Genomic DNA, 57671 nt, shown 5'->3' with positions numbered 1-57671 from the left:
TCGAGAAGCTATTTCTGACGTGTGCATGAAGTCTCATGGGTCTTCCTCCCCTCAAAGACTTATCGACCTCTGATGGGTATTTTTTGAGTCTTTGGTCCTGATTTCTTGTGTTTACAGAATGTGTCAGGCCCTTCATCCAGCTGATTTGTTTCAACTTGAGGCAAATTGTGTAGGCGCGGAGAAGCACTGGTTGAAATTCCCGTCCTCCCCACCTAAGAAGGGTCATGGATTTGTTTTCAGCCACGGACAACAGTACCCAACCCGGATTTCGGCCATTGGCCGAAAGACTTCGCCCCAAGACCCTGGATGATTTTGTTGGTCAGCGCAAGATTTTGGGACCTCAATCCTCCCTGCGCAAACAGATCGAAGAAAGCAAAATCGTTCCGAACCTTATTCTCTGGGGACCGCCCGGGACGGGTAAAACCACCTTCAGCCGAATCCTCGCTCACTACATCGAGGCTGAGTTCCTTGAGGTGAGCGCCGTCGACACCGGGGCCAAAGCCCTCAAACAGTTGGGTGAAGAGGCTCGTTTTAGGCGCCTTGGCCACCACCGCAAGACTTTGTTGTTTGTAGATGAGATTCACCGCCTAAATAAGGCACAGCAGGACGTGTTGCTACCTTACACCGAGCGCGGGGATTTCATTCTCGTCGGTGCAACAACTGAGAACCCTGCCTATGAGCTGAACTCGGCCCTTATGAGCCGGTGCCGTCTGTTGGTTTTTGAATCTCTTCCTCAGGACGAGTTGGCAAAACTGGTTGATCGTGCATTTGAATTCCTGCAAATCTCCAAAGAGCAGGTGCTATCTTCGGATGCTGAACGGCTCCTTGTCTCCTCTGCCGACGGGGATGCTCGACGTCTCATAGGTTGGATCGAGCAGGCCACCGAAGTCTTTGGTCTGGACTCCCAAACGCATCAAGATTTTCCTCTATCAGGCGAGGGGGTTTGGGAGATTTGCTCCCGGTCTCCCATCCGCTATGACCGACAGGGTGATGCCCATTACGATTGCATTTCGGCGTTTATCAAGAGCATTCGTGGCAGTGATCCCGATGCAGGTCTCTATTATCTCGCCCGCATGTTGGCCGGCGGAGAAGACCCCGTGTTTATCGCCAGACGCCTGATCATTTTGGCCTCAGAAGATGTTGGCAATGGCGACCCCCGTGCCCTGTCAGTGGCCGTAGCTGGGATTCAAGCCGTGGAAGCCATTGGCCTGCCTGAGTGTGCTATCAACCTTGCCCAAGTGGTGACCTATCTCGCCTGCGCACCCAAATCCAATCGCAGCTACCAAGGCTTAAAAAGGGCTCAGAGTTTTGTTGCTGAAACCGGAACTCTTCCCATCCCAACGAGTCTTCGCTCCGCCAATACTCGATTGGAGAAGGATTTGGGGTTTGGCAAAGACTACCGCTACTCCCACGATGGTCCCACCGGCTGGCTGGAACAGTCTTTTCTGCCCGAGAAAGCCCAGGGGCAGGTCTTTTATGAGCCGAGTGGGCGGGGGTTTGAGAAGACTATGGCTCAGTACCTCGAATGGATGAAACAAAAGTGAGGCTGGTGAAAAGGCCCCATCTCCTTCGTTCAAACTGGCTTACCTAATTGTTGATCTGCAAAACTGTAGCTCGCCTTTGTCGGGTAATCGGGCGGATTGCCGAGCCATTTCCGTGAATCCGAATCCTCCACTGTCGCGCATGGGTGGGAGGCTGAATGACCGAAGGGAGTGGGCTCAGCCGAACGGGGTGCGGCGGCATAGCTGACGCATTCCAAAGACGCGCCTGCGCCCGAAAGGTGCGTGAGGATTTACGGAGAATGGTTGGCAAAGGGCCGAATCAAACGACAAAGGATTTTGCAGATCAACAATTAGGTAAGCCGAACTCGATTTTCACTCACCGCAAGCGCGAGCACTCGCCTCATGGAAACCATGCTCAGATATCTGATATCCGGTATCTCGATATCAGATATCGGAATTGTCCAGACCGTAACTGCAGGTGGAGCTAGCTGGTTGGAGCCTCACCGGATTGGAGGCGGATCCAGATGCCACGGATTTTTTGCTCAATGGTTTTGGCGGTGAAAGGCTTGACCACGAAGTCACTGACGCCCATTTGAATGGCCCGCAGGACATACTCGCGCTCGCTCTCGATGGTCACCATGAGAAAGGGAATGGATTTAAGGCTGTCATCTTTCAGGCAGTCCTCAAGAAGGGACAGGCCTGTTTTATTGGGCATATTCCAATCGCTGATGATAAAGCCGAAGGGGTTGTCGGTGTCGGCAGCCTCCTTCAACATATTCAAGGCCTTCTGTCCGTCTTCAGCTTCATTGATCTGACTGAACCCGAGTTTCTTCAGAATGTCCTTCATCAAAGACCGAATGGTTTTGAGATCATCTACCACTAGAAAGCGGGTGTTCTTGTCAAACATACAGGACTCACACAAGTGTTGATCGAGATTAATATGAGTTTAACACTTGGGTGATGCCCCTAGAAGGCCAATTGCCAATAGATGGTGCCAAAGTCCTGTATGAAATGTCTTTTTCCAGTCGAGGTTTGCCTCGACTTTAACCCCGAAGTGGCATGCCCTGAGTGGCACGAACTGAGAGGCGTCAAGCACAGGAGGCCAACCTGATTTACATTTAGGCGGGCTATGAGGTCCCCAATTTTATGCAAACCCACCGCCGCTTCGGAGTGAGCTAGTAAGACTTGCTCGCGCAAATACAGACACAGGGCTCAGTACCCTCGACCTTTTTCGAGTGCCTGGTATTGGATGGAATCACGATCTTGTCCCCTGCCCGAAGAAGCATCTTATTCCCGGCCACATCGATCACCAGTTGCCCCGAGGCCACCATTCTGACCTCATCAAAGGGGTGGCGGTGATTGGCAATATTGGTCCCAGGGTCAAAGCTCTCTTCAAAGGGTTCCAGGCCTTCAGCCACAAACATCATGTGAATTTGGTTCTTATCGGGGACCAATGGGGCCTGCCAGCGGGTGACGATCATACGACTTCCTTCTCCGTCTCAATGCGAAACGCCTTACTTGGATACAGGACAATTAACCAAAAATAGAGGGAAAGCTCAAGTCTTCCCTGGGGTAGGACGAAAACAAATTACTGGTTTTTCATCACAGGAGTGAAGGCCTTTTGCCAAAGAGTACAAAGCCAGGTGACGCTAAAATGGTTGCCGAAGAAATTTTGAATTACGTTGCAGACACTGCCGGCTTGGTCAATTGCGGTTCCTCTCAGGTGGAACTCAAGATATTTCAAAAGGCCGATGGCAAGAGTCTCTCCTTTGAAGTGATCGACATTGACGAGGTCATTCCTCGACTGGATTCGGACGGGAATCCCTTTCTTCAGGTTAATTTTATCTCCGGAAAAAAGATTCTTCTGACGGATACATTGGTAGGTTTCAAACCAGCCGTGAGTCCAGGTCTTGATATGGGAAAGCTTCCCTCTGTTGTTACAACTCCAGATTTGATTAGTGTCGTTGAGGCGATTGAGGAATCTCTTGCTGCCGCCAATTCTGAACCAGAAGAAATTGATGTTCTTCGTCGTGTGTTTGGTAGTGTTCTCGAGGGTGGAGAAGCCGTTGGTTTTGACCTGACTTCAGAGCGCATTTGGCTGACTCGCTTGACCCACTCAGGACACAAGCACTCCGCCTAGTCTCCTGGGCCTGCTTCTATGGGACATTCCACAAATCCCTGAAAATAAAGGAATTCCTCCAAATACTTTTATTTGCTGTTGACCGCCCTTTGGAAATTAGGCACATTGCCGCCCAGGCCAAAAATGCCAGTGGGGGCATAGCTCAGTTGGGAGAGCATCTGATTTGCATTCAGAAGGTCGCAGGTTCGATCCCTGTTGCCTCCACCAAATCTTAGTGTTTTCAGGTAGTTAGAGCTATTCCACCGAGGAAGCTAACCATCCTCAAAAGTCTGAGTGTGCTTTCAATAATATGGAAGCTGGCATTTCCCGAAAGGGGCGGAAATAGGGGCCGAGGAAGCAGAAAAAAAGTTGAATTCGATGTTGACCTGCTTCCCCCGTTGCTCTATTTTCTCAGGCTCTCGAATTTTGCTCTTTGAAAACTGAATAGCTAGTCAAATATGGTTTTGGGTCCCTGCAGGGACGGCTGCTTCGGCAGCAAGATCTGTAAGGGTCAATTTTTATGCAAGCGTACATTTAATGAGTCTCTCGAAAGAGAGAAACAGGATGACGCTCTTTTAATTGAAATTTGTTTTTCAAATTTTAACTGAAGAGTTTGATTCTGGCTCAGAACAAACGCTGGCGGCGTGCCTAATACATGCAAGTCGAACGGGGAAAGTCCTTCGGGGCGAGTACTAGTGGCGCACGGGTGAGTAACACGTGGATAATCTGCCTTTTAGTGGGGAATAACTAGCCGAAAGGTTAGCTAATACCGCATGTGACCACAGTATCTTCGGATACAGGGGTAAAAGATTTATCGCTAAAAGATGAGTCCGCGTCCGATTAGCTAGTTGGTGGGGTAAAAGCCTACCAAGGCGACGATCGGTAGCTGGTCTGAGAGGATGATCAGCCACACTGGAACTGAGACACGGTCCAGACTCCTACGGGAGGCAGCAGTAGGGAATATTGCACAATGGAGGAAACTCTGATGCAGCGACGCCGCGTGAGTGATGAAGGCCCTCGGGTTGTAAAGCTCTGTTCTACGGGAAGAAAAAAATGACGGTACCGTAGAAGAAAGGACCGGCTAACTTCGTGCCAGCAGCCGCGGTAATACGAGGGGTCCAAGCGTTGTTCGGAATCATTGGGCGTAAAGCGGGTGTAGGTGGACTTGTAAGTCAGAAGTGAAAGCCCTGGGCTCAACCCAGGAAGTGCTTTTGAAACTGGTTGGCTTGAGTGTGGGAGAGGATAGTAGAATTCCTGGTGTAGTGGTGAAATACGTAGATATCAGGAGGAATACCGGTGGCGAAGGCGGCTATCTGGCCCAACACTGACGCTCAGACCCGAAAGCGTGGGGAGCAAACAGGATTAGATACCCTGGTAGTCCACGCCGTAAACGATGGATACTTGGTGTTGGAGGTATTGACCCCTTCAGTGCCGAAGCTAACGCGTTAAGTATCCCGCCTGGGGAGTACGGCCGCAAGGTTAAAACTCAAAGAAATTGACGGGGGCCCGCACAAGCGGTGGAGCATGTGGTTTAATTCGATGCAACGCGAAAAACCTTACCTGGGCTCGAAATGTAATGGAAGTCTCCTGGAAACAGGGACGCCTTCGGGCCGTTATATAGGTGCTGCATGGCTGTCGTCAGCTCGTGTCGTGAGATGTTGGGTTAAGTCCCGCAACGAGCGCAACCCCTATCTTTAGTTGCCAGCATTTAGTTGGGCACTCTAGAGAGACTGCCGACGTTAAGTCGGAGGAAGGTGGGGATGACGTCAAGTCCTCATGGCCTTTATGTCCAGGGCTACACACGTGCTACAATGGTCGGTACAAAGGGCAGCAAAACAGCAATGTTGAGCAAATCCCAAAAAACCGATCTAAGTTCGGATTGGAGTCTGCAACTCGACTCCATGAAGCTGGAATCGCTAGTAATCGCGGATCAGCATGCCGCGGTGAATACGTTCCCGGGCCTTGTACACACCGCCCGTCACACCATGAAAGTTGGTTGTACCAGAAGTCGTTGTGCTGACCGCAAGGAGGCAAACGCCCAAGGTATGGCTGATGATTGGGGTGAAGTCGTAACAAGGTAGCCGTAGGGGAACCTGCGGCTGGATCACCTCCTTTCTAAGGAGTTTTTGTTAGACCCGATTTATCGAGTCTAGCGACTCTTAGGTCATGCCCAAAACCTGACTAGCTGTTTAGTTTTGAGAGAGTAAAAGGTATTCGTTCCCTCTGCGTTTTGCTGATCATCAGTTCCGCAGAAGGCAGAGCTAACGAATACCAGCTTGGGCCTGTAGCTCAGTTGGTTAGAGCACACGCTTGATAAGCGTGGGGTCAGAAGTTCAAGTCTTCTCAGGCCCACCATGCAAACTTCTAATTTCGATTGGTAGTTGGCATGATGAGCTTGGTAAACGAGCTCTTGATCTTTGAAAATTGAATAGTAATTGTTGATATTTAGAATTATTAATTTGCTTGAATTGGGTACAATTCAATTGAGTTCAAGTAATTCTTAGCAAGGTAAGTATCTATAAGTTTTGAAGCTACTAAGAGCTTATGGTGGATGCCTTGGCACCAGGATGCGATGAAGGACGTGGTAAGCTGCGATAAGCTTCGGGGAGTGGCACACACACTTTGATCCGGAGATGTCCGAATGGGGAAACCCACCAGTTTAACTGGTATCGTAAAGTGAATTCATAGCTTTGCGAAGCTGACGAGGGGAAGTGAAACATCTCAGTACCCTCAGGAACAGAAATCAACCGAGATTCCCTCAGTAGTGGCGAGCGAACGGGGAAGAGCCTAAACCTCTTACATGTTAAAACTCCTAGGTTTTGTGTAGGAGGGGTCGTGGGACAGTCAGGAATTGCTAGGATGATTCCACAGAGTTACCAAATTAGAATCTAGCAGAACGATCTGGAAAGATCGGCCAAAGAGGGTGATAGCCCCGTAAGCGAAAGATTACTAATCTCTGGACTGGATCCCGAGTACCACCGGACACGTGAAACCCGGTGGGAATCTGGGGGGACCACCCTCCAAGGCTAAATAATACCTGGTGACCGATAGCGAACTAGTACAGTGATGGAAAGGTGAAAAGAACCCCGAGAGGGGAGTGAAATAGAATCTGAAACCGTAAGCTTACAAGCAGTGGGAGCACTATGCACGAATGTGCCAGTGTGACCGCGTACCTTTTGCATAATGAGTCAGCGAGTTATAGTTGCAAGCGTTAGGTTAAGCCGTTAGGTGGAGCCGCAGCGAAAGCGAGTCTGAAATGGGCGTTAGTTTGCAGTTATAGACCCGAAACCCGGTGATCTAATCATGGCCAGGGTGAAGCGTGGGTAACACTACGTGGAGGCCCGAACCAGTGGAGGTTGAAAACTCCTTGGATGAGCTGTGATTAGGGGTGAAAGGCCAATCAAACTGGGTGATAGCTGGTTCTCTCCGAAATATATTTAGGTATAGCCTTGGGAAATTCTATCTCGGAGGTAGAGCACTGAATGGGCTAGGGGTCTTTACCAGATTACCAAACCCAATCAAACTCCGAATGCCGATGATAGCTATCCCAAGAGGCAGTCTCAGGGTGATAAGGTCCTGTGACGAGAGGGAAAGAGCCCAGATCGCCAGCTAAGGTCCCTAAATACATACTAAGTGGTAAACGTTGTGGAGCTACTGAGACAACCAGGAGGTTGGCTTAGAAGCAGCAATCCTTTAAAGAAAGCGTAATAGCTCACTGGTCTAGTGGCTCTGCGCGGAAGATTTAACGGGGCTAAAGTATGTTACCGAAGCTGCGGGTTTACAGAAATTCTTCTGTAAGCGGTAGGAGAGCGTTCTAGCGTAGGCTGAAGGTCGACCGTAAGGACGGCTGGACGAACTAGAAGTGATCATGCTGACATAAGTAGCGTTCGAAGGCAGGTGAAAAACCTGCCCGCCGAAAACCCAAGGGTTCCTGGGCAAGGATAATCCTCCCAGGGTTAGTCGAGTCCTAAGGCGAGGCCAAGTGGCGTAGTCGATGGAAAAACGGTTAATATTCCGTTACCGGTTTTGGTGTAAGCACAGGAGTGACGGACTAAGATATACCAGCCTGTTATTGGATTCAGGTGTAAGCGTGCAAGAGGTGGAGTAGGCAAATCCGCTCCACATAACTCTTAGGCGCGAATGCGAGGGAAATTTTTCCCGGAAGTGGTAGAGTCTATGGTTCCAAGAAAAGCTTCGGTGTGTTGCTAAAACCGCTCGTACCGTAAACCGACTCAGGTGGGTGAGAAGAGTATTCTAAGGCGATTAGGTCAAACCTGGTTAAGGAACTCGGCAACTTGACACCGTAACTTCGGGATAAGGTGTGCCATTTGGAGTGTAAGTCCTTGCGGCTGAAGCTCTGGGTGGTCGCAGAGAAGAGGGAGTAGCGACTGTTTATCAAAAACACAGGCATGTGCAAAGTCTCAAGACGACGTATACATGCTGACGCCTGCCCGGTGCTGGAAGGTTAAGAGGATTTGTTAGCTTCGGCGAAGCAGAGAATCGAAGCCCCAGTAAACGGCGGCCGTAACTATAACGGTCCTAAGGTAGCGAAATTCCTTGTCGGGTAAGTTCCGACCTGCACGAATGGCGTAACGACTTCTCCGGTGTCTCAACCAGGTGCCTAGCGAACTTGAATTCGAGGTGAAAATGCCTCGTACCCGCAGAAGGACGGTAAGACCCCGTGAACCTTTACTCTAGCTTGGCAGTGATCTTAGAGTCAGTATGTGTAGGATAGGTGGGAGTCTATGAAGCCAGGACGCTAGTCTTGGTGGAGACAACCTTGAAATACCACCCTTAGTGTCTTTGAGATCTAACCTGCGCCCATTATCTGGGCGAGGGACACTGTCTGGTGGGGAGTTTGACTGGGGCGGTCGCCTCCCAAAAAGTAACGGAGGCGTACGAAGGTTCCCTCAGCCTGATCGGAAACCAGGCGTCGAGTGCATTGGCATAAGGGAGCTTAACTGCGAGACCTACAAGTCGAGCAGGTGCGAAAGCAGGTCAAAGTGATCCGGTGGTCCCGCGTGGAAGGGCCATCGCTCAACGGATAAAAGGTACTCCGGGGATAACAGGCTGATTCCGCCCAAGAGTTCACATCGACGGCGGAGTTTGGCACCTCGATGTCGGCTCATCTCATCCTGGGGCTGGAGCAGGTCCCAAGGGTATGGCTGTTCGCCATTTAAAGAGGTACGCGAGCTGGGTTCAGAACGTCGTGAGACAGTTTGGTCCTTATCCTCTGTGGGCGTAGGAAAATTGAGTGGAGCTGTCCTTAGTACGAGAGGACCGGGATGGACAAACCTCTGGTGTTCCTGTTGTCGCGCCAGCGGCACGGCAGGGTAGCTATGTTTGGAACGGATAACCGCTGAAAGCATCTAAGCGGGAAGCCAACCACAAGACAAGTTTTCCCTGGGGCTTCGGCCCCCTAAAGACTCCTTCTAGACTAGGAGGTTGATAGGCAGGAAGTGTAAGCACGGCAACGTGTTCAGCTGACCTGTACTAATTAGTCGTGAGGCTTCTTTAAAATTTTTTAGGTACTTTCTTGCTAAGAATGACTTGAGATCAATTGATGATCGTATGATTTGAGCAATTTTGATAGTTTTTGCTGGTATCTCTAGCGGTAGGGGTACACCTGATCCCATTCCGAACTCAGAAGTTAAGCCTACCAGCGGCGATGGTATTGCAGGGGCGACCCTGTGGGAGAGTAGCACGATGCCAGCTTTTAATTTTGAACCCAGTCGGTGAAAATCGGCTGGGTTTTTTTTTGCCCAATTCTTCACCGGCCGCTTGGTATTGAAACAGGTCTTCTAGCCTTGTGATTCTGATGGCTAGTGGCTAGTGGCCGCCCCGGTCAGGATAACAGCCGATTGCCGACCTGCTTCCGCCCATCTGAATTCTGCGCAGTAGGCCGGCTGATTGAAGAGCAAATGCTGAGTAGAGCGAGTTGTAGTGGCAGGTTTGATGCTCGGCTCGAAGACGCTCCTGCGCCTTGCCATGAGGCAGGTGAGGGATTGCGGAGCTTGGTTGAAAAGGGACTTATCAGGTTTCGCTGGCGAATCAGTGATCTACAAGGTAATGGCGAGGGAAAAATCGCGACAGTTGGATGAGGTAAGTGGCTCTAAAACTCAATAAAACTCGGGCTTTGCAGGGTGGTGACCCTTGCAACTCCATTTGATTAGTGGCATTGCTAGGCTTCTTTCAATCTGCCGGGGATACTATTGCTCTGGCATTGGGGCAGGAGCTTATGACTAAGAAACAACCTTTCAATTTTCGGCTGCTAGGGCTGATCGCGTTGGTTTTGGGATTTAGCCACTATTTTCCAAAGACACTGGTTTCAATTTTGGGAACTGAGAATCCTTGGACCAGCTATTTTTACATGTATGGTTTGGGACTCGTGTGTTTTGGTATTGGTTTGATGGTGATTCTCAAACAAGGAGCCCTCAATCTCCACCGGGGCACGGAGAGATTTTGGTTTCATGTGTTACTTGGTGGTTTTGTCTTTTTCTCCACTCTTCATGGGGTGTGGATCATTTTGGCGATTCACTATCCATTTAAAGGGGGGATGTAATCATGTCATCAGCAGGTTTTGGCATCGATATTCCCCAGGGGGCAGCGACTGTTATCGGAGTGATCGTCGTTGGTTATTTCATTCTCATTACTGCCTTTGGTACCTACTTTTCTCGGTTTAGCCGCGATATCAACGACTTCTTTTATAGTGGTCAGCGATTTTCCTGGTGGTTGCCGGCAGCCAGTATGGTTGCCACAGGAATTGGATCTTACAGCTACCTTAAATATTCACAGCAAGGGTATGAGACGGGGCTCAGTTCGACAGTTACCTATCTCAACGACTGGTTTATCATTCCTTTCTTCATGTTCGGTTGGTTGCCGATTGTCTATTACTCGAAGGTAAAATCTATCCCTGAATATTTTGAGCGACGATTCAATCGAATGGCTCGCTACGTAGCGGTGACAATAATTCTCGCCTATATGTTCTACTACATTGGCTACAACCTATTTACCATCGGTGTTGCTCTCGAGGGGATGTTCGGAATTCCCGCACTCTATAGTGTGCCGGTTGTTGCTATCTTTTTGGGAGCTTATGTGACCTTTGGTGGGCAGACAGCAGTGATTTTCACCGATCTCTTTCAGGGAATCATGCTTTACCTGGCCGGCGGATTGGCCATCTTTGTAGGTATCTATGCTCTCGGTGGCTTTGATGAGTTTTGGAGTTATTTGCCGGTCAGTCATCGTTTGCCCTTTGTTCATCTGACTGATGATCCTAAGTTCAATACTGCAGGGCTTTTTTGGGGAGAGGCTTTAGCAGGAAGTATTGCTTTTACTTTTATGAATCAGGGCTTTTTGATGCGTTATCTTACCATTCGCAGCATGGAAGACGCGCGCAAGGCCAACATATTTAACGTCATTATTACTCTTCCTTTGTCGGCCATTATTGTCGGCGCAGTCGGGTGGATTGGTAAGGCGATTATCGTCAAGCAGCAGACCACAGGGGGGGCTCTGGCAGGTTACAATTTTATTGAAATCAAAGATACCTTCCACACCTTTATTATCGTGGCCTGGGAGACTTTGAAACAAAGTTCAGTTCTTTTTGGCTTTGTGATCGCAGCTTTGACGGCCGCTTTGATGTCGACCATTGATACTCTTATCAATGCCTGCGCGGCAATTATGATTTATGACATCTATAAACCTTTGATTAAAAAACGGGCTTCAGATCATCACTATCTTAATGCCGCTCGCTGGGCGTCGGTTTTGGCAACGGCCATTGGCCTGCTTTTGGTGATCTGGTTTGCTCAACAGAGGGGAAGCCTGATGTCCATTCACTACAAAGGCATCATGGTCATCATTCCCGCCTTGGTAACGACAATCTTTTTGGGAGCATTTTGGCGGAGATTTAATGCCCCGGCAGCTTCAGTGTCGATGGTCGGTGGCAGTATTTTGACCATGATGACGCTTGTCTATCCTGAGTGGATTGATCCGTTGGCGTCCTTCGTTGGAGGTTCTGTCAATGGTAAATACATCTACATGAGGGCCCTATTTGGTATGGTGGTCACGGCGATCATTGGAATATTTGTCACCTTTGTAACGAAAAAGGCCGACAAGAAGCACTCACTTGGACTGACGGCCGACACTTTGGATGAGGCCATGAGGCAGTATAAGGATGGGGCCGAACCCAATCATGATATTGGTAAGCCAGTGAAGAATTTGGTCTTTAAAATCGATGAGAAGATCAAAGAGGGCTACATTCAGGTTTCCAAGTCAGTTATGGAGACCATGGCGGCGAGACCTGGGGATCTTATCTATTTGTCGGATTCCCGCTGGATATTGGGCGGGCTGCGGGCTGACCACGTCTACTTGGATGGTGTTCACCATAAGGGTGATGATGTGGTACTATTCTCTAGCGCTACGAAAGATCTGGCCTACCTTTTGGATGACAAAAGGGTAATGGTTGAAAAAATGATTTAGTCATTCCGAGATGGACAAAGGGGGAAGTTTCTTTGTCATATTGATTGGAACGGAGGTAGAGTCGTGTCGAAATTCCGGTACCTGATGTTCGTCACTGTTTTGGCAGCTGCAGGAATATTTGCTGGATGTTCAACCTCTACGAAAACGGGCACGGTCGGCGACCCCTATATTTGGCTTGAAGAGATCGAAGGGGAAAAGGCCCTTTCTTGGGTCCGGGAGCAAAATGGTCACTCCTTGAATCTGCTGGAGAAGGACGATCGCTTCACTGACTATATGTCAACAGCGCAGAAAATCCTTACGTCTGATGATCGTATTCCCTACGGTCGAATTCGAAACGGGTTTGTCTATAATTTTTGGCAGGACAAGACAAATGTGCGTGGGGTGTGGCGTAGAACCAGGTTGGCGGAATACCGGAAAACGAAACCCAACTGGGAAGTGCTGTTAGATTTGGATAAGCTGGCCGAGGTGGAAAAGGAAAACTGGGTTTATAAGCAGGTGAGCTGTCTCCCCCCTGATTATGATCGATGTTTGTTGTTTTTGTCGCGAGGCGGGAAAGACGCGAGTGTTGTTCGTGAGTTCAATGTTAAAACCAAAGAGTTTGTAAAAAATGGTTTCTTTGTGCCGGAGGGAAAGACCTGGCTTGGATGGTACGACAAAAATACTCTTTTGATTGGAACTAATTTTGGCCCCGATTCTTTGACCGACTCTGGCTATCCCATGGAGCAGAGAATCTGGAAACGGGGAACCCCTTTGGCAGAAGCCAAACTGCTATTTAAGGGACAGAAGACCGATGTGGGAGTCTGGGCTTATCGAGCATTTAGACCAGAGGGGCAGGCGGTTCTCCTCAGTCGGAGTATTACCTTTTACGAGTCCCAGAACTTTTATGTAAAGCCTAACAACGAATCGGTTGAAATTCCAGTTCCCAAGGATGCCGAGATTCACGGATTGTTTGAGGGCGAAATGATCGTTCAGACCAAGTCACCCTGGAAGATTCGAAATGATAAAGGGGTCCACCAGGAGGTTAAGTCGGGTTCATTGGTTTCTTTTTCTGCTGCACGCTTTCTCCGTTCCGGAAAGATTGAAGAGGTTAAAGAGATTTTTGTACCCACAAAGCGCTCTTCTCTGCTGAGTTCCTCTACCAGTGAGAATGCCCTATTCTTTTCCGTTTTAGATAATGTAAAGGGGCAGGTGTTTCGCGCTAAGTTTCGTGGCAGTCGATGGCGTGTTCAGCCGGTTAAACTGCCAGACAATGGTTCTGCGAGCGTCATTTCGGCAGATGACTTTACTCGTGACGTGTTGATTAGCTTTCAGAGTTTTACCATTCCTAATCGATTGTATTTAGCGAAGAACGGCAGTCGATTTCCACAGATTATTCGTTCATTGCCCGATCAGTTTAATGGGAAAGACCTGAAAGTGGAACAAATGGAGGCTGTGAGTAAAGATGGAACAAAGGTTCCTTATTTTGTGGTCGGTCCCAAAGTGCGCAACAGAGAGGGCAAAAACAAGACTCTTCTTTATGGTTACGGCGGATTTGAATCCTCAATGACTCCTCATTATATGGGCGTCACAGGAAAGATCTGGCTGGAACCAGGCAACGTTTACGTTGTAGCCAACATTCGCGGAGGGGGGGAGTTTGGTCCTGGTTGGCATCAGGCAGCCCAAAAGGAAAACAGGCAAAGGGCATTTGATGATTTTATTGCGGTAGCTGAGGATCTGATTAAGAGAAAGATCACCTCTGCTTCCAACTTAGGGATTATGGGAGGCAGCAACGGCGGTCTGCTCGTTGGTGCGGTATTTGTGCAGAGGCCAGAGTTGTTTGGGGCTGTCGTTTGCCAGGTGCCTCTGTTGGATATGCTTCGATATTCACAATTGCTAGCCGGGGCAAGTTGGATGGGGGAGTATGGGGATCCGAGCGATCCTCAGATGCGTGAAGTCCTGCGTAGATATTCGCCTTACCACAATATATTGAAAGAAAAAAAGTATCCTGAAGTCTTCTTTATCACATCCACCAAGGATGATCGTGTTCATCCAGGTCATGCGAGGAAGATGGTGGCCAAAATGAAGGATCTAGGTCACCCGGTTCTTTACTTTGAGAACATTGAAGGCGGACACAGCGCGAGTGCTAACCTTATTCAGAGGGCGAAGCGGTCGGCTCTGGAATTTGTTTATCTGCAGCAGAAGCTGAAATAGGTTCCAGGTCCTCAAGTGATATGCACAGCGACAAGCTGAGCTCCATTGGGAGTCCGGCTTGTTGCTGTGCATATCACTTGAGGACCTGGAACCTATTTCAGCTACTTATCCGCCTGTTGGCCCTTAACCGGCCGTTCAGAATTACTTTTAGCCTGGGATGGATTTTTGCTCTTCTTTTTTCCTGCAGAAATCAGTTTCTTGATTTTTTCCTGATTGGTGGAGACCCACTCATCCCATTCACTCTCTCCACCAGAGAGAAAAAAGGTTCGTCCCAGCTCCCACTCCATATTTTGGTTCTTCAGGTTAACCAGATTATACTGAATGATGGCCCCATCTCGGCCTTCGTCTTCAAAACTTAGAAGTAACACTTCCAATCGATGGGTTCCCTCATTGGAAACCGGATGTGGCGCTCTAAGTCCTTCAATGATCCAATTCTTAGCCCCAGGATCTCCACCAAAGTAAGTGATCTCCTTGAGGGTGTACCAACCCGGAGGAACGGCCTTGGCGAGCTCTAGCTTCTGCACATCTTGCCCCCAAAGGACTTGAAGCTTCTCTCGATGACTGGAGCTTTGGAACTTATATTGGCTGTACAGAGAGTCGACAGTCCAGGCCAGGATGGTGAGAGCAAAGAGGGCGAGAACCATCTGTTTGAGGGAGATTTTCATGAATATAAGTCTATCTCAGATCCAAATAACATGGAACTGAAGGGTGACAAAAATTGCTAACGGTACGATTAGCGAGGCACCTTAATTTCTTGAAAAACTGTCTAGGACCTAGTTTTTGAAGGAGCTAAGGTGTTGGCAATACGAGGAATTTATTGATGAGCCCATTCTGGTCTCCGTGACCACAGGATTTACAGCAAAAAAGGGGTAAATTGGGGGTGAGAAAAGCAAGTAATATCTAATAATTTCAAATACTTATATGTGTGTCTCGGATTGGCACATATATTGGACTTCAACGACGTGAAATAGCAGGAAGGCGTCCGAATGGGTTTGATTTGGAGATATCGGCTACATCTAATTGTCGTTGCGGCGATCACAGCCTATGTGGGCTGTACGGACGTCAAATTCAAGACTGTTCCCAGCGATGATTGTGTCAATGCCAATGAGTATGGCAACAATACTTGCTTCGAACAAGAGGGGTGGCTCAATTACCATTTTGAATTCAAAGTGGGTCGAGTGGACATCCTGTTTGTCGATGATAACTCGGGCTCTATGTATGTGGAGCAGAGTCATATGGCGGATCGATTTCCCAACCTATTGAACAAAATTAGTAGCCTCGATTACCAGATGGCCGTCGTAACAACGGACATTTCCCACAGTCCGAGTAACAGCACCCCCCGGCCGGCGAATGGCAATGGTGCTTTTCAGGATGGAAAGTTTCTTCCCTTCCCGAATGGGGACTACATACTCAATCCACTGACACCAAACTTAGTTCAGTATTTTCGTGATACCATTCGTCGACCAGAAACGCTGACCTGTGACAACACCAATTATGCCGACTGTCCTTCGGGTGATGAGCGTGGAATCTATGCCATAAATATGGCTCTCGATCGGGCGGATCCGCGCTTTTTTAGAACGGACTCCCATCTGGCAGTGGTAATTCTCTCAGATGAGGATGAAAGATCTAACGGTGGCGGTATTCCTGGGTATCCATTACAGACATATGATCTTCCTGTGACCTTTGCTCAAAAGGTGAATTCCCAGTTGGGAAAAGGCAAAACAGTCAGTGTTCATGCCGTGATTGTTAAGCCCGGAGACTCGAATTGTTTGAACAGCCAAAATAGCCAAGCTAAGGTAAAGGGATATTACGGCACACAATATGCCCGTTTGGTGAAGGGTGATACCGACACCGAACTTAAAGCAGCTCACCCGGGATTTCTTCGTGGAGAGTTGGGAAGTATTTGTGCCAGCGACTATGGTGCTCAGATGGGTGACATTGGCGGCCGGCTTCCAGTAAATGCCAATGTCAAAGTCCTTCCCTGTGTACCCGAAGCGGATAAAATTGACGTAATTTTTTCCCCTGCACCAAGCTATCAGATTGAATTTGATGTTCAGGCCAATGGGTTATTGACGTTTGATCCTCAGCCTCCAGCGGGAACGACGGTATCAGTAGACGTCACCTGCCGCAAATAAGGCCCATTTTGAATCAAGCAATCTAAGCGGCGTCTTGTTGTGGCTGGGTCAGGATGTATCCCTTCCCATAAACATTAACCAAGTGACGGTCCAATTCAGGGATCTGCTTTTTAAGTTTGCTGATTTGTGCATCAATGGAGCGGTGGGAAATTTTGGCATTTTCCCACACATGTTCGCGGAGCCATTCCCGGGACAAGAGTTGCTCGGGGTGAGACACGAAGGCCAAGAGAAGTCTAAATTGAGTAGGTGTTGTGTTCACCAGATCCTGATGCCTTTTGACCAGGTAGTCCTGGGGGAAGATACGAATGTCGAGAAAGGATATTGCCTCCTGGGCAACCGACATGGCGGCCACAACTTGGTCAGCCGACGCCTGCTTGCCGCCTTTTGAAGTACTTTGGGAGAGTCTTCGGGAAAGCGAGGCAATCCGAAGATGCAGACTTCGGTAGGGGCCACCAGATGGCAGGAAGTAATCGGCTCCTTCGCGAAAGGCCCGCTCCTCTTTGAAGGAATTGGGGCTGGAGCTGAGGACAACCAAGCCGAAGCTGTCCAGGGGACGCAGGGACCGAATTCCAGCCAGCGCACTGGATGACGGGCAATCTCCATCCACTAGACCGATTTCAGGTTCCCACTCCTTGATGAGAAACTGGGCCACATCAATCGAAGTGGCGACCTGAACGTCAAAGTCAGCCTTGAGTTCAGAAAGGCTGCCATTCAGGAAGGCTGGATCCGTGGAAGCCACGAGAACTTTGGTCTTTTTCGTACCCATGGGGTAGTCATCGACATTTTCGACCCTCCTCTGAAGCTCTCTTTCGAGATGAGACCACGAGCTGCAAATAAAGACCTAGGGCCGAGAGTCGGGAATTGAGTTCTCAATTGGAGACGAGCCCCAGCTTTTTGTTGGCGAGTTTCTCGTAGAGACATGATTATTTTCAAGGTCTGGCGGCCTGAAGATCTGCCTCTTGAACCGATGGAGTCCGTGCGTTATGAGAGAGGGGTTCAGGAGGACAGGACCTTGGGTGGAGTTGTTGATAGTTGGAGTCGGTTGAGTGATCAGGAGCTCCTGAGTTTGCGGCTCAACCAGCTAGGCTTGTCCCTAGAGGGTAGCTCTGTGGCCCGAGGAATTAGCCAGTTGTACCGGGAATTGAGCCTGAAAGGCCTTAGTTTTCGACCCCATTTTTGGGTATCGGATGAGTGGTTTTGTCCGGATGGCATCCCAGGAATTTCGGTGCCCTTTTTTCTCCTTCACCCGAGGTTGAGAAGGCTCGAGCAACGGTATATTGGGTATGTAGAGGGCGGTGACTGGCCGTGGATGATGAAGCTCCTTCGCCACGAAGCGGGTCACGCCATTGAAAATGCCTTCAACATGAGAGGGTGGCCTGAGCGGACCTCGACTTTTGGCAGTACTGAGCAGCCCTATCCTAATTCCTATGCTCCGAGGCCTTACAGTCGAAGATTCGTCCGCCATCTAGAGGATCACTATGCCCAAAGCCATCCTGATGAAGATTTTGCTGAGACCTTTGCCCTATGGTTGAATCCAGAATCCCAATGGGAACAGAGATATCAGGGGTGGGCCGCCCTTGAAAAGCTGATGACGATGGAAAAGCTGATGAAGAGAGTTCAGAGCCGTTCACAGGTCCGGAAAAACCGCTTTCGCCAGGACCCAATTGAGATGAACAAGCAGACTCTTGGCCAGTTCTATAGAGACAAGAGACGGAAGCTCAAATTGACTCCTACTCGCGATATGGATGCAAACTTGCGAACTGTCTTCACGGATGGGGGTGTAGGGCTCTTGGGCGCTGGAGCCTTCCTTAAAAAGCATCGCCAGGAGATCTGTCGCGAAGTGGCTCAAGGAATGGGTGAATACCAATACCGAATTGGCGATGTTTTAAACCGTCTCAGCCGTCGAGCCGACGAGTTGGGGCTGTCTGTTGACCCTAGTCAGAAGCTGGCCCCGGTCTTAGATGTTGTTGCCGCTCAGGCTCTTGAAGACTGGGAGCGAAAAAGGCACCATATAGTTCTATGAGGCGTTTGCGGGTTTTGGTCCTTCTTCACGAGGACTTGTTCCCACCCGACGAAATACCGAGTTATGAAGAGTGGGAATTTGCCGAGTGGAAAACTGAATTTGATGTCAGAAAGAGTCTGATCGAGGCAGGTCACCAGGTTCAGTTGTTAGGTGTCAGTGAAGATCTCAGGGTTATTCGCGAAGCGATAGACGAATTTCGTCCACACATCATTTTCAACTTGTTGGAGGAATTTGCTGGTCGAGCCACCTTCGATCAACATGTAGTCTCTTATTTGGAAATGCTGGGAGTTAAATACACGGGATGCAATCCGCGGGGATTGATGATTTCACGGAGCAAGGATTTGGCAAAAAAGCTCCTAACTTATCACAGAATTCCCAATCCCCAATTTCATGTCTTTACTGTCAGCAAAAAGGTATTAATACCAAAGAGAATTCAATATCCACTCTTCGTCAAATCCCTTACTGAGGAAGCCAGCACGGGGATTACCCAGGATAGCATTGTCTTTAGTGACAAGGAGCTCAGGGAGCGGATCCACTATTTTGCAGAAAAAGTGGGATCAGATGTAATTGCCGAATCCTACATTGAGGGGCGAGAGTTTTATGTCAGCATTTTGGGCAATGACAGGCTGACGACCATGGCTCCATGGGAACTTTTCTTTAACAATTTGCCCGACCGTGTTCCAAGAGTGGCGACCCGAAAGGTTAAATGGGACTCTCGATACCGAAAGAAATACGGCATTGATGCCGGATTGGCAAAAGACTTGGACCAGGGCACCATTGAGAGGATTCAGCAAACCGCAAAGAGGACTTACAAAGCACTTGGATTGAGTGGTTACGCACGCATTGATTTGCGGATGGATGATCAGGGTGGCGTGTTCGTCATTGAGGCCAATCCAAATCCGGACATTGGGTTGGGAGATGAATTTGCTGAGTCCGCCAAGATTATGGGCTATGATCATCCTAAATTAATGGATCGAATACTTTCTCTTGGCCTTAGTTGGTCCCCTCCGGGGACTTAAGGGAGTGAAATGAAACTTCGTCTCATTGGATATCTACTGTTGGTAATCGTGGCTGGTTGTCAGACGTCTGCTCCGGTAGACGAAGAGGGATACACCAAGCGACGCCGAGGGGGGCACATTCAAAGAGCCACCGCTAAACCTCGCGAATTCAAAGATGAACTTGGGCAGTTGCTGGTGGATCAAATGAAGGAGGAACAGCGTGAGGGTCTCGGCCTTTTTCTGTTCCGAATAGAAGATGACAAACTTCTGTTTGCCTCAACTTTTGGCGTCGCTGAAACAATTCGTGGACGGGGCAGCTTTTCCGGCACCGACGCTATGTCGGCTGGATCGTCATCCTTATGGGTATCTGCAGCCGTTATGCTGAGGCTAGTAGCTAAAAGGCGCATAGGCCTTGATTCAACTACTGGAAAAATCCTTGGCTGGAAAGGCGAGCCAGGAAAAATCACACTGCGGGATCTATTAAGTTCCATCTCCGGGCTTCCCGGTCGGCCAAAGGGTTTCGACTGTTTTTCTCGGGTTGACCGTACGTTACAGGATTGTGCAACAGAGCTCTATGGAAAATTGTTGAGTGGTGAGATTCCCCTGGCAAAGGGGGGAGCGATGCTCTCTTATGGTCCAAGCCATATTCAAGTTGCCGCAGCAATGGCAGAGCGAGTGACCTCCCAGAAATGGGTGGATCTAGTTAAAAGTGAATTTGTCGTCCCCCTCAAGCTAAGCTCAGAGACCACCTTTTTTACACAGCCGGCCCAACGAGAGGGACGTTCCAACCCATCGGCGTTTGAAGGCCTGGTCATCAGTATGAGAGATTACGCAATTTTTCTTCGTATGTTGGTCGACAATGGAGGAAAGTACTTACCAGAACGACTGGTTAATGCGATGTTGACCGATCAGTTTTCCCTTTACACAAAAATAGAGTCTTCGCCAATGAAGACTCTACTTAAAAAAGACTTCCATATGGGTTTTGGTAATTGGATTGAGTGCGAGCCGGGTGGGGACGAGGGCTGTAAGCGGCTCAATATGAATTCCTGTCCTGGGGTCTACGGTTGGTACCCTTTTATCGATGAAGGCAAAGGCTTGTACGGTGTGTTAGCCGCGCTGGAAGGGCACACAGCAACCCGATCTGCCGAACCGGCCCTGAGGTCTTGGCGAATTCTCGGTAAGGTTAGGGAGTTTACGCAGAATTGGAGATTCTAAGTGAGGATGGTTGAGGCCAAGACCTTTAAAATCAGTCCGAGGCTGGATTATCTGTTCCAGCAACTGCAACCGGGTACGGATGTGTGGGATTTGGCCTGCGACCATGGCTTGGTCGGTATGAAGGCCGTGGTCTCCGGGCAATTTCCCTCGGTTACATTTGTGGACAAGTCGGTTGAGGCAGTGGAGGTTTTGAAAAGGGATTTTTGTGTCAAGCTGGGTGGCTTTGACCATTCGGTCGATGTGGCGATTGTTAACGGAGATATGCTAGAGGTGCCACTGCCGAGTGAAAATGCATCCTTAGTGGTCGCAGGGGTTGGAGCGCATCTCATCTGTCGGTTTATCAAACGGGTGCCTTTGGGGTCAAATTTGACCTTGGTGTTGGGGCCAAATAAAAATCCAGACGAGGTTGAGAGGGCCCTTAAGGATTTGGGCTGGCATATTACCAGTCAAGAGGTCCTTATTGAGAAGGGCCGAGAGCGGACGGTTTTTACCGCCATTGTGGAGGGATCAATTGAGTTACAGAGAGCTGGAGATCGGAGAAATCAATAAGATCGTCATGGATCTGGATCTTCCGGTAGCGGTAGATTTTACCCTTTGGAACAAATTGGGCAGGTTCCTATGGGAAACCCATCAGTGGCGGAATGATTTCGAAACCCGCGTCTGTGGCTTTTACCTACCTGTATTTTTTTGGTGCAGACAGCAGCAGGGCCAACAGCCGTCTTCGAAAACATTCTTTCTTGGTATCAATGGTCCCCAGGGAAGTGGAAAGTCGACTCTGTCTTCCATATTGACTCAGTGTTTTTCCTTGTGTGGTCAACCTGCAGTGACTATTTCCATTGATGATTTCTATTTGACCCGTAAAGAGCTGGATGAATTGGCGGGGGAAAACTCTGGCAACCCCTACCTGCAGATGCGTGGATATCCAGGCACTCACGATATAGGATTGGGTCTGGACATACTGACGAAACTTAAGGCCATGAATCAAGACGAGGAGGTTTGGGTTCCGAGATTTGATAAGTCGGCATTTAAAGGACGCGGGGACCGAAAACCTCAGACCGAGTGGGCGAAAGTGGCAGCTGATGTAAGGATCGTTATTTTTGAAGGATGGATGTTGGGCTTTCGCCCGTTTGTGGGGAGCGACACTTCAGATATCAATCTCAGAAAGATCAATTCCTTTTTGCCAGAGTACGAAGCTTGGTATCGCCAATTGGATTCATTTATTCACCTGGATGCCAAAGATCCGAGTCTCGTCATAGGCTGGCGGATGGAGGCAGAGGAAAATATGAAAAACCAGGGGCTTTCTGGTATGACGCAAGATGAAGTGAAGAACTACGTTTCTCAGTTTCTGCCAGCATACCAGGCCTATCTACCAGGGCTTAGGCGGCACCCGCTGTGCCCGGGGCACAATCTTCACCTCGACATTGGTCCAAATCGATTGCCAGCCATTAAATAGAAGTCCAGAAGGCCACGGTTCTCTTCAATCGATTACCATTAGGCGCCGAATATCAATGTATGAAACTATCAAGAGCGCTAAAAGCAATAGATTGGGGAATCAATCCCATTGACCAGGTCACTCATGGACTGCCGGAATCGGATCTGTCCGTCATCGAAACTCCTGATTATCATACGGGGATGATGGTGTTAGGGCACTACTTACACGCTGGCCTGCAAAAGGGGGAAACCTGCGCACTGATTTCCTTTGATACTGCCGATACCTTCCTGAGTAACTTTCTCCTGTGGAATGTGGACTTTGAGAAGTTCCTTCTCGACGAGAAAATGTTCCTCCTCAACTACCGACCCAATTTTTCCTTCGAGGTTGGCCTGACCTACCAATATGACCCCATTTTTACTGAAATGGCACGTCTTTGCGGGGGAAAAATGCCGAATCGAGTGGCCATCCAGCAGGTGGACACTCTTATTAACCTGAATAATCTTACCCTGATGAATAACTCAGCCCAAAAGTTGGCACTAGCGGTTTTATCCAAGCAGATGGAGGGGACCAGTGTTTTAGGGCAGTATGTTCAGTTTGGCGATACGGTTCATCGCAATCTGAGCATTGCCTTTCAGAAAACTCTGCCAGCTTGTTTTTCCTTGTCTGAGGTGTCGGGTGGAAACCATCAGTTCGAGTTTAGAACTCTGAAGCTTCCCTGGTACGGATATTCCCGAACCCCTTTACTTCTTCAAATGAAAGAAGGGACGGGGTTTTCATTTGTGGAACAGGACCATGAGCAGGCTGCTTAGCACCTCCCTCTTGTGGATATGCGTATTGGCTATCGTGGGGAGTGTTGTCGCTGGGTTTGTGCCAAATCAGGCGATAGATCAGACGATTCAACTGATCCTGGCGTTTTACCTTTCGGTAGTGTTCTTTAGGGCTACGTTTTTCTTTTTTGGCTCTTTCCGAGAGAAGGTCGAGGATTATCTTCTCGATCGCCTGCCTTCAACTGAATATGCAAAGCCCATGGTTTCAATTATCGTTCCTTGCTACAACGAGGAAAAAGTCATCGCCAATTCGTTGAACAGTCTATTGAATTTGGATTACCCATTTTACGAGATTATTGTCGTCAATGATGGCAGTACCGATTCGACGGCGGCAATTGCTGAGATGGTTGCGGGGACGGCCTATAAATCATCAATTCAGGTGATCAGTCAGGTCAATCAAGGGAAGGCTGCCGCTCTTAACAACGGTCTGATGCACGCAGTTGGAGACGTGATTCTCTGTGTGGACGCGGATTCAAAGATTCTTCCAGGGTCCCTAGAGGCAGGTATCAGACACTTTCGTGATCCCAAGGTTGGGGCTGTTGCCGGGTTCGTGGAGATTGCCAATCAACAGAATTGGCTTCTCCAACTCCAGCAGTTGGAGTACTTGGTGGGACTGAATTTCTCGAGGCGAGCCCTTTCATTTATGGGAGTTGTTCCAATAGTTCCTGGTCCAGCTGGGTTGTTTCGTCGTCGGGCCATTTTTCAGGCGGGAGGATTTCAATCCAAGCATCACATGTATGCCGAAGACGCCGAGCTCTCTTTGAGAATTTTGGCCGCCGGCTGGAAAGTGAAAAGCGAAGAGGACTTGGTGGCGGTTACCGAGGCACCGGAAGCCATCATGCCCCTTTTGAGGCAGCGGTACCGTTGGAATCGGGGCACATTCCAGGCCCTGATGCTCAACTTGAAATCGCTTCTATTCAGGTCGGGCTGGCGCGGAAAGTGGGTCGGAGGATACCTTTTCACTGAATCGGCAATTACGCCGGTTGTGAACTTCTGTTTGATACTCTATTTTCTGACCTTCTTTGTTCGCGAGGCGGGACTCCATTTGTTTTCAAAGTGGTATCTTTACCTTCTGGCGGTTGATATTTTGACGACGATTATTGCCGTTCATGGAAGAGGAAATACTATTCGCTGGATATTTTTGACCTTTCTGAACAAAGTGGGATTTTACTATATGCTCCTGACCTGGCGCATTTTGAGTCTGATTGAGGAATGGCAGGACAAGGACATGAGTTGGGACAAATTGGAACGAACCGGACACATGGGGAAAGTGTAAATGAGCTTCAATTGGGAATTCATTCTAAGTTTTACTTTGGCCTTTGGCTTGGTTTTCGTCATTTTCATGACTCTAGGGTTTTACATTAGTTACAAACGTGATCAGAGGCTAAGGAGAAATGCGATTCCAGAGAACCCAACGGAAGGCCGTTACTTTACTCGATTTTTGCCCGAAGAAATCGCTTCCCGGTATTCCTCTAATGACTGGAAAGAGGAATTGGAAGGGGAGCGTAAGTTGCAGAAAAAGATTAACCGGGCTGTCGTGATTGTTCCATTTGCTTTGTTCCTGGCCATTGGTGGTTACTTCTTGGTCGCCCACAGGGATCTTCTGTTTGCTCCAGTAAGCCTGACCGAGGGCGAGATTTCGGGACTTCAGGGGAAGCGCTATGATTGGACTGGAGAGGTGAGTCCCACCGTGCCCCAGTATGTGAATTTGTATGATGACCTAAAGAGTTACACCATAGCCTTAGTTTATGACGAATCCGATTTGGACTGGAAGCCGGATGGCCATGTGAAGAATCCGACGATGGAGCAGAAATCTGGTTGGATGGCATGGGGCGAGGGCCTTGGCATTAAGGTTGTCGAGTGTTCTTGGAGTAAGTTGGACAGGTTTTGTGGAGTGGGCGTGAGCTCAACAGTTTTCGTCATTTTGCCGGGAACGTGGAGGGAAAATCATCTTAATCAGATCATCCGCTCGGGAGGGCGAATTTTGCTCGTTGGGGCGCCCAGGCAGTTGTACAGTCAGCCTTTGGGGTACTATCAATGGCATGGTCTGAAGTTCTCTCGTGAGGATTTAGGTCGTCAGGATCTTTTGGTTCTCAGTGGGGATAAATCTCTGACTCTTGGGTGGGATGCTGGAACAATCGTTGATGTGCCGGCTGTCATGCGTGGTTACGTTGTGGAATCGTCCCATTCTCAGGCCTATCGAATCGCAGGTATCGGCGAAGTCCGGGGTAAGATGACAGCGGGGTTAGCTGGTGCTGTCGATGGCAAGGGTCGGTGGACCTGGTTGGACTACCACCCTTTGCGAAGCGGTGGCGGTGAAATCCAGTCTCGGCTGGTGGAGGGTCTAAATAGCTCGGTGTTCAGGTTTTTGTTAGGCGAGCCCTATGGCAACATTGCAACCTGGCCCGGAGGTTCAACAGTCGGCGTTTTGGCGACTCTTTCTCTAACTGAAGCGTCGAAAGAAGCCCGGCGCTTCGTCGAAGATTGGAAGTCCAAGATTCCACTGAGCCTCTATTTGACGGCGGGAGTTTTGGAGAGTGAGAGAGATTGGATTCACAACAAGTTGACGGCATTGGACATCAACTGTCAAGGTAGTCCCACCGAAATTGTCGATGGGCAAGGTGTATTGATGCAAGCTCAGGCGATGCTATTATGTCGCAAGATCGCCTCGGAACTGGTGGACGTCACCGCCCATGGGTACCGTCCCTATGGGGATTTGATGAATTTGGATGTGATAACGGCCGCTCAGTTAGCCGGATTTGATTATGTATTGGCCGGGCCACACTGGCAGCTGACGCCAGATGTTCAGGTTGATCTTAGTTCTGGAACACGGATGGTTCGTATTGGGCGAGTATCCCGAGATGCTCATGCATACTTTGGGCGGGAGCAGATGTCCATAAGTGATATCAAGCAGGCTGTACAGAAGGAACTGGATTGGGCCAACAGCTTAAATGGGATGTTTATTCTCTCACTTCAAGATCAGTACCTTTCCAGGGAATATCACAAGGACTTTGTTCAATTTGTTGACCAGTGGGTGAGCGAGAAAAAGAATTTTGTGTACCTAGCTACGACAGGACAAATGAACAAGTGGTGGAGAGTTCGCGGGCACCTGCTGCGCGGAATTAAGATCACAGAAGAGGAAAGAAAAGAGTTTCGGCCTCATTGGATTCAAGTCAATTCGGCCGGGGAATTGCGTACGGAACCGTGGACTCCAGGTCGGACAATTTCCTCAAACCAGGGCGGGGCTAATAAGTAGTGATTTCTGCAATCGGAGATTCCATCCGGACTCTCATCGGCGTGACAGCAATGTTTGTCAGCGTTCAGGGCCTGGCTGATCCCCTTGTTCAGAGCATTGACGGCTACGGCTTTCAGACCTCAGATGAGTTTCAGTATTTGTCGGTCAATTACACCTACGACAATTCCTGGGGAGATTTGTTTTGGCCCTACGGGTACGAGCCAGAAACCGGACAGGGGTGGAATTTTAGGGCGGAAGGCAGCCTATTGGAGAGGGATCAGTTTACAGCGGAATCCCGATCTTTTTTTGGAGGCTGGTCGAGGAAGTTTTCTGCGCAGAGATTTTTGAGCTTTGAGATGGGAATTAGCCATTCGGAGACAGAATTTAATAATGTCCGCCAGCAAGGTATCACCCCAGTCGGGTCTTTTAAGTTTGAGTCCCACCTGTTAGATCCGGATTTGTGGATTCGCCTCCGCGCGGGAAGAGAGAGAACCGGGAGCCAGACTCTCCAAAGTCAGGGGGAGCTGGGCGATCTCTACTGGAGCCATCTGCAACCGGAATTCCTTTGGATTTTGCATGAAAACTGGCGACTCGTCTATCGGGGTGATTTGGCTTGGTTTAAGGATGGCAACCGGCACCACAACTCGGACGCTGAATTTCTCTATGGGTTTTCCATGGACCCGTGGATTTGGTTTGGAGTAGGAGGAACCTATTCGAGTTTTTCAGAGAACAAGTCCAACTATTATAGTCCTAGGTATTTTCATTCCTATGGCCCTCGAGGTCAGATGAGCTACTCATTTCAGGGGGGAACACTTGTTTGGTCACTTGGGGGTGGGATGAATTGGTTTCGCGAAGAAGATCGAAACACAAGTACGGGTCACTATGTCCTCACTGCTTTGCAGTATGGCGAGAGAGATGCGAGGCATTTGCGCGTCTATTACGAAGATATTTCATCCAGGCAGGGCGGGACGGTTTGGACCAGCCGCGGTGGCGGTATCAACTGGGTCTGGCCATTCTAAAAAGTGCATTGGTCCTGGAGGATTAGCAAAAAATATCGTAGAGTCTGCCAACTTAAAAAAGGCTGGGTTTAAATGGGTGATAAGGAAAAGAAAAAGAGGGATGAAGCACTTGGAGAAGAAGCGGCCGCTAAGATCCCCAGTGGCTACAGACTCTCAACTCAACTGATTCATGGGCAGTTTTCCACTTCGGCTTGGGATTTTACTCATCACCTTAATCCTCCTGAATCGGCTAGCACCACTTTCAGGCTGGAATCACTTGAAAGGGGAGCCCAAGGGTTTTTGAAATTTGCCTCGCCAGATGAGGATCCTAATTCCCCGCCCATCTTAATCTACGACCGCCTGGATGAGCCTAATATTCTAATGTTGGAAGCCCGATTGGCAGTACTGGAAGGTTCCCAGTGCTCTGTTTCTTTCGGTAGTGGAATGGGTGCGATCGCCACATCTTTGTTGGCTCTTTGTCAAACGGGGCAAAAGATTGTCGCCCACAGGACTTTGTATGGTTGTACTTACAGTTTAATGACCAATTGGCTTCCTCGTTTGGGTATTCACAGTCGCTTTATTGACATGAATTCCGCTGAGGACAGGTCGTGCCTAACGGATCCTGGAGTTCGCGTGGTCTACTTTGAAAGTCTGACCAACCCGAACTTGGAGTTGATTGATCTTCCTCAGGTGGCAAAACAGGTTAAGGAGATAAACAAGAACCGACTGGAAGAAGAACAGATTTTGATTATTGTCGACAACACCTTTCCCACGCCCATGGGCTTTCGTCCTCTTGAGCATGGTGCGGATTTGGTTATTCAAAGTTTAACCAAGAATATTTCTGGTTTTGGCACTGCCATGGGTGGGGCTATTATGACGCCCAAAAAATATGAAGGGATGCTAAAAGCGGCCAGAAAGGATTTTGGTGCCATTCTCAATCCCAAGTCAGCTTGGCAGATTATGACCTACGGGGTATCCACTCTACCCATGCGCATGGCGATTCAGCAAGAAAACGCAATGAAGGTGGCGCAGTTTTTGGAAAGCCATCCAAAAGTGGAGAAGGTGGTATATCCTGGACTGGAGAGCTATCCCCAGAAGGACCTCGCCCGCGCTTTGCTTAAGTCCCCGGATGGTCAATTTGCTCCAGGTTCAATGGTTTCCTTTCAGCTTAAGGGTGAGATGGATAGGTGTGAGAAGTTTGTCGACCATGTTGCCGAACACTCCTACGCCATCACTCTTGCGGTTAGTCTGGGTGTCAACAAGACCTTGATTGAAGTTCCAGGTTACATGACTCATGCTCCAATTCCCAAGGACCACCAGGTGGATTCGGGGATTGATCCAAGGGGAATCAGGCTGAGCCTTGGACTTGAATCAGTCGATGATTTAATTAGCGACTTAAAGAAGTCTTTAGAGATCGTCTGATCTTTTGGAAAACGCAGTTAACTCACTTGGGTCATGGGAGCAAAAGACATCGATATCCTTACTGCCTTCAATCAGTTGGTGAAGTCGGTTTTGGTTTTCCCAGGCGATCCGTCTATTTGCATGAATCGTATATCGTAAGTACTTGAGGCCGAGAGGGAGTTGTTTTGGATCGTAAAGCTCCATTCGGTCGTAATAGCTATCTCCTGCATGGAGAAGCCACTTATTACCTACTTGAACAGCAATTCCCATATGGCCCATGGAATGACCAGGGAGAGGTACCAACAGAACTTCAGGTGGAAGACCAGGAATATCACGAACACACTGAAATCCCTGCCAGTTTTCTCCATTAGACAATTCATGAAAAACCCAACGGGGTTGATGAGTGAATTGGCTCGGCCGATAGCGTTGTTTGCCCTGCAAGCCCTTGCGGGATATTGATGCTTGCCATTCTGTTTTCAGAACATGAACCTGTGCGTGGGGAAAATCACTGAGTCCACCAGCATGGTCTAGATCCAAGTGGGTGACAACTATGTGCCTGACATCCTCACCCGTAAATCCAAGGTTTTGAATTTGGTAAAACGCTGTCCCACCCAATTTACGTCGCCAACCGAATAAGTGAGAACTAAGTCCTAATTTCTCTGGGTGTTCAACGTCCTGAGTCCCAAAGCCAGTATCGACCAGAGTTAGTCCCTGAGCAGTTTCAATCAAAAGACAATGGCAAACCATCAACTCAGGTACCAACCAGGGGAAATGTTTACCGCCCAGGGGACACATGGTTCCACAGTCCAAATGATGAATCTTCATGGTAGCTCCGACAACAGTGGTCTGGCTCCATTGTGACACAAAAAGAGCAAAGTGCTCACCCTCAAAATATGTAGAGCGTCAATTTTAATCTTAAGAAATGGTCAACCCTGGACGACAACCAAGTTTGTTGCCATGATAGCCTCATTAATCGCAAGGAGGCGAATCGGTATGTTGGCACAGATCTTTACACTCGCGTTTTTGTCCATAGGTTTATCATTTTCAGCCTGGGGTGCGGCCAGGGCGATTTTCATCCCCGTTCCTCCAGAGCAGGCTCTTCTCGTGGTCCAGACGGTGAACATGGACACCGGCGCTATGGACAATGACCCTCATGTTCTCTATGACTTGTTGAATGTCCCAGAAAATACTCTTCCCAGCGGTGATAAAGGCAAGATTCTTGAGACCGCCGACAAGAGCGTGTTGCTCACCTGTATCGAACGTCCCTCGGGGAATCGCCAGTGTCAGTTTCACGTTAAGGACTCCGCCTTTTCGAAAATTGACAAGAGTACAAAACGATTGGGTTACTATCGGGAGGACGGAGAGGCCCAAAAGTGGTGGGATCAAGTGAAACCCACCGAGCAGGGAAAGCTTCTGTTTGTCACTAGTGATGGAAAACTGCAATTTTATGTGACTCCCAAAACTCTTGAAATCAACTATGAAGACTAGGTGAAGTCGAGATCCAAAGTCTGCCCTTGCTGGGCAGACAGGCTGTTAATGTTGCCTGTTCAACTAGTCGACAGTGTTTTATAAGCCCTCGATTTTAGAGGGTTTATTTGCGTTGAAAGTTCTCCACGAAACATCTTCCAAACCAAATCGACTTCCATCATTGCCTCCTGTTCGGCTAGGTTTTGTGCCTGGGTTATTTAAACATGAGGGGTGTGTATGGGTAGGCTTTTACAAGCGTTCCTGATTGCGGTTTGTCTGACTTCGTGGACCGCCCAGGGACGTCAAGTTCCTGAAGTTTCAGTTCCTGGCAAACGTGTGTCGCCCGAGTGGGTGACTCCAGCTCTCGTTCAGCAAATCGGCTTTCGCTTTGTGGACGCTCAAGGAAATCTTAAGGCGTTTGAAATAAGGAGCTTTCGGCAAGAGCTTGAAAAACGCCGCGAGGAGATCCGCGTTAATCTAGAACGTAACCTGACCTATCTGGAAGAAAAGAGTCCAGACAAGGTTGCCAAAAAAATTAAGAAGCAAAAGACCCTTCATTATTACGACCTCATCTTGGATTGGCTGGGTCAGTTGGAGTCCGGACGTCATCTGTCCTTTGCAGATAGGATTCGATTGATACGCAGGATCACTGATCTTGATGCTGCAGTAAAGAGTGATATTGATCCGGATAATACGGTCGTCCAAAAGCTGAGACACTTGCAGGCCTTTTCTCATCGCTATCGTATCAGTAAAAGCAAGACTCCATTGGGGGAGGCCGCAAATCTTGTAAATCCAGCGACCGGTCTTTACTTCAGTCAGGCTGAACTGGAGCAGTTGAAGGCCGAGGGTAAGGATCTGTCCTTGTTTGATCCTCCGGCCGATAACGGCGTTCTAGAGGTTCAGCAGGATGTCTCCAAAAATAGCCCGACGATCAGATTTATCAATGGCCAGAATCCTCTTCATCAGGGAATCGAGCTTCACTACCCGGCGGACAATAAGGTTTACTTTAAGGAAGTCCGCCATCGTCAATCAAAACCAAAACTCACCGTGTATTCACGAAAACCAGGCGGGAAAAAGCAGGAGTACAAACTCAAGCTGGCCATGGAGCTTCATGGTGAACCAACTTCGGCAGCTCTTTCCAATGCCTTGGGGATCTATTCTGATCTGACCCGCTACACTCGTGGAGTGAAGATGGTATTGGGCGAAGTCACCTATGAGGAGTTTAAAAGGGACTGGAACAGTTACTACAGTTCCTATGATTTGGATCGACTCATTGAAAAAAGAGGCCAAGACAGCGAGGGGAACTATGTCGTCTTTATTGATGGTCTTCTTGAGCCAGAACTGAATGAGAAAATCTTGAAGCGAGCTGGGCCCTGGTATTGGGGAGATGGGGATCACAAATACCGCCGAGAGTTTAGGGCAATGGCAATATTCAACTTATGGATACACAACACCGACCTCAAAGAAGGTGAAAATAACAAACTCATTCTTAAAATGCGGCCGGACGGGGACTATGATTTCTTCTATATTCAACAGGATCTGGGATTTTCATTCGGATATCTTTTTAGAGAGCGTCCTTCAGACTACCCCTGGGATATTGTCAGTCATGAAAACTCAGAAGAGGTAATTTTTAATTACCGAAGTTTTCAGCCTAACAGTGGTTTTGAACACGTCACCTGGGCAGATGCCAGATGGATGGTGAGAAAGATTGCTCAGCTAACTCGTCAACAAATCACGGAGGCGGTGGCCATCGGTAACTGGCCTCATCAGGCCCCTTACGACTACCAGGCCCTCTATGTGGAAAAGCTCATCGCTCGGCGAAACCAGCTGGTGAAGGCTTTCGGGTTAGAGGGGGCAAGAGACAAGTCAGGCGACCGCATTGGACTGCTTTCGGTGGACAACACTGTTGAAGAGAACGCTGTAGTATCTGAGAAGTGGGGCGTTCCCGGCTACACCGTCGACTTTTCCCCAGGCGTTCAGGCGCGAATCATTGACCCCCTTATGGCTAAGATTCAGCGCGGCCTAAAAGATGGGGCGATCAATTTGATCGGTGCAATTAACAGTGTCTCTTTGGAGCCCGACTGGTTTGGCTGGGATGAGGGAATGATTGCAAGGGTGATACTGAACATCAACCGGACAATCGTCAAAAACCCAATGGCAACCAGCAGTGAAGATGCATTCATTGTTCGTGATGATTTTAAAATTGGAGCCCGTTTGGGATATGGGCTTGTAGTCTCAGGCGATGTGGCTTACGTCAGAGGCTACTCCCTCATCTATCCGGCCTCGTCACGTGAGAGTGCCATGGAGGGACCGAGACACCTGTTGGATGTGATGACTGAAAGCTATGGGCAGATGCAGGACCGCCTGCCGAAGGGTCACATACTTATCCATGAATCTTACCTCGAGGGTCGAGGGCGCCTCAATCTAGATGCGGGCCCTATTTCAGTGGGATACGAAGCCAGTCTTTCCCGCTTTGACCTGAGTCGGTCCCTCATAAGCAGAAGAGATGACAGTCGTATATTGCTGATGGAAGACGAGAGCTTGTATACGGAAAGGGCTCAAAAGATTTACACGAAACTCTTGCTGTTGAAGATTACCCATTTGAAGTGGCACGACCAAAAGGGAGAGGTCAATCGAGATGCCTATGAGTTAGGTATTGAAGATGCACAACATGTGGACGACGTAATTTTTGCCAATGACTTTTCTGAAGTCAAAAAACGGGGTCTTCATAGGAAAATGAAGAGCGAATTCTGGGAGCGGGTGTCGAATATCAATCTTCTTGGGTTTTGGAAGAAAAAGAAGGTCATCCGTCGAGACTTGGTGGAGGTTTCTCGTCAGGACGATTCGGGTCGTTGGTTGAAAGATCGCACCAAACTGGTCGTCGACGTCGGGGCGCAACAGGCATGGCGCTTTGTGCAGGATGGGGAAGACCATATTAAGCGAATTCATTTTAGTTCTGAATTGAATGGAGATGAGCCGATCGATCCCTTGATGAAACTGTCCTTTATTCACATGGACAGGAACGCCACCATAGCTGAGCTAGAGTCTGGCTACCTGCCGTTTGTCGACGGCGTTGCTGGTGTGCTGGACTTTTTGGACTTTAGTCCACGACTTCACGCTAAGCAGGACGGCTACGGAGAGTTATTGGTGAACACAAGTATCGAATACTACGGTGAAGCCATACGCCGATTATTTGAGCTAAAGAAGGAAGATTTCAAAAATCTGTTGAAGTCACAGATTGAAGACAGAAAGATGGTGACGGTGAGTAGTGGAGAGAATGATAGGGAAGAGGAGCACTCGCTGTATCGAGGCAAGTGGTACACTACCCAGAGTATCGATTATGCGGTCGATCGGTTCTTCCGCTATTATGACGATATCGAAGCGGCTGCAGGCTTTACCGAACAAGTAGAAGCTCTCAATATCGCCCTCTACAAAGGAGCCGTTCGTGCTGGGGCTTCGTTTCACCCGGTCGTCTTTGGGGTTCTAAATCAGTGGGTGGGCGAAGAAAATCTCTTTCTTGAGTCCCACATTTCGGTTCCCGAAGACGTGGAGAACAAGTTTCCGGGACGAGTGACCTTTTATAACCGGATCGGTGAGCAGAGAAAGTTTTCCAAAGAGCGAGATCGTCTCCTGTTTGATTTGTCGGAGGCATTAGCGATTTACCAGGCTTTCTAGGTGAATCTGACAGGTGATGTGTAGGAATGACTTGACTTGTGGGGCCTCGGGCGGGAACCAGGGTCTATGATTGCTCTCTGCGCGGTAAATGCCACCTACCAATATCCGTCCTTGGGAATACGAAGCCTACTGGCCAATATGGGTGAGTTGGCCGGCCAGACCAGTCTCATGGAGTTTTCCATCAAGCGGGACGTGGAAGAGATTGTGGAGGCTATCCTACTAGCTCGTCCGGCCATCCTTGGCCTTGGTGTCTACATTTGGAATGTGGAGCACGTCACCCAGATCTGCTCACAACTTCGTGATTGTGCACCTGAGATACACATTGTCTTGGGTGGTCCCGAAGTCAGCTTTGAATGGGGGCAGCACCCCATATGCCAATTCGTCGATGTGGTGATTCAAGGGGAGGCTGATTTGGCTTTTGCTAGTCATTGCCGAGATTACCTGTCGGGGAGATGGTCGCCCAAGAGTGGTGGTGCTCAGGTGATTCCTGCAGCCTTGCCTGACCTCTCTCAGTTGAGGATGCCTTATCATCTGTACACTGACTCCGATCTGAGAAATCGGCATATAAGCGTCGAAGCTTCAAGGGGCTGTCCCTTCAAGTGTCAGTTCTGTCTGTCATCTTTGGATCGTAATGTCAGGAGCTTTCCCATTGATGCTTTTTTGGATCAAATGGAGAGTCTGCTCAATCGCGGCGCTAGAAACTTCAAGTTCATCGATCGAACTTTTAACTTGTCGCCGAAAGTATGTGATCGAATTTTGCGATTTTTCCTCGGCCACAAAGATAGAGGGCTCTTTCTCCACTTTGAAATGGTCCCGGACCGCCTACCCAGCGCGGTCAGGGAGTTGGTGGCTCAGTTTCCAGAGGGAAGTATCCAATTTGAGATTGGCCTGCAAACACTGAACGAGGAAGTGGCCCATCGAATACAACGCCATAATCAGTGGGGCAAAGTGGTCGAGAACTTCTCGTTTCTAACCCAAAAGACCCACGTACATATACATGCTGATCTCATCGCGGGCTTACCAGGTGAGGATTTGAAATCATTTGCCGATGGTTTCGACAGGCTGTTGGCTTTGAACCCTCATGAGATCCAAGTAGGAATCTTAAAGCGTCTAAAAGGAACTCCAATCGCTCAACACACTGAAGAATGGGAGATGGTCTACTCTCGGGTTGCACCCTATCAGGTGTTAAGAACGCGAACTATGTCCTTTGAAGATTTGTTGTGGATCAGCCGATTTGCCAAGTACTGGGATCGAATCTATAATAGAGGTCTCTACCCCAACGTGATTAAAATGTTGTGGGAATTGAGAGACCAGCGGCTTCATCCATCTTCATTTTGGCAGTTTATGGACTTGGTTAGATTCATGCATCGGCTGCACCCAACAACCTATGGACTTTCCCAGTTGGCTATGGTTCGTTCCATTGTGTCTTACCTACGGGATATCCATAGGCTTCCTGAGCATAGGGTCCTCGAAAGTGTAGCCACGGACTACCGGGCGAAGGGGTTAAGGGAGCTACCGAGATTTTTAAGAGTGCCTAGAGGGGGTGCGTAATTCGTATTTTAGATCAATATCATTCATATAGCTTTTGAATTTTGGTAGTATTTTGAATCATGTTTTCAGGACTTGGTTCAACCCTTCTGACTGTTCGGGTTCCCATAGTGATTTTAATCCTAGGTATTTTTGCCTCTATGGTAAAGATCTTTGGAGTCCCGTCGGACATTGGATCCTCAAGCGAAGAAGTGCAAACCAAAACTGCTGGGTCGAGCTTGAGTGCAAGCAAACCGTGGAGGCGAGATCTGGCCCCATCCACAGATGGTTGGGGGGCTTCTGAAATTGAGCAAAGACGGTTGCGACCATTTCGAGTTCTAGCTCAGGAGTCCAAAGCATTTGTGTCCCTTTTGGGCCGGGAAGCTTTTCCTGGTCGTCAGATTCTGGTCTTTGATCTTGCGTCTCCGACCAAGCAAAGGCGAATTGAGGTTGGATTGGGTCCCGTGGGAATGGCACTGCACCCGAACGGTCGCCATCTGGTGGTTGTCAACCGGTTTTCTAACTACGCATCAGTCATTGATACGGAATTTGAAAGGGTCGTCAGCGAGTTCCCAGTACCATTCTATTGCGAGGAGGTGGTGATATCTTCTGATGGAGATCGTGCCTATCTGAGCAATTTTTTTCTAAATCAGGTTTTGGTGGTGAATCTTTCGCACGACTGGGATGGCTTGCTCGTAGGAAAGGTCCACAAGGTTGGTTTGACTCAGGAATCCTTCTTTGGCCATCCGGTCCGTGAAGAGACCCATTGGCACCGGTGCGATTTCTGTGGGTGGAGAAGCCAAAAGGAATCAGTGTGTCGGCAATGTGGTCGCTCGATGGTTCCATATGTGGAGGATATCTGGAGTTATTCTACGAACCGTGTGGCAACCGTATTGCGAGGTCGTTGTGGAACAAGCGATTGTCATTTAAGTACCAGGGCCGGGTTCTATGCTGGACCAGATGAAGCCCAGCTTTTCCTATCGGCCAAAGCCTACTCCTATCCACAGCGGCCCACTCAGAGTCCAATCCTAAAAACGGTAATACCCACTGCCATAGGTGGTTGGGCCGACGACTTAGGAGGTAAACATCATCCCGGAGGGATCGTTTTCCAGAAGGACAGCGATCCAGACTACCAATCTATTGCCAAGTGGATTGCCCTCGGACAGGATGGGCCGGGCGTGGCTGTGGGTAACAAGCCTCGAAATATGGCCTTGTCTGAAGATGGAAAGGTCCTTTACGTTGCCAATACCGGATCTCAGGATATTTCAGTAGTCGATACGGTCAAGTTGCGCGAAGAAAGAAGGATTTTTCTCCGGTCCCCAGTAAATGATTTGATCGTCTACAAAGATCACCTTATTGCAACAACTCTGGGAATTGGCTCGGGACACCCTAAAAAGCGGCATCCCGGCAGGGAGTCTTTGGACCCGGCAGCTACAGAGACAGAATTTACCTTGTTTCGAGACCATAGAACGGGCAAGCCTTTACCTTTAGAATCCCAACATCCCCTAGGGCCTTATGACAATGTAGACGGAACATTACAGGAGAAGTTTCGTGACATAACTAACGATGTCGTCGTGGTAAGAAGTTCAGCAGATCGAGCAACCTCCTATGTCAGTTCCGACCAGTTTACGCGCTATACTTCTGATACCTTCGAAGCTCTATACGGTGACAAAAAAGGAGATGTGCCGAAAAATCTCATGAAAGTCGTTGGCGCCTTCCCTGAACAAATTAGACGCAAGGAGGATCGCCTCTATATCACCATGGCCGGCACTTTTCAGATCCAGGAGTGGTTCATCTCTCGTGGGCAAGGGCGAGTTTTACTTGAACCAAAACGGGTTTTTGATGCGGGATTCAAGCCAGTAGGACTTGATGTCATGGGAAATCTGTTGATTGTGGCTAACCAATTGGGCGATTCCATCTCTATTGTCAACTTGGACTCGGGTAACAGCCTGGAGTACCCCGTTGCCTCATCGGGGCCGAAATTTCCAGCTACCGATTTCGAGCGCGGTGAGTTTTTTGTTCAGACGAGTGTTTTTTCCGTAGATCAGGACCAGAGTTGTGTGCACTGTCATTATCGGGATACTTCGGATGGAAAGAGGTGGTCAGTAAGTCAGGTGATGGGACAAAGTCGGTCAGGGGAAGAAAGAACCGGTGGATCTCGAGAGGTTCCAGATATTAGGAACCTGGCGGGTGAGGTTCCTTTTTTTCTGGAAGGAATTCTTTCCATTGATGAACCCCTTACGATGATGATGGAGCACAATCCACTTATTGATTTCATTGACACGACTCCCTCTGGTGATTACCGAAACGTGTTTGCCAGCCGTGACGAAGTTGGCGCCTATCAGAAATCTGCCGATTCAATTGTGGTAGCAACAACCGCTGCCTTACGGGGGGGGGCGGCGACACTGGCTGATCTTGCTAAGCGGCGGGATCTTCACTTTCGAAATGTATCCCGAAAATACCTCGGAAGCGAATTCACCATGCGTGAGTTTCAAAGGTTCATTGGGATTTATCAGAAGAATGAATCGAGAATTCTGCCCAATCCAGTGGATCCGGAGGATTTGATGGTAAGAATTGGTAGGAACCTTTTCAATAGTCCGATCGTCGGTTGTGTGGGCTGTCACCCGTCTCCCGGATTCACCGACAAGACCAACGTGTTTAACTCAAACAAATCATTTCCACCCCTGGTGACTCCCACTTTTCGGGACAACATACATACATTGGTCAGTGCCGATCGGTTAGACTCCCTCTTGGGATATGTTCGTGATTGGGATCGCGAGGATTTGGGTCGACTTGAGGAAAATGAAGGCTTCTTTGTGGCACCATCACTGCGAAGCCTTTGGGCCCGGCCTCCAGTTTTTCTACACCATGGGAGAGCCGTGTCGTTAAGGGAAGTAGTGGCAGTTCCTGAGCACCTGGCATTGAGGCCCTTTGCTGGCGCCCGTAGGGATATTGATCGTCCTGACCAGTGGGAAATAGGATTGAATGAGCTTAACGGCGTACCGGATACTCACGGTGTGACTTCTCACCTGTCTATTTGGGAAGTTGAATGCCTATTGAAGTTTTTGGAGTCGATTGAGTGATGGCGAGTTTGAGATTGAGTCTAGTCCTTATCCTGCTTTTGAATTCGGAGTTGGTTCAAGCCAAGGGCCTGTTTTTGTCTGCTGAATCCGTGGAGGCCACTGAACACGGGCAGTTGTTGTCTGTATCGCGTCCTGCAATGGGAACGATTTTTACCATAATGACTTGGGCAAAGGAGGCACAAAGGGAGCGATCTATATCCACAATCAACAAAGCCTTTGAAGATCTGGAAAAGTATGAATCGAAGATAAGTAGCTGGCGCGAATCCAGTGACACTCATCGGTTGAACACTAATGGTTACAAAGAGAGAATCAAAGTCGGGTCTGATCTTGAGTATTTAGTTCATAAGAGCCAATTCTGGTATCAGCGCACGAATGGTGCTTTTGATCCGGGCAGTGGTCATCTCTATAAGTTCTGGAGTCGTCAAAATGGGAAATTGCAGCTACCCAAACAAGAGGTCATTGATCGAATAAGGACTGGGGGCGGGCTGGCCCAGATTGACGTAAATCAGCGTGGCATTCTCTTCTTGCAGCCCATGGTTAGACTTGATTTTGGCGGTATCGGGAAAGGAGCGGCTGCCGACAGGATTGCGGATTTATTGAGGTCATCTGGGGTGTCGAATTTTGTCATCGATGCCGGGGGAGACCTATCCGTCTTTGGACGCAAGGGTAACACGCCTTGGAGAGTTGGAGTGAAGGACCCTCGTCGAGCCGGAACCGTGGCCGTATTCCATGGTTCTGGTTCTTACTCTCTGGCAACTTCTGGGGACTACGAACGCTATGTTGAAATCCAGGGAAGGCGCTTCAGTCACATCGTTGACCCGCGGTCAGGGTGGCCGGTTCAAGAGATTGTCAGTGCGACCGTTCTTGCAGATCGATCAGTCGATGCCGATGCCCTGGCCACCGCAGTATCTGTATTGGGCATTAACGAGGGAATAAAGCTCATAAATGAAAGAGACAATACGGAAGTCCTTATTATTGACAAAGATGGTAGAGAGTATCTTTCGAAGGGATGGAAGAGGTCTGGATACCTTTTGCAGGTCGTCGGAGGCACGCCGTGAGAAAAGGAACTCGGCGCTGGGTCGCCTTATCCTCGATTGCAGTCACGGCCATAGGCTTAGGTCTTCTTGTTGGGAGATTTCTCTCTGACAAAAAAGGTAAGGAGCTTCGCGGTGAGTTTTCCCAAGTTGTTGTGCCGATATTTGAACGCAAGTGTGCAAGTTGTCATGGGGTGTCCGTCGGGACCTTTGAGAGTCAAAGGAACCACTATGAAGAAGCGCGACTGTGGAGATTTCCTGTCGATGATGAGAAAGGGAGGATTGTCAAAAAAGATACGCTTGACCAGGTCTACCTAGTGGCCACTGAACCCTACGGAGGGTCAGAATCCTTATCATCACCAGGACAGAGCCCCCTCGGAAACGAAGCCATTCCCCTGGCAAGCCCTATCTTGAGGCTTCCCTTGGTCAATCAGTACTCAGGAGGTGAGCCCCATCCGGAAGTCTTTGCAAACCCTAATGAAGAGGACTTCAAATCTCTTCTGGCTTGGGTGAGCGGGGAGCAATTGTTTCGGGAAATACCCTTGGTTGAGCTGACTAACGAGGAAGCCTACTTTGCCGATAAGATCGTTCCGATTTTGGAGAGAAAGACTTGTTTTGGCTGCCATTTGCCGACCTCGTTTAATGACCTAAAACTCGACCCGGGTATTCCGGCCTTGGAAGGTCGATACACCGCTGGGATCCATCGTAAGAACCGACGTGCGATGTTAGGGGACAACATTCAGTTGGTGAACTTGTCAGGCGAGGTCAGGCAGTCGCGACAAATTTTAAAAAATATACCAGTTGTGGAAGGAGGTATTCACCATAAAGGTGGGAATCAGTTCCTCAAAACTGGCGACCCTGATTACCTGCACTTGGTGGAGTGGCTTTCCCGTGAGAAGAAACGAACCGAAGCCATTGTTGACCACAAACTTGGAGAGGTTGGTGGATATGTCTTTGTCAGACGCTCCAGTCCCCTTCCACAGCGTTTTTTTGAGGACGATGATTTTCGGCCAGGCTCGGAACTGGTTTTTCGGAAAACTGATGGTGAGGAGTTAATTCTTTCTGCTCAGCTGGGACAAGCTGAGCTTCTTGACATAAGGGCACCGGAAGTGAGTTTTGACGGTACAAGTGTGGCCTTTGAAGTTAGGAACAGCTCCGCAGATCCAATAAACATTTGGGAAGTTAATCTAATCACCAGGGAAGCTCGGCAGCTCACTTTTTCTTCAGATCCCAAAATTCATTTTCGGGAGCCTCTCTACATAGCCAAATCGGTTTGGGGTAAGAACGTAGATGTCGATGATGTCGCTCTTGTTTTTATGTCCAACAGAGCCGGGGGCACTGCGGTCTTAAAGTCGGCCTACCTTGTTGGAGAAACTGAGGCCGGGTCAGCGAATGAGATTGTCGATCTGGAACGAACGGAGAAGAGCAACTGCTTTGAAGGAAGGACGGTCGAGATCCTTGATGGTGCCAATGCCGGGGAAGTCAGGCAAGTGGCTTCTAACGGGGACGGCCGCATTAGGGTTAAACGATCCTTTTCGCATCCGATTCGAAAGCATGTTCACTATGCACTAATAGACGAGGAGAGGGTGGGTAGTCGTTATGATCTTTATCGGATGGATTTGGCCCTCAAAGGAACCGAGAGAGACGCCTTCGCCAGGATCCACCAACTCACTCACTCCATAGATGGGATTCGACGGCCTACGAGAAGATCATCCGGTGAAATCATGTTCACTCTCATACGTGAAGGTTGGCAGGGGGGGAGGCCGTTCTACAATGGGGCGCAATTTAGAGTTCACATGGATGGATCTAATTTGCACACTCACAACGGCAACAGGTCTGGAGTGCCCATTCATTCCGACAATCGTGAATTACCCAATGGCCTTGAGGTTCGAATCGGGCGTTCTCCGGATTCCTATTGGGGTGGAATGCTCATGGTATCGGACCATCAGTTTGGTCCGACAATCGAGGAAAGAAACCCCTTGGATCTTCTTGATCATCCTGATTTGATGACGGGCCCCCCGGGAGCCTCTATCTTCAAATTCGTTCCGGGTTGGGTACGTCTAGGTCATGCTGGATACCGGGGAGTAAGCCCTGGTGGAGCCTATCGAGATCCCTACCCGCTTCCGGATGGAAGCATTTTGGTCGCCTACGCCAAAGGTCCAATTGATCTCCACGATCCTCAAGAGAGACCGAATTTTGACATTCTGAGGTTGATTCCAAAGCCGTCATTTCAAAACGAATCTGGTTTTGGGGCCGGAGACTTTGATCAGGAAGTTCTGGTTTCCTCTGACTCCAACGAACTTTGGCCCAGACCTGTCTTTCGGCGGTTACAGGAGATGTCACGCAAAGACCTCAAGAGTGACCATTCATTTTTCGGACCTCCGGTCCGAAAAATGGGTTTCTCCAGTTACGATTCCGGCGTACCCATTCTACTTCAAGTCTTTGATCTACCACTTTTGGACACTTTTTTTGAGCAGGTGACTCCTCATGGAGTGCGCAAGCTGGATCTGCCTCAAGTGGCAAATACAGGTCATGCAAGTCTGCCAGACGATATTGATTCGATTTACTACGCACGGATTATTGGTCGGCGTGATGAGCCGAATAGGTCCGATAAAACCTTCATTATTGGGGAAGTGCCGATTGAAAATGATGGTTCTTTCCAGGCTATTATTCCCTCGGGTGTCAACTTTGATATTCAGAGTCTCAATCAGTACCGCATGGCTCTAGCTTCGCCGAAAAGATGGCTCTATGGGAAGCCAGGGGAGAGGCATACTCTGTCGATCCCGAGAGTTCTATTTTCGCAAACCTGTGCTGGGTGCCATGGGTCCCTTACCGGTAATCCAATGGATACTTTCCGCAAGCCGGATGTGTTGACCTCGGCCTCTCGCACCTTAGCCATTTGGAACAAACAGCTGGGAGAAAAACAGGTGGCCCCGGAGTTCATCGGGTCCCTAAAGGCGAAGAGTTATCGTTCTAGTTTTGCCAATGACATTGTTCCTATTTTGAAAACCAAGTGTGATGGCTGTCATCGATCTGCTCAGGCGCCGAAGGCCGCAAACTGGGGAGATAGATCCCACTATTTAGTTATGCGAGATCTGGTGGACTGGCGAGAGGGCTTAGCCAAAAACAGCCGTCTTGTTGAGATTTTGATGGGCCGAAAGCTCAAGTCCAAACATAGAATGGCGTTTGACCGTGCCCATCCAAATTCCAATCCTCTCAATGAGGAGGAGCTTCTGAGGATTATTCGCTGGATAGATACTGGAGCCGAAGATGGGTAAGATGTCCTATTTTAAGAAATGGTTGCAGTCTTTTGTTGTAGTCGGTTTTGTTGTTGGCTTTGGGTACCTAGTTCAAAAAGGAGAGGTCAAGGCAACCTATCATTCCACGGCCAGGGGAGCACTGAAGAATTGTGGGAATTGCCATTCACAATCACTCCTTCAAGGGCACGGTCAAGAACACTTTCAGGTGACCCATGGAAAAGTTGCCCGACAAGAAAGGGGGATTTGTCATAGCTGTCACGAGGAACAGCAATGTCGTACCTGTCATGAGCGGGTTTCGCCTGAGTGGGAGAAGGAATCTGTCAGGTCGCCAGGGGACAGTGTTGAGTATCGCACCAAACATGCGGAGATATCCAGACAGCACCGAGACAGTTGCATGGAATGCCATGGTCCTCACTTCCAGACTCAATGTTCAAAGTGCCACACTCAGGAAGAGGGGTGGACAAAATGATATCATGGATCAAGTCCATATTCGAACCTCCGGAAATTATTAATATCAATGTTGAGAAGTCGACCACGGATGGAGGCCGCCACCATGATGTTGTGGAACTGTCTCCAGCTGAAATCATTCAAAAGGTCAAGGAAGCAGGCGTTCTGGGTATGGGAGGGGGAGAGTTCCCAGCACACCGAAAGCTCAGCCCGCGAAGGGTGATTGATTGGGTTTTGATCAATGGGTGCGAATCAGAACCAATGATTTCCTGCGATGATGCCGTTCTGAAAAAATATCGCCATGAGGTCGAGTGTGGAATGAAACTCATTATGCGGGCCGTGGGAGCTAAAAACGGAAAAATCGTGACCCGGGGCAATAGTTATGCCTCTGGGTACGAAAAGATCCTGGTCGAGGAGTTTGCTGCAATCAGAATTCCCAATCACCACCGACCACAAGACTACGGATATTTGGTGTTTAATGTTCAGACGGCCCGAGCGATTCATCAAGCCGTATGCCTTGGTCTGGCACAGCGAGCTCGGGTTTTGTCGGTTCATTGCGGCTGTACCAGGGGAGTTCGGAATGTCGAGGTAAAAATAGGCACTCGAGCGGAGGCTGTTTTTGAAGCATTGGGCTGCACATGCCAGATGACTCGAGTACTTATTAAAGACGGCTTGATGATGGGTCGACAGATCGAAGGGAGTACTGAAGTTCGCCCTGGGACCATAGGTCTGTTTTCCTTGCATTCAGAATCATTGGCAAGGGGGCCTGAACAAGTCTGCATCAACTGTGGCTACTGTGGTGACGACTGCCCGGTGGGCTTGGCTCCAAAACTGGTATGTTGGGATCAGAGTGGTGAGGCATGGGAAAAGTGCATCGAATGTGGCTATTGTGATTTCATTTGCCCGTCTGGGATTCGCCTGATGGAAAGAATTCGTCGAACTAAGTCCGAGGCGGGGCACTTGGGAGGTGAGGGCCATTGAGCTGGCGTAGATGGGTTGGTTATGCTTGCGGCCTTTTTTTGGTGGTTGGGGCCATGGTTTTATCTCGGCAGTACCTTGAAAAGTACAGCCTGATCCATCGAAGGGCTCAAAGTATATTGGGTGAGGGTATGGAGGTGATTCAAGCGCCGTCTGGCAAGATCTATCTAAATCGCAGCAAGGCTGTTTTGTTCTTTACTGGCCAGGGAATGCGAGCCCCCATTCGTGGTTGGCTCATTATTGATCGTAAAGAGGGGAACATTAAAGAAGTTCATTTAGAGACCAACATAGAGGGAATTGACCGGCAATTGGCCGGGATGAGGCCTTTACTTGATCAGTTCTTGGGTCGGGATGTTGACACTCCTGTTCTTGTCGATGTTGTAACTGGTGCGAGTATTTCATCCCAGTCTGTTATTGACGGCGTGAACTCGGCTCTTGCTGTGTGGAGGGAGTATGTGGAATCACTTTCTGCATTTTCTCAGGATATCCTTTGATCCTGTAGGCCCCAGTCCAAGGGACCTTTTGTTTGGTGGGCTAGCTGGAGTATTGATTGGACTTCAGGTTGTGGCGCCAGTCGACCCAAAATTGTGGACTGGCTTTGTTCTTGCCGGTGTTCTGGTCGCGGGACGATTTGTATGGATTTGGCTCATCCTTTCTTGGGTTGCGGGCGTTCTTTGTCCGAGTGAGAACTTTTTGGTTTACCTGGTGTCGGGAGCACTTATCGTCAATTGGAGGGGAGGCCTGATTGCTATTTGTGTTGCTTGGTTGACCATTCTGTCAAATCTGCATCTTCACCTGCCGATTGCCGGCGTTCTGCTGATCGGCGCGGCCATGGTTTTAGGATTTAAAAGGGAGCGACATGGAAGCCTTTGATGCCTTGTATGTAAGTCTCACTTTGGGAGTCTTTCATTCGCAGACCACAGAAAAGCGAAGGAGCCTGTTATGGATCTTGCCTGTTATCATGGGCCTGTTGACCCAGGTCGGTATTGATCATAGGGTGACCGCTGTTGTTGGTCTTGCTGTAATGTGGGTGGTGCCAAAATCCCGCTGGCCAATGGCTTTAGTCCTTTGCCTTCCATCCTATTCGAGCCTGTGGTCGGCCTTGTTCATTTCGGGATTGGGGTTCACAGTCAGCATGCTGTTAGAAAGAACCCAACTTTTCTGGGCATTCAGTATCCGCGAAAACCGTTTGACAGAATCAAGTCAAGTGTCTGCAAAACTAATGGTGTTGGGGCTAAGTTACTATTCACTCTATCCGGTGGTCTATCTATGAACAGAGGTCCCTTTATCCACCGAGTGTTGTCGACCAGGACTCTCATGTGGGTCGTCGTTTTTGCTCTTTCGCTGACGATCCCGTGGATATGGTGGCGGCATGGTGTTAGCGGAATGTTGTTATTGGCTCTAGCTATGGGGACGACAGTAACCCTGGACTTTTTGTTGAACAGATTTCGATTTGAATCAAGTTCCGTGGTTACCGGGTTTCTTGTAGCTCTTCTCCTTCCGGCTTATGCTCCACCTTGGTTGGCGGTGTTTGCGAGTAGTATCGCGGTCGTATTCGGGCGTTGGATGTGGGGCGGTTTGGGGAAAAACAAAGTCAATCCCGCAGTTTTTTCCCGAGTGGCAATTGTGGTTTTGTTCCCCCAGTGGTACCGCCCCCCACTTTCGATACTCGATACCGTGACTAGAGCCAGCCCCTTGGCAAAGGAAATGGGGAGTCTTCCCTATTCTCTAAGTGATTGGATTTATGGCAACCAAGTCGGTTCATTGGCCGAGGCCTTCCCCCTGGCGGTGTTTGGGGGAGGACTTCTATTGTGTTTCCTGAGGGTTGTCGACTGGAGGGTGCCGCTTTATTACCTGGCTTCGATCACTTTTTTTGTTCTTCTTCTTCCCGGGGGAGACCGAGTGATTGGACACGCGGATTGGGCGGTTGGCGATCCGCTGTTTCACATTTTCAGTGGGGGAGTTCCTCTGGCGGCGTTTTTCCTTCTGACTGACCCGGTAACCTCACCCTTTTGGCGTAAGGCCAGAATACGCTTCGCAGTTATTGCGGGTCTGGCGACAGTCTTCGTTCGTTACTACACTCCGTATCCTGATGGAGTTGGTTTTGCGGTATTGATCTGTAATCTGCTGGTGCCATTGTTGGATATCTTAGAGGGAAGGGGTACCGAAGCTCTTCCAGGGCCTGGAGCTAAACCCAAATCCAAAGTTTGTACTCTCCTCTAGTTTAGATGATTGAACTCACCCCCACTGCCAGAGCACCTGTGAAATGCCTTTAGGTAGATCAAGTAGGATAGAACCGAGCAACGACCTGGGCACCGTTTGAGATGTTGCGGCCGCGAATCTCAATCCACTTAAACTTTTTTGTTGGAAAGCCAAGTGCCGTCACCACTTCGGTGTAGATGGAGTCGAGCTCAATAACCTGAAAGCTATGGGAGGCACCTAAAGCAATGATTGCGCGAGCTCGGCAGCCACTGTCCTGGGTAATTGATTCCACCCTAAACTCCAAACTTGGGAGGTCGTGGAGAACTTCCTTGAGATCCGCGAGAGTCATGGAGAAAGCTTTGTTTCCCTCTGAAAGTTCTCCAACATCAAGTCTCTCACGGATTCCGGCCTTGATAAGGGGATGGGTGGGTTTGTACCAGTCCCGCTCCATGAGCCAATAGAAGTCGACCAAGAAGGCTTCACCGGCAGTCGAGTCCTCGTCAGCGGTCACCTTTTCAAAACGACAATCGGGGCTCATGGCCGAGTGGACAACGAGGATGTTTTCGTTGTTGTGGCTTTTTTCGAAAAAGAAAATGGGGACGCTATTGGCTGGGGCATAGGCTGCCGCCAAAGGGGCAAAGCCCAATGTAGCGAAAGGAAGGAATTTGGCGATGGCCTTTAAGAACACCTTCTGGCTCCTTGGTCAGGGGAGATGGACTTCAAGGAACGTGCCTGACAGGCGTGAATCTGGCAGAGCTGAGAGGCCTTTGACTGAGGTTGGGCAGGATTATCGGCCAAAATTGGGCGCGAAGTGGCCTCGGGCGGAAATGAATGGCGACCTGACAGTCGACGGGCATATGGTATAGGATGGACTGTTTTGTTCAAGGAGGAGAAGGGGATGGATTGTTTTGAAAGTCTTGGTGGAGTTCGTATTCCACTGCAAATTTATGGGACCGCATGGAAAAAAGAAAGAACGGCTGATCTAGTTGAACTTGCCTTGCGAAAAGGCTTTCGTGGAATCGATACTGCATGCCAACCAAAGCACTACAATGAACCCTTAGTTGGCGAGGGAATCCGCAGGGCCTACGAGGCTGGGTTAAGAAGATCGGATCTCTTTATCCAAACAAAGTTCACGCCCTTTGATGGGCAAGACCCCAATAACTGCCCCTATGATCCTAGCTCGTCGTTGGAAGATCAGATCAGAAAGTCGCTTTCGGTTTCTCTCGAAAACCTCGGTACCGAGTACCTCGATTCTTTGGTGCTTCACTCACCTTTGAGAACATGGCAAGAAAGTGAAAGGGCGTGGAGAGTTCTTGAGTGCTTCGTTGAAAATGGATCAGTTCGGCAACTGGGAATCAGCAATTGCTATGATCCGAATCTCTTTATGCGTCTTTTCCAAGAGACAAAAATCAAACCCTCTGTTCTTCAAAATCGATTCTATGAAGATTCAGATTACGACAAAGAACTAAGGGCATTTTGTAGTCAAAATGGAGTCTACTACCAGTCTTTTTGGACGGTGAATGCCAACATGCATATTTGGAAACACCCCTTTGTCATTGAACTGGCTAACAAATTAGAAAAGTCGCCGATCCAAATCTACTTTCGAGCCCTCATCCACGAAAAAGTTCACCCTTTATACGGAACAACGGACCCTGCGCACATGGAAGAGGTGATGGATCTGTTTAGTTTTTCTTTAGAGAAAGAGGAATGCGATCAGATTAGGGAATTGGGACGGTATTGAGAGATTTGCTCGCTGAGAGTCACCATGAAGCTTCTGACCAGTGCAGATAAATCACTGAGAGGTCCAATTCTTATGCGAGGAATCTTTGGATGTTCCTATCATTAGGAGCAGACTGTCATGCCCGGTTTAAGCGGGGGGCACTCCATCCCCATAAATGGGGTAGGTTAAGCTCCGTACTGCCCCATTTTGGGTAGTTGTAGTATATATTTATACCCTAAAGGGTATAAATAATTAACATATCTAATATATGTACCCGATAGGGTATATTTCCAATGTATTTCTTTATTTTTATACCCAATCGGGTATTATATCTAACATGAATCAATTAGGCGAATTTATCAAAAAAAAGCGCAAGCAAGCAAAACTAACTCAACCAGAATTGGCTGAGCGAGCTGGCGTTGGTCTTAGGTTCATTCGTGAACTTGAAAGCAATAAGCCAACACTTCGCCTAGATAAGGTTGAGCAAGTTCTAAAGCTATTTGGCCATACTGTTGGGCCAGTCCCAATTAAGAGAGAGGCTGAATAGTGGCAGACCATAAGCGGGGAAAGGTTTTTGTAGAAAAAAACTTTGCTGGAATCATCGAGCAAAAAGAAGGTCTTTATTCCTTCACCTATGATGAGGATTATTTAAAGTCCGAAAATGTAAAACCTGTAAGCCTTACGCTACCTCTTCGCAAGGAGCCATTCGAGCAAAAAACAATGATTCCATTTTTTGATGGCCTCATCCCTGAAGGGTGGCTACTCAACATCATCACCGATAATTGGAAAATCAATCCTCGTGATCGTATGGGGCTATTATTGCTTGCGTGTAAAGACTGCATTGGTGATGTGAGTGTTGTTAATGATGATGACGAAGGTGCAGATGAATAAGTGCCTCGGATGTTATCGGCCAATAAAAGACGCTCCTCATGATGGTCATTATCATCAATCCTGCAGTAAAAAATTATTTGGTTCGGAGACTCCGCCTGCCGTTGATTTTGGTGCTAATGATCTTGAAGAGTTAGCGAAAAAATCCATTAGTCGGCATCTTGGTGTCACTGGTGTGCAGCCTAAAATTTCTTTGCATATCGAAAAAAAAGAAAATGATCCTAATCATCGCCTGATGATTGTTGATCTGTGGGGGAGTTTTATTCTGAAACCACCCACCCAGCAGTTTCCCGATATGTCGGTTGTAGAAGACGCCACCATGCACATGGCACAAATTGTGGGTTTAGAAACTGCAAGGCATGGCCTGATTCAGTTGAATTCAGGAGAACTTGCCTATGTAACAAGACGTTTTGATCGCCCAAAAAAGGGAAGGAAAACCGCCGTAGAAGATTTTTGTCAGTTAAGTGAGCTGCTAACAGAATCAAAGTACGACACGTCCACCGAAAAAGCTGGAAAAATCATTCTCAAATATTCTTCACGACCAGGTCTGGATGCCGTTACTTTTTTTGATCTCAATCTTTTCTGCTTTTTGACTGGAAATGCGGACATGCACTTAAAAAACTTTTCTCTGATGCAAAATGAAGCAGGTGAAATGATTTTATCGCCAGCCTATGACTTACTTTCTACTCGACTTCTAATGGCTGAGGATAAAGAAGAAATGGCGCTCACCGTAAATGGGAAAAAGGCCAGAATTAGACGAGAAGACTTTATTGCACTAGGTAAAAATTTGCAGATACCAGAAAAAGCGATTGATAATAGTTTTTCGCGACTCTTGAAGCCTATCCCTGAAATGAAAGATGTCGTCAAAAACAGCTTTTTATCTGTTGAGCTACAAAAACGCTTTTACAAGTTGTTAGACGAGCGAGCAAAAGTATTAGGCTGCCATGGTTAACCAAGGCCCAGAGCAATGATTCACACCATTTGCGCTGCAAAATACCGATTTTTTTGTGGCCCGACACAAGGGTAACACTTTTGCCCCGAAGGGATTTGTTCTCGGTTCAACTCTTGCTTCTTCTTCAAAGTAACCTATGTACTGAGTTCTGCGAGCCCACCGGGAATTGGTGTGATTCGAACCATAGGCATGAGCCTAGCCGCCTTTGGCGGCCTCATGCCTATCCCTCTGCTCCATGCTTTGCTCGCTGAGAGCCACAAGTTCGAAGGCTATCCCCCAAAAACAAAAATCCCGCTGAGCTCTGCGAGCCCACCGGGATTTTTGGTCGGGGAGACAGGATTCGAACCTGCGACCTCCTCCAAAACCCCTAAATCCAATACAGTGCATCTAAGGACTGAATTTACTAAGTTTTTTTACAACAAATTTTTGAGCAACGCAAGGCAACTTCTACTGGTATATATGGAAATGCACAAATATTCATCGAGTTTGGTCGCAATGGTCGCAAAAATAGCTGAAAAATAGGGCGATTGAATTTTTGCGACCACGATTTTTCTTAATAGTTCACAGGCCATTTTGTTAATTCCGGTGGACCTCCAAATTAAATCCCAGGATCTAGGAAGGTTAAAAATCTCAGTGAAGACTGATAAAAAATAAGGAGAAAACTCACAATGAATGAGAAACAAAATAACAATGAGCAAGACAAAAAATCAAATAACCCCACTGTAAGTGTTGGTATTGAGGCGCGAGAAAAGTTCATGGAGAGCTTAAAGGAAATTAATTCTAAAGACTATGGAAATAAAATTTCTCCGAGAGAATATCTTGAGTTTTTAATGGAACTACAAACACCGGAGAGCATGAAGGAGTTAAAACTCAGCTCTATTAAGGGTAAGGCAAAAAACGATCTTTATAAGAAAAGATTTTTTGAAAAATATAAAAATAAGACTGAAGATGATTTTTACGATTTCATCTGGTCAGATAAGGCAACTAAGTTTAAAAAAGAAAATAAAGATATTTTTGATGTGTTTTAAAGGCATTTTAATTTTTAAAAATTTCCTTGGGCTTTTTTGTATGAAAAGGTCCAAGGAGTGGATTTTTGGCATTCGAAAATTGCAAAAATCCACCCTTTGGCTTCTGATCCAGTCGAAGACAAAGTTTGAATTAATTTGGATTTAAAGGTGATCTAGGCGATGAGCTTTTCTAAATTTTCCACCAGAGAAATAGAATCCCACAACCTATAAACGGTGGCTTTTGAGCAGGACAAGGATTGCAAAGCTTCAGTAGGATTTTTAACTCTACCAGAGAATTTAAGATAAATAAGATCAGCTCTGTAATTTGCACCCACTAGGGCTCGAATTTTTAACCAGGGATTGTTATCAAGTATTCCTCTTAGGGTGTAGAACTTCTTTTCTGGCTGTTCAAAATACTTGGGAACTTCGATTTTAAATTTAAGAAAGTTAGGGTCCAAACCCCATTTTTTTATAAAATAGGGCTGAGTGTGGATCTCAGGAACAGATGAAACTCGTAGCCCTCTTTTCTTTAATTTTGTTATCAACAAATTGTACCTCCTGTCCCCAAGATCCACCATCTTATCCGCAATAACCATCAATATAATTCTCTCGTCATTTGAAGTCTCTTCTGCAAAAGATAGTAGCCTTTCAACATGAATTAATGAATGGATACGGTGGGTGAGAACTGAAAGTAACATCGTGAATAGCTTATGGTCTGTCCAGAATAACTTTAAAGAGTTAATAATAACTTTTTCAGGATCGGGTGTATCTTGAGGTGGGTTGGAGTAAAAGCCACAGCCCAGTGAAGCAAGATCTTGAATAGTAGCAGCCTGAGAATCGTTCTTCAAAACCTAATCTCCCTTTTTTAACCTTTTTGTTACTTCGGTTAATATATATTCAACGTGTTTAGGCCAATCTGGATTTTGTTCTCTTTTTAAAATCCATTTTTTAGCTTCGTCTAATTCTTTCTTACTTGGTTCAATGGCCACAAGGTCGTTAATGTCTTGTTCCCCCCTCTGACAAGCAGCATAGAATTTTGTAGCGATTAAATCGCTGCGCTCCAAAAATTTAACGACTAAGTTTGTACCTTTGTAGTGGACCTTAACTCTATCCCTCCAGCCTTGAGGAAAATTTCTCGAAAAGATATGTCCAGCACTATTGAGCCAAGTCATATCGAGATTAAACTTTTCTCCCACATCGGCTGCTATAAGTTGTAGGCTCATATCCATGGCAGGGTCTACCATATCTATGTCAACAGTGGCTCGATCAATGAGGTTGTTAGCGATAAGAGGACCACTACCGAAAACAGTGATTTCTCTTTTTTCATTTTTTTGCCCTAAAGCTTCGTCTAGGGCCTTGAATAAGGTTGTAATATTGGATTTGTTAATCATATCTTACTTTCTCATATATTGTCTCGATAATCAAGACAAATTTTAACTAATTGATAACACTAAATTATTTTACATAAATTCAAGTATTTTAACTTTTTGATTCAGCAAGAGTAAATAGCCTCTTCGTTTTAATACCACTGGAGCCATATTTTTGTCGGATTTGATCCATAGACAAGGTTTGCCCCTTAGTTCGAGCTTTATAGCTTTTGGGTCTAAAGTAGACTTGTTGTTTTTTGGGAGCATAGAAAAAACCAGCTTCTTTAAATTTAGGCCAATGTGGCTTTGTGTCTCCGGATATCCAAACCCACGCGCCGCAAATCTCTATAGATATTCCTTGAAAATGTATAACTTTATTGAGGGCTTCATTAAATTCCTCACCGTAGTTAAATATGGATTCCTCAGAAGATTCATAGTCAATGGGCAGGGGCTCAGATAAGAGTGAGTCCCTAGCATCATTAATGAGTTTCATGAGTTGCTCACCTGCTGAGTTGATATCTGGGTGATACTTTCTTGCAGTTTCACGGTAAGCCTTTTTTATATCGATCTCAGCGATTTGTTTTTACCCTCATAGAAAGCTGTGACATCTTTTAAAATAGACCTAGGCGTGAACGCCCAGACCCTATTGTCTAAGTATAATCATTCAAAATATTTTTGATAGGTTTTCCATAAACACCTCCACAGCGATTGGTTGCAGGAGGTTTCATGGAAAACAATAAAGAAAATTATAGAAATAGAATAATATTTGAAATTTTAATCAATGTAGCTTCAAGAAAGTTTGAGTTTAGAGTTTATTTTAGAAAAACATGGGCTTTAGCTTTAGGAGTTCTGTTATTGAAATTGATCTTAATATTAGTAGAAATATTTCTCAATCTGGAATAGATTGAGATTTGGCCAAAATATTTTTCAATGTTAGTTATTGTAAATAATAAAAAAAACTTCTGTACTTAAATAATCCTACAGGCAATAAATGTTACATCATCTTCTAGCTCAGCCTCACCTTGATAGTTTTTATAGTTTCGAGACATTATTGAGACAAGTTGCTGAGGATTGGTAGTGGTATTTTTTAATATAACTTTTATCACAGACCTCTCTGCCCACATTTTTTGTTGCGAGTTTAATAATTCTGTTAATCCATCAGTGTAAAGAAACAATAGATCGGTCTTTGAGAGTCTGACCTGGTGATCACAGTAAATGGTCTCGCGATTTTCTCCCAATCGAGATTGAGGCTCTCCTAACAATGCTTTTACATTTTTGCGCGTGATTTTTTGTCCCCAGTTTGGAAACAAAAGTGGAGGTTCGTGGCTGGCATTGCAATAAGTGAGTTCACCCGTATTAGAATTTATCTTACCAATGAGAAAGGTCATGTACATATTACCCTTGCTCAGCCCGCATACAACGTGGTTGAGATCTTTCATTACTTGAGAAGGGGGAGGTAAACTATTCTCATCAAGAAACTCCACCACAGAACGAACAGCACTAGTTGCAAGAGCACTCCCGACGCCATGTCCTGTAGCATCACCAATAAAGAAATAAGTTATGGGTCCAAAATTTTTATAATACCACCAGTCGCCACTGCACTCACTGGCAGACTCATAATAACCAGAGAGTAAGAACTGAGGAGATTTCAAATTAGGTTCTTGGGGGTACAGAGTGTTTTGCACTATTTGCGCAGTTTCTAACTCTTTCTGCATTCTTATTTTCACTTGCTGCTCATCAACAAAATTGGCTATGTCTTTAGCCATGGTTGAAATACTTTCTGCGAGTTCGCCTAACTCATCGTTACTTTTTTTAAATTCTGTTAAATTATAGTCGCCTTTTCCAATTTGTCTTGTAGCATGAATAAGCGCCTTGATAGAAGAAGATATAGGGGCTGAGAACAGTGTGCTTAAAATCATTGTTACTGCTGCTAGACCCAACAAAAAGAGGCCAGACTTAACTATAAGTTGATTTGCTCCGGATAAAACTTTATTTGGGGGGGTCATAGAGACAAGAGCTAGTGACGGTTTTATAAGGGAAAAGGTGAGTAGAAAATTGTTATTTTCTGGAGATTGGGATTCACCGCTGTAATTTTGGATATTATTCAATTTTATATTTGTCCAAAACTTCCAATTTGAAAATGAAACTATTAAGGGAGATCGATCAGACCTTAAGAGTACTTGGCCGTCTGAGTTAATCAGGTAGTTGTAAGAAAAGCCCTGTAGTTCAAAGTATTGATTTAAAAAATGATCTTTTAGAAGAACAATGATTTGTGAATCTTGGTTTAACGTGAGATTTTGAACTGGAAGACTGGTGGGTAAAGACAGAAGTGAATATTCAGAAAGTAAAATTGGACTTTTGAGATCACTATTTTTTAGTTTCTCCACAAACTTTGGAGTCTCCGCTTCGGGCAAAAAATTTTCACGAATTAGAATTGGGCTTAGTAGTGTGGAGCCATTTTTGAATTCGAATAAATAAAGTGCCATGAGATGGGGGTGTGTATTGAATATCCTTTTTGATTGATTGCCCAAATCTTTGGTTTTTGGATTGTAACCATAAAAAATATTTTCGAGAGTATGGTGAAGGTTCTCAATTCCATAATTTATTTTTGACTTTAAACTTTGAGTGTCATTGAGTTGAGCTTCTAAAACGTATGCCAATTTGTCTTTTTGAAACAATGTTGTGGCCAAAAAGTAGTAAGCTATAAGAGACAGTGTAGGAATCAAAAAGAACAAGACAAAAAGCTTTATTTTTATAGGAAAGTGGGTAAGTTTCATTTTAAAAGTTTAACTCATTTAATTTACCAATGTAAGTTTACGTTAGAAATCTTTTTTACCAAAAGGCACTCATCTGGATGACAGTTGATGTTTATAGTAATAGTACTACCTAAGTTGGCAAATAAGGCTTTGGTCGAGTTTTTTATTCTGGATGTTGGTTGAGAATTTCCCAGTTAAACCAGATCTTTGTGAAATTATCTAACTTTAAGACAACCAAACTCCGAATAAGTCAGTGATGAAAAATATAGATAAAAAATGGCCTTATACATTAGGGATACTCCTAGTTTTATTATCTGCATGCAGCAGTAAGATGATTATTAAAACTGAACCTGAAGGTGCAGAAGTTTTTATCAAGGGTTCTGGTGGGGGCAAGAAGCACAGTCTTGGTTCGACACCTCTTCACTTGTCCCTTAGTGAGATTGAATCAAAAGTGGTTGTTGATCCTGGTGCAGGTGAGTATTACGAATTGATTGTGGAAAAAAGTAAGTGGCGAACAGAATCAATCATGGTCCCAGTAGCTAGATTGTCGACTTTAGAGACTCGTATTGATGTTAAATTGCAGTCACAAGAGGATGAGGGACGTATTGCTAGTCAAATGGTTCAACATCTTTTTAATGCTCAGAAGTTTGCAGGTTTTAAAGAGTTTGATCGCGCTCAGGTAGAACTAGACAAGGCCTTAGAGTTAGATGACCGTTTTGTTAGGGCACTGTCTATGAGAGGGTCTATCTATTACTTACAGGGAAATCTAGATGAGAGCCTAAAGTGGTATGAAAAGGCCTTAAATATAGATCCGAAGTTACAAGATGCCATAGAAATGATAGATAAAATACGCAAGTTAAAAGCTCGAAAAGCGAGGCCTAGGTGATAAGAGCTTTTTTTATGTTCCTTTTTATCAACTTTATTATTGGGTTTTCGTTTGCTCAATCAAAATCGTCGTCAGGTTTAGACCCAGAAGTTATTGGGGTACAAACTCAAATTGAATCGTGGGTAACGGAAAGAATGAAAAGGCTTGTGTCAACGACCTTGGAAGAAAAAGCCTACAGTATAAGCGCCCAAGTTAAAATTCGTAAAAGGAAAGTTGAAAAATCAACCTCTGAGCTTCCATCAGACATGACATTGGGCTGGCTGGAGAATGGCGAGTTGAGCAGTGGAAGACCACAATTTGACTTACCAAGTCTAGCTGATTCTCCGTTGGAAAATTTTGAAATTTTAAGAATCGAAGTCTCTTTGGGACTCAGTGAGAAACTAGACAAACAGTATGTTGATAAAATGGAAAGCTGGATAAAGAAAAGAGTGAGGAGAGATTTCGGGCGCCGTGCTGTAGCAAAAGTAACCAGAATTGGTAGTTTGCCAAAGGAGAAAGTTGAGATACCCCCAGAGAAGCCTAAAACATGGGAAGACTATGTTAAAGACTACCAATATCTATTGGGGTTTTTACTTGTAGCATTATCTCTTATGGTAGGGATTTTCCTTTTGAAGTTACTTCCTTCAAGAGATGCAAATGCACAAAGAAAATTGGCTTTGGAGCTAAACCAATCGCAAAAAAGTCAACAGGCTTTAGCTGAAAGTCCTGGACAAAACTCTAAAGAGCTTGAGGGAAATATAAATGTCAACTTAATGGCAGAGTTGAGAACTTATAGAGATCTAATTGCAAAGGTGGGCCTACTTACTTTTGAGTTAAAAGAGCGAATACTGGAATTGGTGTCTACTTGGCTTGAAAATGATCCCACTGGCCACGAAAAAGTGGCAAGTTTAATGGATGCTATGATGAGCTGGGTCAGTCAACAGTCTTCTGAGATCACTCCTATCCCCTTTGTTGATATCCCAGTGAAAGAACAAAAAAGAATGAAAGAAGTTTTTAATAAAATGCAGGCTCTTTCTGTTGCTGAAAAAAAGGTGATTTTAGAATCAGTGTATTGGGATCTGGTATCTTTAAAAACACTAGGAGTGGGATCATTATCTTCACCATTTGGCTTTTTGGGTCAACTTCCTCCCGGACGTCTTGCCACTTTGGTCTCAGATAAGGGATCGAAAAGCGAGGCACTTCTTGCTTTACATTTACCAGATCGTATTCGTTCTCAATTTTTAGGCACAAAAGATATGGAAGAAAAAAAGAGACTTTTATTAGATAGTTTGAATTTACAGAAAATCTCGCTAGAGGATGTTAAAAACTTAGAGAGAGAAGTTAAGCCAGCAGTTTCGGAGAAAAAAGAGGACTCACAAGAGGTTTCGTTACGTCCCTTACAAATCTCCTTGTTAGAAACATTGCCTATAAATGAGCGAATTGTGTTACTTCGTGAAGTGGGTCCGCTTTTAGAAAACCAATTTTTAAAGTCTGAGTTCCCGACGTTGGCATTTGTTGATGAGTGGCCAGAGACAGTTTTAAAAAGTTTGATTTCAATTGCAGACTCTTCTGAAATTATAACCTTGTTGAGATTGGTTCCAGAAGTTAAAAACCAAGTAATAAAGGTATGTGCTCCGAGGTTGGCGGAAATTGTGGAAGATGATATTAAAAGAAAAGACACAACCTCAAACTTAGAAAAGCAAGCTTTTTTAAACTCTTTAGAAGGTAAATTAAAGCGACTTATTTCTAATGGGCAGATTCAGTGGGTTGAAGTATTTTCATTTGATGAAGGGCAGTCAGATGCGGCCTAGTTATTTACTTATACTTTTCATTTTTATCTTATCTATTCAAAGTGGAGCTAGAGCTTCATCTTTGAGAACTGGTGGTATGGCA

At 47.2% G+C, this 57671-nt stretch carries 46 protein-coding genes, 2 tRNA genes and 3 rRNA genes (1 of these 51 cut by a window edge); 40 read left to right on the top strand and 11 right to left on the bottom strand.

Annotated elements, in window-relative coordinates:
* Positions 1–37, bottom strand: partial view of a hypothetical protein gene (locus H6624_17230; protein ID MCB9086086.1) — the 5' end (the start) only. It extends 524 nt beyond the left edge of the window; only the first 37 of its 561 coding nucleotides appear in the window; its start codon is at positions 35–37; its stop codon lies beyond the left edge, outside the window.
* 187 nt (positions 38–224) lie between these two features.
* Between H6624_17230 and H6624_17225 the strand changes: the two genes are divergently transcribed.
* Complete coding sequence (locus H6624_17225) at positions 225–1544, top strand: replication-associated recombination protein A (protein ID MCB9086085.1); 1320 nt, start codon at positions 225–227, stop codon at positions 1542–1544.
* A 442-nt stretch (positions 1545–1986) separates the two neighbouring features.
* Here the strand turns inward: H6624_17225 and H6624_17220 are convergent, their stop codons facing one another.
* Entirely contained in the window at positions 1987–2409 is a 423-nt protein-coding gene (locus H6624_17220) for a response regulator (GenBank protein MCB9086084.1), read from the bottom strand.
* 268 nt (positions 2410–2677) lie between these two features.
* Positions 2678–2983: a cupin domain-containing protein gene (locus tag H6624_17215; GenBank protein ID MCB9086083.1), complete on the bottom strand. Its 306-nt coding sequence runs from the start codon at positions 2981–2983 to the stop codon at positions 2678–2680.
* A 173-nt stretch (positions 2984–3156) separates the two neighbouring features.
* On the opposite strand from H6624_17215, the gene H6624_17210 reads away from it, so the two are divergent.
* The 9 genes from H6624_17210 (at position 3157) to H6624_17170 (ending at position 14286) form a co-directional block, all read left to right on the top strand.
* The gene (locus tag H6624_17210) at positions 3157–3642 is read left to right on the top strand and encodes a hypothetical protein (GenBank protein ID MCB9086082.1); all 486 of its coding nucleotides are present in this window, start codon (positions 3157–3159) and stop codon (positions 3640–3642) included.
* Between the two features lie 131 nt (positions 3643–3773).
* Positions 3774–3849: transfer RNA gene (locus H6624_17205), tRNA-Ala, on the top strand.
* 372 nt (positions 3850–4221) lie between these two features.
* A 16S ribosomal RNA gene (locus H6624_17200) occupies positions 4222–5739 on the top strand.
* 160 nt (positions 5740–5899) lie between these two features.
* Positions 5900–5976 (top strand) — tRNA-Ile (locus H6624_17195).
* Between the two features lie 172 nt (positions 5977–6148).
* Positions 6149–9151: ribosomal RNA gene (locus tag H6624_17190) — 23S ribosomal RNA — on the top strand.
* 68 nt (positions 9152–9219) lie between these two features.
* Positions 9220–9336: ribosomal RNA gene (gene rrf, locus H6624_17185) — 5S ribosomal RNA — on the top strand.
* The 16S, 23S and 5S rRNA genes sit together here with 2 tRNA genes alongside, the layout of an rRNA operon.
* 523 nt (positions 9337–9859) lie before the next feature.
* A complete protein-coding gene (locus H6624_17180; protein MCB9086081.1) occupies positions 9860–10183 on the top strand; it encodes a hypothetical protein in 324 nt (107 codons plus the stop codon).
* Positions 10184–10185: 2 nt separating this feature from the next.
* The gene (locus tag H6624_17175; protein MCB9086080.1) at positions 10186–12096 is read left to right on the top strand and encodes a sodium:solute symporter family protein; all 1911 of its coding nucleotides are present in this window, start codon (positions 10186–10188) and stop codon (positions 12094–12096) included.
* Between the two features lie 84 nt (positions 12097–12180).
* A complete protein-coding gene (locus tag H6624_17170) occupies positions 12181–14286 on the top strand; it encodes a S9 family peptidase (GenBank protein ID MCB9086079.1) in 2106 nt (701 codons plus the stop codon).
* A gap of 101 nt (positions 14287–14387) precedes the next feature.
* Here H6624_17170 and H6624_17165 read toward each other — a convergent pair whose 3' ends face one another.
* Complete coding sequence (locus H6624_17165) at positions 14388–14951, bottom strand: hypothetical protein (protein ID MCB9086078.1); 564 nt, start codon at positions 14949–14951, stop codon at positions 14388–14390.
* A 321-nt stretch (positions 14952–15272) separates the two neighbouring features.
* Here H6624_17165 and H6624_17160 point away from each other — a divergent pair, with 321 nt between their 5' ends.
* Complete coding sequence (locus tag H6624_17160) at positions 15273–16421, top strand: hypothetical protein (GenBank protein ID MCB9086077.1); 1149 nt, start codon at positions 15273–15275, stop codon at positions 16419–16421.
* Between the two features lie 22 nt (positions 16422–16443).
* Here the strand turns inward: H6624_17160 and H6624_17155 are convergent, their stop codons facing one another.
* Positions 16444–17187 carry a response regulator transcription factor gene (locus tag H6624_17155; protein MCB9086076.1) on the bottom strand — a complete coding sequence of 248 codons (744 nt, stop codon included), beginning with the start codon at positions 17185–17187 and terminating at the stop codon, positions 16444–16446.
* 153 nt (positions 17188–17340) lie between these two features.
* On the opposite strand from H6624_17155, the gene H6624_17150 reads away from it, so the two are divergent.
* The 10 genes from H6624_17150 (at position 17341) to H6624_17105 (ending at position 28571) form a co-directional block, all read left to right on the top strand.
* On the top strand, positions 17341–18444 hold the full coding sequence (locus H6624_17150; GenBank protein ID MCB9086075.1) for a putative zinc-binding metallopeptidase: 1104 nt from the start codon (positions 17341–17343) through the stop codon (positions 18442–18444).
* On the top strand, positions 18441–19463 hold the full coding sequence (locus H6624_17145) for an ATP-grasp domain-containing protein (protein MCB9086074.1): 1023 nt from the start codon (positions 18441–18443) through the stop codon (positions 19461–19463). Before H6624_17150 ends, H6624_17145 begins: the two co-directional genes overlap by 4 nt.
* A gap of 9 nt (positions 19464–19472) precedes the next feature.
* Complete coding sequence (locus H6624_17140; GenBank protein ID MCB9086073.1) at positions 19473–20657, top strand: serine hydrolase; 1185 nt, start codon at positions 19473–19475, stop codon at positions 20655–20657.
* Complete coding sequence (locus H6624_17135; protein ID MCB9086072.1) at positions 20658–21206, top strand: tRNA (adenine(22)-N(1))-methyltransferase TrmK; 549 nt, start codon at positions 20658–20660, stop codon at positions 21204–21206.
* Positions 21169–22110, top strand: coding sequence for a hypothetical protein (locus tag H6624_17130; protein ID MCB9086071.1), 942 nt, complete (start codon positions 21169–21171; stop codon positions 22108–22110). Before H6624_17135 ends, H6624_17130 begins: the two co-directional genes overlap by 38 nt.
* A 59-nt stretch (positions 22111–22169) precedes the next feature.
* The gene (locus H6624_17125) at positions 22170–22898 is read left to right on the top strand and encodes a hypothetical protein (protein ID MCB9086070.1); all 729 of its coding nucleotides are present in this window, start codon (positions 22170–22172) and stop codon (positions 22896–22898) included.
* Positions 22882–24192, top strand: coding sequence for a glycosyltransferase family 2 protein (locus H6624_17120; protein MCB9086069.1), 1311 nt, complete (start codon positions 22882–22884; stop codon positions 24190–24192). The genes H6624_17125 and H6624_17120 overlap by 17 nt, the downstream gene beginning before the upstream one ends.
* The gene (locus H6624_17115) at positions 24193–26172 is read left to right on the top strand and encodes a hypothetical protein (protein ID MCB9086068.1); all 1980 of its coding nucleotides are present in this window, start codon (positions 24193–24195) and stop codon (positions 26170–26172) included.
* Complete coding sequence (locus tag H6624_17110; GenBank protein ID MCB9086067.1) at positions 26172–27170, top strand: hypothetical protein; 999 nt, start codon at positions 26172–26174, stop codon at positions 27168–27170. Before H6624_17115 ends, H6624_17110 begins: the two co-directional genes overlap by 1 nt.
* 72 nt (positions 27171–27242) lie before the next feature.
* Complete coding sequence (locus tag H6624_17105) at positions 27243–28571, top strand: PLP-dependent transferase (GenBank protein ID MCB9086066.1); 1329 nt, start codon at positions 27243–27245, stop codon at positions 28569–28571.
* Here H6624_17105 and H6624_17100 read toward each other — a convergent pair.
* A complete protein-coding gene (locus H6624_17100) occupies positions 28557–29375 on the bottom strand; it encodes an MBL fold metallo-hydrolase (protein ID MCB9086065.1) in 819 nt (272 codons plus the stop codon). The two genes, H6624_17105 and H6624_17100, sit on opposite strands and share 15 nt — an antisense overlap.
* A 168-nt stretch (positions 29376–29543) precedes the next feature.
* Between H6624_17100 and H6624_17095 the strand changes: the two genes are divergently transcribed.
* From H6624_17095 to H6624_17045, 11 genes are all read left to right on the top strand, one after another.
* Positions 29544–30038 (top strand): hypothetical protein, encoded by a 495-nt coding sequence (locus H6624_17095; GenBank protein ID MCB9086064.1) that lies wholly within the window; start codon positions 29544–29546, stop codon positions 30036–30038.
* A gap of 216 nt (positions 30039–30254) precedes the next feature.
* Positions 30255–33692, top strand: a complete 3438-nt coding sequence (locus H6624_17090; GenBank protein MCB9086063.1) for a hypothetical protein — start codon at positions 30255–30257, stop codon at positions 33690–33692.
* Positions 33693–33758: 66 nt separating this feature from the next.
* Positions 33759–35243, top strand: a complete 1485-nt coding sequence (locus H6624_17085; GenBank protein MCB9086062.1) for a DUF4080 domain-containing protein — start codon at positions 33759–33761, stop codon at positions 35241–35243.
* 59 nt (positions 35244–35302) lie between these two features.
* A complete protein-coding gene (locus tag H6624_17080; GenBank protein MCB9086061.1) occupies positions 35303–38302 on the top strand; it encodes a hypothetical protein in 3000 nt (999 codons plus the stop codon).
* A complete protein-coding gene (locus H6624_17075) occupies positions 38302–39360 on the top strand; it encodes an FAD:protein FMN transferase (GenBank protein ID MCB9086060.1) in 1059 nt (352 codons plus the stop codon). The genes H6624_17080 and H6624_17075 overlap by 1 nt, the downstream gene beginning before the upstream one ends.
* Positions 39357–42614, top strand: a complete 3258-nt coding sequence (locus H6624_17070; GenBank protein ID MCB9086059.1) for a hypothetical protein — start codon at positions 39357–39359, stop codon at positions 42612–42614. Before H6624_17075 ends, H6624_17070 begins: the two co-directional genes overlap by 4 nt.
* A gap of 447 nt (positions 42615–43061) precedes the next feature.
* The gene (locus tag H6624_17065; GenBank protein MCB9086058.1) at positions 43062–44024 is read left to right on the top strand and encodes a hypothetical protein; all 963 of its coding nucleotides are present in this window, start codon (positions 43062–43064) and stop codon (positions 44022–44024) included.
* On the top strand, positions 44021–44515 hold the full coding sequence (locus tag H6624_17060; protein MCB9086057.1) for an FMN-binding protein: 495 nt from the start codon (positions 44021–44023) through the stop codon (positions 44513–44515). The genes H6624_17065 and H6624_17060 overlap by 4 nt, the downstream gene beginning before the upstream one ends.
* Positions 44475–44894 carry a hypothetical protein gene (locus H6624_17055; GenBank protein MCB9086056.1) on the top strand — a complete coding sequence of 140 codons (420 nt, stop codon included), beginning with the start codon at positions 44475–44477 and terminating at the stop codon, positions 44892–44894. The genes H6624_17060 and H6624_17055 overlap by 41 nt, the downstream gene beginning before the upstream one ends.
* Positions 44881–45294: a hypothetical protein gene (locus tag H6624_17050; protein ID MCB9086055.1), complete on the top strand. Its 414-nt coding sequence runs from the start codon at positions 44881–44883 to the stop codon at positions 45292–45294. The genes H6624_17055 and H6624_17050 overlap by 14 nt, the downstream gene beginning before the upstream one ends.
* Positions 45291–46244, top strand: coding sequence for an RnfABCDGE type electron transport complex subunit D (locus H6624_17045; protein ID MCB9086054.1), 954 nt, complete (start codon positions 45291–45293; stop codon positions 46242–46244). Before H6624_17050 ends, H6624_17045 begins: the two co-directional genes overlap by 4 nt.
* 58 nt (positions 46245–46302) lie before the next feature.
* Here the strand turns inward: H6624_17045 and H6624_17040 are convergent, their stop codons facing one another.
* A complete protein-coding gene (locus H6624_17040; GenBank protein MCB9086053.1) occupies positions 46303–46911 on the bottom strand; it encodes a hypothetical protein in 609 nt (202 codons plus the stop codon).
* A gap of 210 nt (positions 46912–47121) precedes the next feature.
* On the opposite strand from H6624_17040, the gene H6624_17035 reads away from it, so the two are divergent.
* The 5 genes from H6624_17035 to H6624_17015 all read left to right on the top strand — a co-directional run bounded on the left by H6624_17035 (position 47122) and on the right by H6624_17015 (position 50811).
* Positions 47122–47964 (top strand): aldo/keto reductase, encoded by an 843-nt coding sequence (locus H6624_17035; GenBank protein MCB9086052.1) that lies wholly within the window; start codon positions 47122–47124, stop codon positions 47962–47964.
* A gap of 316 nt (positions 47965–48280) precedes the next feature.
* Positions 48281–48490, top strand: a complete 210-nt coding sequence (locus tag H6624_17030) for a helix-turn-helix transcriptional regulator (protein MCB9086051.1) — start codon at positions 48281–48283, stop codon at positions 48488–48490.
* On the top strand, positions 48487–48834 hold the full coding sequence (locus H6624_17025; GenBank protein MCB9086050.1) for a HipA N-terminal domain-containing protein: 348 nt from the start codon (positions 48487–48489) through the stop codon (positions 48832–48834). The genes H6624_17030 and H6624_17025 overlap by 4 nt, the downstream gene beginning before the upstream one ends.
* Positions 48827–49783 (top strand): HipA domain-containing protein, encoded by a 957-nt coding sequence (locus H6624_17020; protein MCB9086049.1) that lies wholly within the window; start codon positions 48827–48829, stop codon positions 49781–49783. Before H6624_17025 ends, H6624_17020 begins: the two co-directional genes overlap by 8 nt.
* Before the next feature lie 668 nt (positions 49784–50451).
* Positions 50452–50811, top strand: a complete 360-nt coding sequence (locus tag H6624_17015) for a hypothetical protein (GenBank protein MCB9086048.1) — start codon at positions 50452–50454, stop codon at positions 50809–50811.
* 152 nt (positions 50812–50963) lie between these two features.
* Here H6624_17015 and H6624_17010 read toward each other — a convergent pair whose 3' ends face one another.
* The 3 genes from H6624_17010 to H6624_17000 all read right to left on the bottom strand — a co-directional run bounded on the left by H6624_17010 (position 50964) and on the right by H6624_17000 (position 52734).
* Positions 50964–51638 carry a hypothetical protein gene (locus H6624_17010; GenBank protein ID MCB9086047.1) on the bottom strand — a complete coding sequence of 225 codons (675 nt, stop codon included), beginning with the start codon at positions 51636–51638 and terminating at the stop codon, positions 50964–50966.
* A gap of 3 nt (positions 51639–51641) precedes the next feature.
* Positions 51642–52181 (bottom strand): hypothetical protein, encoded by a 540-nt coding sequence (locus H6624_17005; protein ID MCB9086046.1) that lies wholly within the window; start codon positions 52179–52181, stop codon positions 51642–51644.
* Between the two features lie 88 nt (positions 52182–52269).
* The gene (locus H6624_17000; protein ID MCB9086045.1) at positions 52270–52734 is read right to left on the bottom strand and encodes a DnaJ domain-containing protein; all 465 of its coding nucleotides are present in this window, start codon (positions 52732–52734) and stop codon (positions 52270–52272) included.
* 149 nt (positions 52735–52883) lie between these two features.
* On the opposite strand from H6624_17000, the gene H6624_16995 reads away from it, so the two are divergent.
* Complete coding sequence (locus H6624_16995; GenBank protein ID MCB9086044.1) at positions 52884–53060, top strand: hypothetical protein; 177 nt, start codon at positions 52884–52886, stop codon at positions 53058–53060.
* A gap of 65 nt (positions 53061–53125) precedes the next feature.
* Here H6624_16995 and H6624_16990 read toward each other — a convergent pair whose 3' ends face one another.
* A complete protein-coding gene (locus H6624_16990) occupies positions 53126–54934 on the bottom strand; it encodes a SpoIIE family protein phosphatase (GenBank protein MCB9086043.1) in 1809 nt (602 codons plus the stop codon).
* Between the two features lie 235 nt (positions 54935–55169).
* On the opposite strand from H6624_16990, the gene H6624_16985 reads away from it, so the two are divergent.
* Both H6624_16985 and H6624_16980 read left to right on the top strand, forming a co-directional pair.
* Positions 55170–55799 (top strand): tetratricopeptide repeat protein, encoded by a 630-nt coding sequence (locus H6624_16985; protein MCB9086042.1) that lies wholly within the window; start codon positions 55170–55172, stop codon positions 55797–55799.
* A complete protein-coding gene (locus tag H6624_16980; protein MCB9086041.1) occupies positions 55796–57589 on the top strand; it encodes a hypothetical protein in 1794 nt (597 codons plus the stop codon). Before H6624_16985 ends, H6624_16980 begins: the two co-directional genes overlap by 4 nt.
* The last annotated feature ends 82 nt before the right edge of the window (positions 57590–57671 follow it).

The organism is Pseudobdellovibrionaceae bacterium, from assembly GCA_020635075.1.
In the GTDB taxonomy this organism is placed as follows: domain Bacteria; phylum Bdellovibrionota; class Bdellovibrionia; order Bdellovibrionales; family UBA1609; genus JADZEO01.
Note: the sequence above shows the minus strand (reverse complement) of the source record. Positions and strands in the feature narration are given on the sequence as shown.

Excerpts from the sequence above, each read along its gene's own strand:
- H6624_17145 (MCB9086074.1), top strand. The coding sequence starts at position 18,441 with ATGAGGCGTTTGCGGGTTTTGGTCCTTCTTCACGAGGACTTGTTCCCA.
- H6624_17120 (MCB9086069.1), top strand. The coding sequence starts at position 22,882 with ATGAGCAGGCTGCTTAGCACCTCCCTCTTGTGGATATGCGTATTGGCT.
- H6624_17005 (MCB9086046.1), bottom strand. The coding sequence starts at position 52,181 with ATGATTAACAAATCCAATATTACAACCTTATTCAAGGCCCTAGACGAA.
- H6624_17215 (MCB9086083.1), bottom strand. The coding sequence starts at position 2,983 with ATGATCGTCACCCGCTGGCAGGCCCCATTGGTCCCCGATAAGAACCAA.
- H6624_17220 (MCB9086084.1), bottom strand. The coding sequence starts at position 2,409 with ATGTTTGACAAGAACACCCGCTTTCTAGTGGTAGATGATCTCAAAACC.
- H6624_17165 (MCB9086078.1), bottom strand. The coding sequence starts at position 14,951 with ATGAAAATCTCCCTCAAACAGATGGTTCTCGCCCTCTTTGCTCTCACC.
- H6624_17050 (MCB9086055.1), top strand. The coding sequence starts at position 44,881 with ATGGAAGCCTTTGATGCCTTGTATGTAAGTCTCACTTTGGGAGTCTTT.
- H6624_17100 (MCB9086065.1), bottom strand. The coding sequence starts at position 29,375 with ATGAAGATTCATCATTTGGACTGTGGAACCATGTGTCCCCTGGGCGGT.
- H6624_17085 (MCB9086062.1), top strand. The coding sequence starts at position 33,759 with ATGATTGCTCTCTGCGCGGTAAATGCCACCTACCAATATCCGTCCTTG.
- H6624_17075 (MCB9086060.1), top strand. The coding sequence starts at position 38,302 with ATGGCGAGTTTGAGATTGAGTCTAGTCCTTATCCTGCTTTTGAATTCG.
- H6624_17020 (MCB9086049.1), top strand. The coding sequence starts at position 48,827 with ATGAATAAGTGCCTCGGATGTTATCGGCCAATAAAAGACGCTCCTCAT.
- H6624_17095 (MCB9086064.1), top strand. The coding sequence starts at position 29,544 with ATGTTGGCACAGATCTTTACACTCGCGTTTTTGTCCATAGGTTTATCA.
- H6624_16995 (MCB9086044.1), top strand. The coding sequence starts at position 52,884 with ATGGAAAACAATAAAGAAAATTATAGAAATAGAATAATATTTGAAATT.
- H6624_17125 (MCB9086070.1), top strand. The coding sequence starts at position 22,170 with ATGAAACTATCAAGAGCGCTAAAAGCAATAGATTGGGGAATCAATCCC.
- H6624_17035 (MCB9086052.1), top strand. The coding sequence starts at position 47,122 with ATGGATTGTTTTGAAAGTCTTGGTGGAGTTCGTATTCCACTGCAAATT.
- H6624_17115 (MCB9086068.1), top strand. The coding sequence starts at position 24,193 with ATGAGCTTCAATTGGGAATTCATTCTAAGTTTTACTTTGGCCTTTGGC.
- H6624_17080 (MCB9086061.1), top strand. The coding sequence starts at position 35,303 with ATGTTTTCAGGACTTGGTTCAACCCTTCTGACTGTTCGGGTTCCCATA.
- H6624_16990 (MCB9086043.1), bottom strand. The coding sequence starts at position 54,934 with ATGAAACTTACCCACTTTCCTATAAAAATAAAGCTTTTTGTCTTGTTC.
- H6624_17140 (MCB9086073.1), top strand. The coding sequence starts at position 19,473 with ATGAAACTTCGTCTCATTGGATATCTACTGTTGGTAATCGTGGCTGGT.
- H6624_17105 (MCB9086066.1), top strand. The coding sequence starts at position 27,243 with ATGGGTGATAAGGAAAAGAAAAAGAGGGATGAAGCACTTGGAGAAGAA.
- H6624_17175 (MCB9086080.1), top strand. The coding sequence starts at position 10,186 with ATGTCATCAGCAGGTTTTGGCATCGATATTCCCCAGGGGGCAGCGACT.
- H6624_17155 (MCB9086076.1), bottom strand. The coding sequence starts at position 17,187 with ATGGGTACGAAAAAGACCAAAGTTCTCGTGGCTTCCACGGATCCAGCC.
- H6624_17090 (MCB9086063.1), top strand. The coding sequence starts at position 30,255 with ATGGGTAGGCTTTTACAAGCGTTCCTGATTGCGGTTTGTCTGACTTCG.
- H6624_17065 (MCB9086058.1), top strand. The coding sequence starts at position 43,062 with ATGATATCATGGATCAAGTCCATATTCGAACCTCCGGAAATTATTAAT.
- H6624_17055 (MCB9086056.1), top strand. The coding sequence starts at position 44,475 with ATGTGGAATCACTTTCTGCATTTTCTCAGGATATCCTTTGATCCTGTA.
- H6624_17180 (MCB9086081.1), top strand. The coding sequence starts at position 9,860 with ATGACTAAGAAACAACCTTTCAATTTTCGGCTGCTAGGGCTGATCGCG.
- H6624_17210 (MCB9086082.1), top strand. The coding sequence starts at position 3,157 with ATGGTTGCCGAAGAAATTTTGAATTACGTTGCAGACACTGCCGGCTTG.
- H6624_17170 (MCB9086079.1), top strand. The coding sequence starts at position 12,181 with ATGTTCGTCACTGTTTTGGCAGCTGCAGGAATATTTGCTGGATGTTCA.
- H6624_17045 (MCB9086054.1), top strand. The coding sequence starts at position 45,291 with ATGAACAGAGGTCCCTTTATCCACCGAGTGTTGTCGACCAGGACTCTC.
- H6624_17160 (MCB9086077.1), top strand. The coding sequence starts at position 15,273 with ATGGGTTTGATTTGGAGATATCGGCTACATCTAATTGTCGTTGCGGCG.
- H6624_17150 (MCB9086075.1), top strand. The coding sequence starts at position 17,341 with ATGATTATTTTCAAGGTCTGGCGGCCTGAAGATCTGCCTCTTGAACCG.
- H6624_17225 (MCB9086085.1), top strand. The coding sequence starts at position 225 with ATGGATTTGTTTTCAGCCACGGACAACAGTACCCAACCCGGATTTCGG.
- H6624_16985 (MCB9086042.1), top strand. The coding sequence starts at position 55,170 with ATGAAAAATATAGATAAAAAATGGCCTTATACATTAGGGATACTCCTA.
- H6624_17030 (MCB9086051.1), top strand. The coding sequence starts at position 48,281 with ATGAATCAATTAGGCGAATTTATCAAAAAAAAGCGCAAGCAAGCAAAA.
- H6624_17015 (MCB9086048.1), top strand. The coding sequence starts at position 50,452 with ATGAATGAGAAACAAAATAACAATGAGCAAGACAAAAAATCAAATAAC.